This is a genomic window from Streptomyces sp. NA02950 (genome assembly GCF_013364155.1).
In the GTDB taxonomy this organism is placed as follows: domain Bacteria; phylum Actinomycetota; class Actinomycetes; order Streptomycetales; family Streptomycetaceae; genus Streptomyces.
The window spans coordinates 746,196-801,447 of record NZ_CP054916.1 but is presented as its reverse complement, the minus strand read 5'-3'; the positions used below and the strand labels follow the sequence as shown (position 1 = coordinate 801,447).

Annotated in this window: 55 protein-coding genes and 4 pseudogenes (2 of these 59 only partly in view); 26 read left to right on the top strand and 33 right to left on the bottom strand. The window is 71.4% G+C overall.

Translation table 11 applies throughout. From position 1 onward, the window contains the following. The 3 genes from HUT19_RS03265 to HUT19_RS03255 all read right to left on the bottom strand — a co-directional run. On the bottom strand, window positions 1-983 hold the 5' portion of the coding sequence (locus tag HUT19_RS03265) for a Glu/Leu/Phe/Val dehydrogenase dimerization domain-containing protein (protein WP_176178970.1). Its footprint begins 283 nt before the window's first position; only the first 983 of its 1,266 coding nucleotides appear in the window; the start codon lies at window positions 981-983; its stop codon lies beyond the left edge, outside the window. A 159-nt stretch (window positions 984-1,142) separates the two neighbouring features. Beyond that, entirely contained in the window at window positions 1,143-1,808 is a 666-nt protein-coding gene (locus HUT19_RS03260; RefSeq protein WP_176178969.1) for an FAD-dependent oxidoreductase, read from the bottom strand. 337 nt (window positions 1,809-2,145) lie between these two features. Then, entirely contained in the window at window positions 2,146-2,760 is a 615-nt protein-coding gene (locus HUT19_RS03255; protein WP_254885412.1) for a TetR/AcrR family transcriptional regulator, read from the bottom strand. A gap of 296 nt (window positions 2,761-3,056) precedes the next feature. On the opposite strand from HUT19_RS03255, the gene HUT19_RS03250 reads away from it, so the two are divergent. From HUT19_RS03250 to HUT19_RS03230, 5 genes are all read left to right on the top strand, one after another. After that, entirely contained in the window at window positions 3,057-3,737 is a 681-nt protein-coding gene (locus HUT19_RS03250; RefSeq protein ID WP_254885411.1) for an acyl-CoA dehydrogenase family protein, read from the top strand. A 169-nt stretch (window positions 3,738-3,906) separates the two neighbouring features. Beyond that, window positions 3,907-5,292 (top strand): FAD-binding oxidoreductase, encoded by a 1,386-nt coding sequence (locus HUT19_RS03245; RefSeq protein WP_176186421.1) that lies wholly within the window; start codon window positions 3,907-3,909, stop codon window positions 5,290-5,292. A gap of 191 nt (window positions 5,293-5,483) precedes the next feature. Further along, window positions 5,484-7,049 (top strand): carboxylesterase/lipase family protein, encoded by a 1,566-nt coding sequence (locus HUT19_RS03240; RefSeq protein ID WP_176178967.1) that lies wholly within the window; start codon window positions 5,484-5,486, stop codon window positions 7,047-7,049. A 147-nt stretch (window positions 7,050-7,196) separates the two neighbouring features. After that, window positions 7,197-7,487: a hypothetical protein gene (locus HUT19_RS03235; protein ID WP_176178966.1), complete on the top strand. Its 291-nt coding sequence runs from the start codon at window positions 7,197-7,199 to the stop codon at window positions 7,485-7,487. Further along, complete coding sequence (locus HUT19_RS03230) at window positions 7,433-7,792, top strand: hypothetical protein (RefSeq protein ID WP_176178965.1); 360 nt, start codon at window positions 7,433-7,435, stop codon at window positions 7,790-7,792. Before HUT19_RS03235 ends, HUT19_RS03230 begins: the two co-directional genes overlap by 55 nt. Here HUT19_RS03230 and HUT19_RS03225 read toward each other — a convergent pair. Then, a complete protein-coding gene (locus HUT19_RS03225; protein ID WP_176178964.1) occupies window positions 7,759-8,505 on the bottom strand; it encodes a helix-turn-helix transcriptional regulator in 747 nt (248 codons plus the stop codon). The genes HUT19_RS03230 and HUT19_RS03225 overlap by 34 nt on opposite strands. Window positions 8,506-8,604: 99 nt before the next feature. Between HUT19_RS03225 and HUT19_RS03220 the strand changes: the two genes are divergently transcribed. From HUT19_RS03220 to HUT19_RS03210, 3 genes are all read left to right on the top strand, one after another. Then, a complete protein-coding gene (locus HUT19_RS03220) occupies window positions 8,605-9,855 on the top strand; it encodes an MFS transporter (RefSeq protein ID WP_176178963.1) in 1,251 nt (416 codons plus the stop codon). A 167-nt stretch (window positions 9,856-10,022) separates the two neighbouring features. After that, on the top strand, window positions 10,023-10,757 hold the full coding sequence (locus HUT19_RS03215; protein WP_176178962.1) for a DUF998 domain-containing protein: 735 nt from the start codon (window positions 10,023-10,025) through the stop codon (window positions 10,755-10,757). A 56-nt stretch (window positions 10,758-10,813) separates the two neighbouring features. Continuing rightward, window positions 10,814-11,494 (top strand): hypothetical protein, encoded by a 681-nt coding sequence (locus tag HUT19_RS03210; RefSeq protein WP_176178961.1) that lies wholly within the window; start codon window positions 10,814-10,816, stop codon window positions 11,492-11,494. Window positions 11,495-11,518: 24 nt separating this feature from the next. Here the strand turns inward: HUT19_RS03210 and HUT19_RS03205 are convergent. From HUT19_RS03205 to HUT19_RS03190, 4 genes and pseudogenes are all read right to left on the bottom strand, one after another. After that, window positions 11,519-14,760: pseudogene (locus HUT19_RS03205) on the bottom strand (bifunctional cytochrome P450/NADPH--P450 reductase). 204 nt (window positions 14,761-14,964) lie between these two features. Beyond that, complete coding sequence (locus HUT19_RS03200; RefSeq protein ID WP_176178960.1) at window positions 14,965-15,663, bottom strand: PAS domain-containing protein; 699 nt, start codon at window positions 15,661-15,663, stop codon at window positions 14,965-14,967. Window positions 15,664-15,865: 202 nt separating this feature from the next. Next, window positions 15,866-16,300 (bottom strand): hypothetical protein, encoded by a 435-nt coding sequence (locus HUT19_RS03195; RefSeq protein WP_176178959.1) that lies wholly within the window; start codon window positions 16,298-16,300, stop codon window positions 15,866-15,868. 313 nt (window positions 16,301-16,613) lie between these two features. Further along, the gene (locus HUT19_RS03190; protein WP_176178958.1) at window positions 16,614-16,889 is read right to left on the bottom strand and encodes a hypothetical protein; all 276 of its coding nucleotides are present in this window, start codon (window positions 16,887-16,889) and stop codon (window positions 16,614-16,616) included. Between the two features lie 234 nt (window positions 16,890-17,123). Here HUT19_RS03190 and HUT19_RS03185 point away from each other — a divergent pair, with 234 nt between their 5' ends. From HUT19_RS03185 to HUT19_RS03175, 3 genes are all read left to right on the top strand, one after another. Beyond that, window positions 17,124-18,380 (top strand): MFS transporter, encoded by a 1,257-nt coding sequence (locus HUT19_RS03185; RefSeq protein ID WP_176178957.1) that lies wholly within the window; start codon window positions 17,124-17,126, stop codon window positions 18,378-18,380. A gap of 491 nt (window positions 18,381-18,871) precedes the next feature. Further along, window positions 18,872-19,576, top strand: coding sequence for a ribonuclease H (locus HUT19_RS03180; RefSeq protein WP_176178956.1), 705 nt, complete (start codon window positions 18,872-18,874; stop codon window positions 19,574-19,576). A 474-nt stretch (window positions 19,577-20,050) separates the two neighbouring features. After that, the gene (locus HUT19_RS03175) at window positions 20,051-20,692 is read left to right on the top strand and encodes a LysE family translocator (RefSeq protein WP_176178955.1); all 642 of its coding nucleotides are present in this window, start codon (window positions 20,051-20,053) and stop codon (window positions 20,690-20,692) included. Between the two features lie 11 nt (window positions 20,693-20,703). Here HUT19_RS03175 and HUT19_RS03170 read toward each other — a convergent pair whose 3' ends face one another. Beyond that, window positions 20,704-21,111: a RidA family protein gene (locus HUT19_RS03170; RefSeq protein ID WP_176178954.1), complete on the bottom strand. Its 408-nt coding sequence runs from the start codon at window positions 21,109-21,111 to the stop codon at window positions 20,704-20,706. A gap of 143 nt (window positions 21,112-21,254) precedes the next feature. Between HUT19_RS03170 and HUT19_RS03165 the strand changes: the two genes are divergently transcribed. Continuing rightward, window positions 21,255-21,635 carry a helix-turn-helix domain-containing protein gene (locus HUT19_RS03165; RefSeq protein WP_176178953.1) on the top strand — a complete coding sequence of 127 codons (381 nt, stop codon included), beginning with the start codon at window positions 21,255-21,257 and terminating at the stop codon, window positions 21,633-21,635. Window positions 21,636-21,707: 72 nt separating this feature from the next. Here HUT19_RS03165 and HUT19_RS03160 read toward each other — a convergent pair whose 3' ends face one another. Then, window positions 21,708-22,085, bottom strand: coding sequence for a helix-turn-helix domain-containing protein (locus HUT19_RS03160; protein ID WP_176178952.1), 378 nt, complete (start codon window positions 22,083-22,085; stop codon window positions 21,708-21,710). A 128-nt stretch (window positions 22,086-22,213) separates the two neighbouring features. On the opposite strand from HUT19_RS03160, the gene HUT19_RS03155 reads away from it, so the two are divergent. The 5 genes from HUT19_RS03155 (at window position 22,214) to HUT19_RS03135 (ending at window position 27,820) form a co-directional block, all read left to right on the top strand. Then, window positions 22,214-23,089, top strand: coding sequence for an NAD(P)-dependent oxidoreductase (locus HUT19_RS03155; protein WP_176178951.1), 876 nt, complete (start codon window positions 22,214-22,216; stop codon window positions 23,087-23,089). Window positions 23,090-23,407: 318 nt separating this feature from the next. Beyond that, window positions 23,408-23,857 carry a PTS glucose transporter subunit IIA gene (locus HUT19_RS03150; RefSeq protein WP_176178950.1) on the top strand — a complete coding sequence of 150 codons (450 nt, stop codon included), beginning with the start codon at window positions 23,408-23,410 and terminating at the stop codon, window positions 23,855-23,857. Between the two features lie 77 nt (window positions 23,858-23,934). Beyond that, on the top strand, window positions 23,935-25,611 hold the full coding sequence (ptsP, locus tag HUT19_RS03145) for a phosphoenolpyruvate--protein phosphotransferase (protein WP_176178949.1): 1,677 nt from the start codon (window positions 23,935-23,937) through the stop codon (window positions 25,609-25,611). 57 nt (window positions 25,612-25,668) lie between these two features. Further along, on the top strand, window positions 25,669-26,763 hold the full coding sequence (locus HUT19_RS03140; RefSeq protein ID WP_176178948.1) for an SIS domain-containing protein: 1,095 nt from the start codon (window positions 25,669-25,671) through the stop codon (window positions 26,761-26,763). A 91-nt stretch (window positions 26,764-26,854) separates the two neighbouring features. After that, entirely contained in the window at window positions 26,855-27,820 is a 966-nt protein-coding gene (locus HUT19_RS03135) for an LLM class F420-dependent oxidoreductase (RefSeq protein WP_176178947.1), read from the top strand. Between the two features lie 7 nt (window positions 27,821-27,827). Here the strand turns inward: HUT19_RS03135 and HUT19_RS03130 are convergent, their stop codons facing one another. Further along, window positions 27,828-28,475: a diguanylate cyclase gene (locus HUT19_RS03130; RefSeq protein WP_254885410.1), complete on the bottom strand. Its 648-nt coding sequence runs from the start codon at window positions 28,473-28,475 to the stop codon at window positions 27,828-27,830. A gap of 87 nt (window positions 28,476-28,562) precedes the next feature. Here HUT19_RS03130 and HUT19_RS03125 point away from each other — a divergent pair, with 87 nt between their 5' ends. From HUT19_RS03125 to HUT19_RS03110, 4 genes are all read left to right on the top strand, one after another. Next, window positions 28,563-29,135 carry a hemerythrin domain-containing protein gene (locus HUT19_RS03125; protein WP_368661679.1) on the top strand — a complete coding sequence of 191 codons (573 nt, stop codon included), beginning with the start codon at window positions 28,563-28,565 and terminating at the stop codon, window positions 29,133-29,135. A gap of 154 nt (window positions 29,136-29,289) precedes the next feature. Continuing rightward, complete coding sequence (locus HUT19_RS03120; protein WP_176178945.1) at window positions 29,290-29,997, top strand: GAF and ANTAR domain-containing protein; 708 nt, start codon at window positions 29,290-29,292, stop codon at window positions 29,995-29,997. A gap of 58 nt (window positions 29,998-30,055) precedes the next feature. After that, window positions 30,056-30,229, top strand: a complete 174-nt coding sequence (locus tag HUT19_RS03115; protein ID WP_176178944.1) for a hypothetical protein — start codon at window positions 30,056-30,058, stop codon at window positions 30,227-30,229. A 7-nt stretch (window positions 30,230-30,236) separates the two neighbouring features. Beyond that, complete coding sequence (locus HUT19_RS03110; protein ID WP_176178943.1) at window positions 30,237-30,923, top strand: MOSC domain-containing protein; 687 nt, start codon at window positions 30,237-30,239, stop codon at window positions 30,921-30,923. Between the two features lie 61 nt (window positions 30,924-30,984). Here the strand turns inward: HUT19_RS03110 and HUT19_RS03105 are convergent, their stop codons facing one another. Further along, entirely contained in the window at window positions 30,985-32,793 is a 1,809-nt protein-coding gene (locus HUT19_RS03105; protein WP_254885375.1) for a thiamine pyrophosphate-requiring protein, read from the bottom strand. Between the two features lie 297 nt (window positions 32,794-33,090). Between HUT19_RS03105 and HUT19_RS03100 the strand changes: the two genes are divergently transcribed. Beyond that, window positions 33,091-33,420 carry a plasmid stabilization protein gene (locus HUT19_RS03100; protein WP_176178942.1) on the top strand — a complete coding sequence of 110 codons (330 nt, stop codon included), beginning with the start codon at window positions 33,091-33,093 and terminating at the stop codon, window positions 33,418-33,420. A gap of 37 nt (window positions 33,421-33,457) precedes the next feature. On the opposite strand, the gene HUT19_RS03095 is transcribed toward HUT19_RS03100, so the two are convergent. Beyond that, window positions 33,458-33,703: a DUF6480 family protein gene (locus HUT19_RS03095; protein WP_176178941.1), complete on the bottom strand. Its 246-nt coding sequence runs from the start codon at window positions 33,701-33,703 to the stop codon at window positions 33,458-33,460. 139 nt (window positions 33,704-33,842) lie between these two features. On the opposite strand from HUT19_RS03095, the gene HUT19_RS03090 reads away from it, so the two are divergent. Then, the gene (locus HUT19_RS03090; protein ID WP_176178940.1) at window positions 33,843-34,361 is read left to right on the top strand and encodes a DUF6328 family protein; all 519 of its coding nucleotides are present in this window, start codon (window positions 33,843-33,845) and stop codon (window positions 34,359-34,361) included. A 121-nt stretch (window positions 34,362-34,482) separates the two neighbouring features. Here the strand turns inward: HUT19_RS03090 and HUT19_RS03085 are convergent, their stop codons facing one another. Together HUT19_RS03085 and HUT19_RS03080 are read right to left on the bottom strand one after the other, a co-directional pair. Further along, window positions 34,483-35,307: a VOC family protein gene (locus HUT19_RS03085; protein WP_368661678.1), complete on the bottom strand. Its 825-nt coding sequence runs from the start codon at window positions 35,305-35,307 to the stop codon at window positions 34,483-34,485. Between the two features lie 97 nt (window positions 35,308-35,404). After that, on the bottom strand, window positions 35,405-35,578 hold the full coding sequence (locus tag HUT19_RS03080) for a CsbD family protein (RefSeq protein WP_176178939.1): 174 nt from the start codon (window positions 35,576-35,578) through the stop codon (window positions 35,405-35,407). A 280-nt stretch (window positions 35,579-35,858) separates the two neighbouring features. Here HUT19_RS03080 and HUT19_RS03075 point away from each other — a divergent pair. Then, window positions 35,859-36,633 (top strand): annotated as a pseudogene (locus HUT19_RS03075) (hypothetical protein). A 31-nt stretch (window positions 36,634-36,664) separates the two neighbouring features. On the opposite strand, the gene HUT19_RS03070 reads toward HUT19_RS03075, so the two are convergent. The 12 genes and pseudogenes from HUT19_RS03070 to HUT19_RS03015 all read right to left on the bottom strand — a co-directional run bounded on the left by HUT19_RS03070 (window position 36,665) and on the right by HUT19_RS03015 (window position 44,278). Then, window positions 36,665-37,705 carry an iron-containing redox enzyme family protein gene (locus HUT19_RS03070; protein WP_176186415.1) on the bottom strand — a complete coding sequence of 347 codons (1,041 nt, stop codon included), beginning with the start codon at window positions 37,703-37,705 and terminating at the stop codon, window positions 36,665-36,667. A 99-nt stretch (window positions 37,706-37,804) separates the two neighbouring features. Beyond that, window positions 37,805-37,972: pseudogene (locus tag HUT19_RS42750) on the bottom strand (CDGSH iron-sulfur domain-containing protein); the annotation flags it as partial. A 29-nt stretch (window positions 37,973-38,001) separates the two neighbouring features. After that, window positions 38,002-38,373, bottom strand: a complete 372-nt coding sequence (locus tag HUT19_RS03060) for a gas vesicle protein K (RefSeq protein WP_254885409.1) — start codon at window positions 38,371-38,373, stop codon at window positions 38,002-38,004. Further along, window positions 38,363-38,551, bottom strand: a complete 189-nt coding sequence (locus tag HUT19_RS03055; protein WP_176178938.1) for a gas vesicle protein — start codon at window positions 38,549-38,551, stop codon at window positions 38,363-38,365. The genes HUT19_RS03060 and HUT19_RS03055 overlap by 11 nt, the downstream gene beginning before the upstream one ends. Then, the gene (locus tag HUT19_RS03050; protein ID WP_176178937.1) at window positions 38,548-39,339 is read right to left on the bottom strand and encodes a GvpL/GvpF family gas vesicle protein; all 792 of its coding nucleotides are present in this window, start codon (window positions 39,337-39,339) and stop codon (window positions 38,548-38,550) included. Before HUT19_RS03050 ends, HUT19_RS03055 begins: the two co-directional genes overlap by 4 nt. Then, the gene (locus tag HUT19_RS03045; protein ID WP_176186411.1) at window positions 39,336-39,656 is read right to left on the bottom strand and encodes a gas vesicle protein; all 321 of its coding nucleotides are present in this window, start codon (window positions 39,654-39,656) and stop codon (window positions 39,336-39,338) included. Before HUT19_RS03045 ends, HUT19_RS03050 begins: the two co-directional genes overlap by 4 nt. A 35-nt stretch (window positions 39,657-39,691) precedes the next feature. Next, complete coding sequence (gvpO, locus tag HUT19_RS03040; RefSeq protein ID WP_176178936.1) at window positions 39,692-40,135, bottom strand: gas vesicle protein GvpO; 444 nt, start codon at window positions 40,133-40,135, stop codon at window positions 39,692-39,694. A 3-nt stretch (window positions 40,136-40,138) separates the two neighbouring features. After that, window positions 40,139-40,390, bottom strand: coding sequence for a c-type cytochrome biogenesis protein CcmI (ccmI, locus tag HUT19_RS03035; protein WP_176178935.1), 252 nt, complete (start codon window positions 40,388-40,390; stop codon window positions 40,139-40,141). A 2-nt stretch (window positions 40,391-40,392) separates the two neighbouring features. Further along, a complete protein-coding gene (locus HUT19_RS03030; protein ID WP_176178934.1) occupies window positions 40,393-41,196 on the bottom strand; it encodes a GvpL/GvpF family gas vesicle protein in 804 nt (267 codons plus the stop codon). Continuing rightward, window positions 41,196-41,654, bottom strand: coding sequence for a gas vesicle protein GvpJ (gvpJ, locus tag HUT19_RS03025; RefSeq protein WP_176178933.1), 459 nt, complete (start codon window positions 41,652-41,654; stop codon window positions 41,196-41,198). The genes HUT19_RS03030 and gvpJ overlap by 1 nt, the downstream gene beginning before the upstream one ends. A gap of 314 nt (window positions 41,655-41,968) precedes the next feature. Next, window positions 41,969-43,549, bottom strand: a complete 1,581-nt coding sequence (locus tag HUT19_RS03020) for an FAD-dependent oxidoreductase (RefSeq protein WP_176178932.1) — start codon at window positions 43,547-43,549, stop codon at window positions 41,969-41,971. A gap of 153 nt (window positions 43,550-43,702) precedes the next feature. Beyond that, window positions 43,703-44,278, bottom strand: a complete 576-nt coding sequence (locus HUT19_RS03015; protein WP_176178931.1) for a TetR/AcrR family transcriptional regulator — start codon at window positions 44,276-44,278, stop codon at window positions 43,703-43,705. 102 nt (window positions 44,279-44,380) lie between these two features. Here HUT19_RS03015 and HUT19_RS03010 point away from each other — a divergent pair, with 102 nt between their 5' ends. Further along, complete coding sequence (locus HUT19_RS03010) at window positions 44,381-44,827, top strand: DUF1772 domain-containing protein (protein WP_176178930.1); 447 nt, start codon at window positions 44,381-44,383, stop codon at window positions 44,825-44,827. 84 nt (window positions 44,828-44,911) lie between these two features. On the opposite strand, the gene HUT19_RS03005 is transcribed toward HUT19_RS03010, so the two are convergent. Together HUT19_RS03005 and HUT19_RS03000 are read right to left on the bottom strand one after the other, a co-directional pair. After that, entirely contained in the window at window positions 44,912-45,568 is a 657-nt protein-coding gene (locus HUT19_RS03005; RefSeq protein WP_176178929.1) for a bifunctional 2-polyprenyl-6-hydroxyphenol methylase/3-demethylubiquinol 3-O-methyltransferase UbiG, read from the bottom strand. Between the two features lie 104 nt (window positions 45,569-45,672). Beyond that, the gene (locus tag HUT19_RS03000) at window positions 45,673-46,359 is read right to left on the bottom strand and encodes a TetR-like C-terminal domain-containing protein (protein WP_176178928.1); all 687 of its coding nucleotides are present in this window, start codon (window positions 46,357-46,359) and stop codon (window positions 45,673-45,675) included. Between the two features lie 168 nt (window positions 46,360-46,527). On the opposite strand from HUT19_RS03000, the gene HUT19_RS02995 reads away from it, so the two are divergent. After that, window positions 46,528-48,747: a hypothetical protein gene (locus tag HUT19_RS02995; RefSeq protein WP_176178927.1), complete on the top strand. Its 2,220-nt coding sequence runs from the start codon at window positions 46,528-46,530 to the stop codon at window positions 48,745-48,747. Between the two features lie 80 nt (window positions 48,748-48,827). Here HUT19_RS02995 and HUT19_RS42745 read toward each other — a convergent pair. The 4 genes and pseudogenes from HUT19_RS42745 to HUT19_RS02980 all read right to left on the bottom strand — a co-directional run. Then, window positions 48,828-48,983, bottom strand: a pseudogene (locus HUT19_RS42745) (alpha/beta fold hydrolase); the annotation flags it as partial. A gap of 29 nt (window positions 48,984-49,012) precedes the next feature. After that, entirely contained in the window at window positions 49,013-50,761 is a 1,749-nt protein-coding gene (gene atzF, locus HUT19_RS02990) for an allophanate hydrolase (RefSeq protein ID WP_176178926.1), read from the bottom strand. After that, window positions 50,758-54,348 carry an urea carboxylase gene (uca, locus tag HUT19_RS02985; protein WP_176178925.1) on the bottom strand — a complete coding sequence of 1,197 codons (3,591 nt, stop codon included), beginning with the start codon at window positions 54,346-54,348 and terminating at the stop codon, window positions 50,758-50,760. Before uca ends, atzF begins: the two co-directional genes overlap by 4 nt. A 75-nt stretch (window positions 54,349-54,423) precedes the next feature. Continuing rightward, on the bottom strand, window positions 54,424-55,252 hold the 3' end of the coding sequence (locus HUT19_RS02980; RefSeq protein ID WP_176178924.1) for a cytosine permease. It continues 851 nt past the right edge of the window; 829 of the gene's 1,680 nt are visible here — the last part of the coding sequence; the start codon falls outside the window, past its right edge; it ends in the stop codon at window positions 54,424-54,426.

Here is a 55,252-nt window from a genome sequence, read left to right as displayed (position 1 = left end):
ATGACCTGGACACCGCGCGCGTGCAGCGCGGCCTCCGCCTCGGGAAGGGTGGGCATGTTGGCGGCCTCGGCGATGATCCGGGCCGTGATCCGGGTCTGGTTGACCGCGTCGATGCAGTAGGAGACCGCAGCGGGCACCAGGACGTCGCATGCGATATCGAGCCAGGTGTCACCGTCGGCTTCCCGGTCCCCGGGCCGCAGTTGTCCGCGGTCGATCCCGCCGAGCGGGTCACGGGTGCGCAGCAGGTGTTCGACGTCCAGACCGTCCGGGTTGGCGATGACACCGTACGCGTCGGCCACCGCGACCACCGTGACACCCGCCCGGGCCAGATAGCGGGCGGTCGCACCGCCCATCGAGCCGAACCCCTGGACGACGGCGCGCGCCGACCCGTGGGGGAGGGCGATCAGATCGAGGGCGGTGAGGGCCGATTCGGCCACCCCCAGACCGCCGACCAGCTCGGGCAGCGGCACCCCGTCGACGTCGATGGCGAACCCGTCCGCCAGTCGCTGCCGCGCCTGGGCGGCGTCGTCCAGCAGGGGATAGATGGCCTGGATGGAACTGGCCAGCCCGACCTCGCCGATGACGTCGTCGATGGTGTCCTGGCGCAGCCCGAGGTCCTCACCGGTGGCCCAGTGGTGTTCCAGGACGCAGCGCATGGCAGCCAGGAAGCGGGAGAGGACCGCGCGGGCCTGCGGGTCGTGCGGACTGCAGTCGATACCGCCCTTGGCGCCGCCGAGCGGGATGTAGCGGTTGCCCGGCTCGTAGTGGAGTGCTTCCTTGCGGGTCATCCCGGCCGCCAGGCCGCGCACCTCCTCCACGGTGCAGCCCTCGCGCATGCGCAGTCCGCCGCTGGCCACGCCGCGGATCAGACGGTCGATGACCACGAAGCCGCGCCGCCCGGTGACCGGGTCGGTCCAGATCAGCTGGAGATGCGGCTGGGGGGCACCGGTGAGGGGTGGTGTGCTCAGGGGGGTCGCTGTCATGGCTTCCTCCAGTGCGGGCACTCGTCACTGAATGCGCGTTCAGTCGTGGTGGGGTGAGGGGTGGATGCCGGGGATTCGGCGGCCCGGTGGGGGCCGGGGCCGTCACCACCCGGGCCGGATCCACCGGCCGGAAGGAGCTGACCTGCTCCTCCAGCACGGTCAGCGGGATCTCGTGGCCGAACGGGGCCAGGAGCGTGTTGGCCCAGGCGTCGGTGCACAGCACCGCCTTTCCGGCGGAGCACCGGCCGGGGTGTCCACCTCGACCCCGTGCGCGCCGTGCCGTACGGCGGTCACCGGGGTGTGGTCGCGCGGTTGCGCACCGGCCGCGGTCGCCAGCCGCCGCATGGCGGCGGTGGACCGCGCCGCGGGCACGATGGAGGTGCGCTCCTGGTACATGGCGGTGGTGCCCTCGGGCACGGACATCTGCGGCCACCGGCGCCGCACTTCGGCGGCATCCAGCAGCTCGTACGGAATGCCCTCGGCGTCCAGGCTCCGCCAGCAGTCCGTCAGGGGGATCGAGGAGTCGCGCGGACACAGGTCCACACCGCCCGTGGTGGTGACGAACCGCTCGTCGGCGGCGCACTCCAGAAGGGCCCAGTCGTCGTAGGCGTGCCGGGTGAGACGGACGTAGTCGGGCCGGTGACAGCTGTGGCGCAGGATGCGCGAGGTGTCGTGGGACGCTCCGCGTTCATGGCCGAACGCGAACTGTTCCAGGCCGAGAACCCGGCGGCCGGAGGCGGCCAGGTGCCACGCGGCGGCGGTGCCCGGACCGCCCAGGCCGACCACGATGACGTCGAACGACTCGGTCCCGTGGTGCGCGTTCATGGATTGACCTCTCGACGCGGAGCTCGTGCCACCCGTGTCCCGGTGTGTGGGGAGGGGAAGCCGCGGTGGCGGGCGGAGAGCTCGGGAACTGCTCGTGGTGAGGAGCGAAGCCCCGGTGGCCGGCGCGCGGGATGATCCTGCCGCGCGGCCCGCGGACCTGTCTGTTACTGAACGACGATGTAGTACGTGTTCCGCGCTTGTCAATACCGCCGGATCGGGCGCCGTGCCCCCGCGCCGGGGAAGGCGAGCTCGCGCGTCAGGGAGGGCCGTCCTCGCGCACCGGGGGAACCGGGGTCGCGGCGAGGAAATGGGAGCCCGCGCGCCGGGGTGCGGCCGCTCAGCCGCGCCCCAGGTCGGTGCACTTGAGGCCCAGCTCACGGGCGACGATCTGACGCGACCAGTCGGCCGCCTGCTTCCGGTCCTGGGTGCCGCGGTGGACGATGGTCTGCACGGCCACTCCGTCCAGCAGGGCGGTGATCCGCCACACCGCACCCCGCGGGTCGTCGGTGGTGAACTCCCCGCTGTCCACGCCGTCCTGGATGATCGCGGTCAGCGCCTCTTTCCAGCGCAGATCCAGTTCCCGTCCGACCTTGCGCAGGGTCGGCTCCCGCAGTGCTCCCGCCCAGCCCTCGATCCACAGCGTCCAGCCCTTGGCCTGTCCGGTCGGCGCATACCAGTCCAGGGCGGTGCGCAGCCGCTCCAGCGCGGTGGTCAGTCCGGCGCTGAGGTGGTCCAGGTGGTCCAGCTCGCGCTGCACGGCCCAGGCGAAGGCTTCGGCGATCAGCGTTTCCTTGTTCTGGAAGTGGTAGATCACCAGGGCCGGGCTCACCGACAGTTCATGTGCCACGTCGGAGATGCGCAGGGGGTGGATGCCCTGCTTCTTGATCTGGGAGACGGTGGCGCGAAGGATCTCCCCCCGGCGCAGACTCGGGTCCTTACGGCTGCGTGTCACGCCACGAGGATAGGACATGCCCCGCTCCCGCCCCAGTCGCCAGGGGTTCGCGGTCTTGAACGGGTGCTGAGTGAGCGGCCAGGGAAGTGGGCCGCACTCATTGACAAAGTGCGTGGAAGAAACCACGATACTGAGGACATAACTGTACGGCTAGTCAGTAAAGCTTGGCGCCGACGACCCCGGAGCCCGGACGGACCGGGCAGGGCACACCAGGGCCGCCCGCAGTCCCGGCCCCGGCCGCCTGGCCGCGCGGCGCCACCGTCACCGCCCCTCCGCCGAGAGGAGCCGCGGGACCCATGCCCACCACCTCGCCGCAGGCCGGTACCCGGCGCACCGGACTCGCCGCCTTCCGCGATCCGGCATCCGTGGCCGTCCGCCACTTCGCCCGTCACGAGATCCGCCCGCGCGCCCGCGAGCTGGACGAGGCCGATGGGGTCACCCCGGTCGACATCTGGCAGCGGGCCGCACAGGTCGGCATCACCGATGTCATGCTGCCCACCGAGGTAGGCGGCGGGGGATTCACCGATGTGTTCACCCAGTGTCTGGTTCAGGAGGAGCTGTGCTTCGACGACCCCGGCATCGGCAATCTGCTGTGGCCCAACGGCTTCCTCGCCGACCCCGTCCGCGAACTGGGCGCCGAGGAGCGGAAGAAGCGCTGGCTCGGCCCGCTGGTGGGCCCCAGGGCCCCGATAACGGCGCTGGCCACCACCGAGCCCGGCTCCGGCTCCCACGTCGCGTCGATCAGGACCACCGCCCGACCCCAGCCGGCGATCCAGGGGTGTTTCCGCCTTCCTCCTGGACGCCGGCACCCCCGGACTCCGCGTCGGTGGGCCGATGCGGAAGATGGGCCGGCGCGCCATCGTCTGCCGCGAAGTGCTCTTCTCCGATGTCGAGGTCCCCGAGGAGAACCGGCCCGGCGCCCCTTGCGGGCCGTCCGGGCCGGGTCCGGGCATCGCCCGACGGACCACACCGCGTAGGCGCCCGCCAGCGGACCGTGGTGTGCGCGGGTGTCGCCGAGCGGCCGACCGGCGGAATTGCGCGGCCGGGCGGCCGACGGGATGCTGGAGGTGTCAGCCCTGCGGCGTGCGCTTGCCCGTCGGGCCGCTGACGGGTGCCTGGGCGCCGGCGCACAACCAGGAGATCGCCATGGACGCCGGAACTCTGGAAACCATGCGGACCACGTTGCGCGGGCCGGTGATCGGTCCGCGGGACACCGAATACGACCGGACCCGCCAGGTGTACAACGCCATGATCGACCGGCATCCCGCCGCCTTCGTGCCCTGCGCGGACGCCGCCGATGTCATGGCCGCCGTCAACTTCATCCGCGACAGCGGACTGGAACTCGCCGTCCGGGGCGGCGGTCACAGCGGGCCCGGCCTCTGCCTGGTGGACGAGGGCGTCACCATCGATCTGTCGCCGATGACGGGGGTACGTGTCGATCCCGTCGCCAGGACCGCCGAGGTCGGTGGCGGCTGTCATCTCGGCGACCTGGACCACGCCACCCACGCCTTCGGACTGGCCACCCCCACCGGCATCATCTCCATGACCGGTGTCGGCGGTCTGACCCTGGGCGGTGGCCACGGCTACCTCACCCGCAAGTACGGCCTCACCGCGGACAACCTGCTCTCCGCGGACGTCGTGCTGGCCGACGGCAGCTTCGTCACCGCCAACGAGACCGAACACCCGGACCTGTTCTGGGCGCTGCGCGGTGGCGGCGGCAACTTCGGCATCGTGACCTCGTTCACCTACCGGCTCCACCCCGTGGACACGGTCGGGGTGGCCATCACCGTCTGGCCGGTCGACCGCACCCACGACGTACTCACCTGGTACCGCGAATTCCTGCCGCGGGCGCCGGAGGACGTGTACGGCTTCTTCGCGATCCTCGCCATCCCGCCCGGCCCGCCGTTCCCCGAGGAGCTGCACGGGCGGAAGATGTGCGGTGTGGTGTGGTGTCACACCGGCGACCTGGACCACTTCGAGGAGGCGCTCACCTCGGTGCGGGAGCCCGGCCCCCCGGCCTTCCACTTCACCTCGCCGATGCCCTACCCCGCGTTGCAGAGCATGCTCGATCGCGTGATTCCCAGTGGATACCAGTGGTACTGGCGCGGCGACTTCTTCGACAGCATCCCGGACGCCGCCATCGAGGTGCACCAGAAATACGGTGAGAACCTCCCCACCCCGCTCTCCCTGATGCACCTCTACCCGGTGGACGCGGCGGCCCACCGGCCGGGCCCGGACGACACGGCCTGGAGCTACCGCGACGCCGTCTGGTCCGGTGTGTTCGCCGGTGTCGATCCCGATCCGGCCAACGCCGGGGCCATCAGGCAGTGGTGCGTGGACTACTGGGAGGAGACGCACCCGTACTCCATGGGCGGTTCGTATGTGAACTTCATGGGTGCGGGGGAGGGCCAGGAACGGGTCCGCGCCACCTACCGCGACCACTACGACCGCCTCGCCCGGATCAAGCGCGCCTACGACCCCGACAACCTCTTCCACGCCAACCAGAACATCAGGCCGGCCGCGATGGCCTGACACCCGGCGATGTGGACCGCCGGGGGCGCCTTCCGGCCAACGAAGGCCCACCGCAGTCACGTTGGGATGTCGATCAGTGGCACTGGGTAGCGTCACCTCGCTCGGGGTGCACGGGTCACCCCGGGTCGAGCCGTGCCGGGGAGGGCCGCCCGCGCGCGGGGCGTACCATCCGCGTCCGGCCCGGGAGCCGTATGTCCGAGAGCACCACGATCCATGTCGCAACCGCGTACGGCACGGTGTCCGGCCTCGTCGAGAACGGGATCGCCCGTTTCCTCGGCATCCCGTACGCCGCCGCGCCGCGGGGCATCAAGCGGTTCGCGGCACCCGATCCGCCCGTGTCGTGGACCGGCGTACGTGCCGCTCACACCTTCGGCGCCACCCCGCCGCAGCTGCCGATGAAGGGCAAGCTGGGTGAACTCTTCCTCAACCCGGTCGTCGAGGGCGAGGAGTATCTGAACCTGAACGTGTGGACGCCGGACCCCGGCGCGACCGGCGCGCCGGTGCTGGTGTGGATCCACGGCGGCGGTTTCACCACCGGCTCCAACGCCGTGACCGCTTACAACGGCGCCACCTTCGCCCGCGACGGCGTGGTCTGCGTGAGCGTCAACTACCGCCTCGGCGTGGAGGGTTTCGGCTATGTCGCGGACGCGCCCGTTCCCGCCAACCGCGGTCTGCTCGATCAGATCGCCGCTCTGGAGTGGGTGCGGGACAACATCGCGCACTTCGGCGGGGACCCCGGCAACGTCACCGTCGCGGGCGAGTCCGCCGGTGCCATGAGCGTGCTCACCCTGCTCTCCCTGGGCACCGGCCTGTTCCACAAGGCCATCGCCGAAAGCGGCTCCGCCCAGATCGTCCAGACCCGTGAGGACGCCGCCCTGGTCACCGCCGAGGTCGCCGAGCGGCTGCGGATCGAGCCCACTGCCGAGGCCCTGGCCGCCTTGCCGGTCCACGACCTCCTCCTCGTCCAGGAGGCCGTGAGCGAGGACATCGCGGCCACCGCCGACCCGGAGCGGTTCGGCGCGTCCACCATCGCCTCCTGCGGGCTGGTCCTGATGCCCGTCATCGACGGCGAACTCCTCCACCGCGCACCGCTCGACGCGCTCGCCGAGGGCGCCGGACAGGACACTCCGCTGCTCATGGGGACCACCACCGAAGAGTTCCGCATCCTCGTCGTGCCCACCTCGCTGGTGGGCTGCCCCGATGAGAAGCCCTTCCGCGACCGCCTGGCGGCGTACGGTGTCCCGGCCGACTTCTACGACCGCTACGCCGAGCACGACATCCCGCCCTACACCCGCAACATGCCCTCGGGCATCGCCTGCGCGGTGCTCACCGACCGGATGTTCCGCATCCCCACGATCCGGGCCGCCGAAGCCCGCGCGGACGCCACCGCCGCCACCTACCTCTTCGAATTCGGCTGGCGCACCGACACCGCGCCCAATCCGCTCGGCGTCAAGCTGGGCGCCTGCCACAGCCTGCCACTGCCGTTCGCCTGGGACACGCTCGACAACCCCGACAGCGCCATGTTCACCGGCGACAGCCCGCCCCAGGAGCTGGCCGATGCCCTGCACGGCCGTTGGGTGGAGTTCGCGCGTACCGGCCGGCCGGCCGGCTGGGCGCCGTACGACACCATCCGACGGCCCGTCATGGTCTTCCGACGCGACAACGAGCCGTCGAACGAAACCGTCGACGATCCGCGCGGCACCGAGCGCGAGCTGTGGAAGGACCACCTTCACCCGAGCTCCGGCGGCCAGGACTGAGCGGTCCGGTCAGTGGGCGCGGACCCAGAACTCCACGGACAGCGGCGGCACGGTCAGCGTGGGCTCCGGCCCGCTCCAGGGGGGGCGATGGTCGCGTGGTGCGTGGCCGGTCCGAAGCGGTGGCCCTGGAAGGAGGAGGCGGTCTGGGTGTCGACGGTGGAGGTGAAGGATCCGGTGGTGGAACGGTTGGTGACGGCAAAGACCGGTTTGCCCTCCTGTGAACGGTTGGCCGAAGCGGCGTTCTGCCGACATGGCGTCAGCCCCCAGGAGGATTGGGTGCCCTACCGGGTGGCCCCGCTCGGTTCACATGCCGTGGAGCTGCCGGTCAAGCGGGAGATCAACCGGTTTCTCGCGGAGGAGGACCCCTACGGGACCTTCGCCTTGTGCGGTTCGGCATCGAACGGGGCGAGGTCCGCGGCGACATCGCCATCGACATGATCGTCGCTATGGCCGACTGGCTGGTGGAGTGGATCCAGGACGCGCTGGTGGCCGAAGAGCTCAACCCCGGTCTGTTCCATCACCCCGGCCGCGCGGGCGGGACCACGGCGGCCAGGATGGACCAGTTCGCGGATAACGGCACAGGTTCTCGGAGACCGGGCCGAGCTCGAGGGAGCCCGCCGCCGCGGGTCCACGCGACACACCGCGCCATGCGTGGCGGGACGGACGGGATCGCTGAGCTCACCGCACCGGCACTCCTGGTGCGCGCCGTTCAGGGGCGGCGGTTGTGGGTGCCGGGGGTGTAGCCGAAGGAACGGCGGAATACATCGATGAACGCGCTGGTCGACGACCATCCGCAGCGGTGGGCCACGGTGGTGACGGGCGCGTCGTCGGCCAGCATGCGCAGCGCGTGGTAGAGCCGCGACTGGGTGCGCCACTGGGGAAACGTCATACCGAGCTCGGAGCGGAACAGGCGGCTGAGGGTGCGCTCGCCGACACCGGTCGCCGCGCCCAGCGCGGCCAGGGTGCGCGGGTCGTCCGGGTGGCCGTGGACAAGGGCGCAGACGGCCGCCAGCCGGGGATCGCTCGGCGTCGGCAGGTGTACGGGCCGCTGGGGCGAGGCGCGCAACTGGTCGCGCAGCACGGCCCGCAGACGGCGGCGTTCGGCACTGGTGTCGTCGGGGGAGCGGGTGTAGGCGAGGATCAGCTCACGGAGCAGCGGGCTGACGCTGAGCGCGGTCGGGGCGTCCAGATGGAGTGGGTTGTCATCGGCGGGCATACCCACCAGGTGCAGATCGAGGGTGCCGTGGGCGCGGTGGGCGTGGACGGTGCCCGCCGGAACCCAGAGGGCGCGGGTGCCGGGCGCGAACCAGGTGCCCGCGTCGGTGGTGACCGCCACCACGCCGGAGCCCGCGTAGATGATCTGGTGCTCGTCGTGGCGGTGCGCGTCGATGCCTTCCCCGGGAGCCAGCGTCCGGGCGCGGGTCGGGGCCTTCGGTGTGTGGCGGATATCCGGCATCGATTGGCACTTTATCGGAAGCGGGACACCCCGCCACCGGCACACGATCGGAGGGTGTCAACAACCAGGATCCCGCCACGTCACCGGCCCATCACGCTGATGTCCGTCGGACACGCCTGCGTGGACATCTACCAGGGAGCGGTGGCCGCGCTGGTGCCGTTCTTCGTCTCCGAGCGGGCGTACACCTATGCCGCGGCCTCCGGCGTCGTGCTCGCCGCCACCCTGCTGTCGTCCGTGGTCCAGCCGCTGTTCGGCGCGCTCACCGACCGCTGGGCCATGCCGTGGCTGCTGCCGGTGAGCACCCTGGCGGCCGGGGCGGGCGTCGCCCTGAGCGGTCTCGGCGGCTCCTACGCCCTCACCCTCCTCGCCGTCGCGGTGACCGGTATCGGTGTCGCCGCGTACCACCCCGAGGCGGCCCGGGTCGCCCGTGACGTCAGCCGCGGCAGCCACACCGCGATGAGCTGGTTCTCCCTCGGCGGCAACATCGGCTTCGCCCTCGCCCCGCTGATGGTCTCCGCCGTCGTCGCCACCGCCGGACTGCATGCCTCGCCCCTGCTGGCCGTGCCCGCCCTCGCCGGTGCGGCGCTGTGCGCGACTGCACTGCGGTCGGTGCGCACACCCGCCGCCGCCACACCCGCCGCCGCCACACCCGCCACCGCCACCGCCGCCACCGCCACCGCCGCCACCGCCGCCGCCGGCGACGACTGGGCGTCCTTCACCAAGCTCACCGGGGCCATCGTGTGCCGCTCGACCGTCTTCGTCGGCCTGAGCACCTTCATCTCGCTCTACGTTCGCCAGCGCACCGGCGCGGGCAGCGCCTCCGGCACCGCCGCCCTCTTCGTGCTCTACCTCGGCGGCGCGGTGGGCACCGTGGCCGGCGGCAGACTCGCCGCCCGCTACCAGCGTGTCAGGGTCGTACGGTGGTCCTACGCCCTGACGGTCCCCGCCGTCGCCGGAGTGGTGTTCGTCCCCGGCCCGCCGCTCTATGTCTTCGTCGCGCTCACCTCTGCCGGGCTCTATGTGCCTTTCTCCCTCCATGTCACCCTCGGCCAGGACTACTTGCCGCGGCGGATGGGAACGGCCAGTGGTGTCACCCTGGGCCTGGCCGTCAGCATCGGCGGCATCGCGAGCCCGGCCATCGGCGCCCTCGCGGACGCCACGTCGCTGCACACCGCCCTGATGCCCCTGATCGTCCTGCCCGCCGTCGGCTGGCTCCTGCTGCGCACACTGCCCGAGCCCGGTGTGCCCGACCCCGGCGGGCCCGATCCCAACAGGCCCCAGGAGGTGACCACTCCGCCGACCGACGGCGCCCCGCCGGCACCCGCCCCGGACACCGGCCGGCGCCCCTGAGTGCCTGACCTCCCCCGGAAGAGCCAGGCGGTCTCCCCGCCCGGAGGGGTCCGCACCTCACTCCCCGCAGCGATGTGCGGACCGGCCCCGACTGCGAACGTGACACACGACCCTCCCGCGCGGGTTCCGCCCGCGCGGGACCGAGCCATCAGCACGGAGAGGCAGTCGTGAAGTCGACGTTCGTACCGAGCCCCGGACCCCGCGGGCAGCTGGCCGCCAGAGCCGGCGCCGCCGCCTGGATCCTGAACGCGGCGCAGTTCCTGGTCGTCCAGCTGATCGTGGGGTCCCGCTGGCGTACGCCCTACAGCTGGAAGCGCAACAACATCAGCGATCTGGGCAATGTCCACTGCCGGATGTGGGACGAGTCCCGTCCCCGCTACGTCTGCTCACCGCTGCACACCCTCATGAACACCTCGTTCGTCGCCCAGGGTGTCCTGCTGTTCACCGGCGTCCTGCTGACCGGATTCGCCTGGGGCCGGGGCGCGATGGCGTGGACCGCCCGGATCCTGTGCGTCATCAGCGCCGGGGGCTGGGTCCTGGTGGGGATGGTGCCCGCCGACGTCAACGAGGACCTGCATGTCCTCGGAGCGCTCCTCATCATGGGCCTGGGCAACATCGGCCTCCTGTGCGCCGGATGCGTCCGCGAGGACTCCGTGCTGGGGCGTCTGCGGGCCATGACCCTCGGTATCGCCGTCACCGCGATGCTCGGGGCCTGGATGTTCTTCGCCCAGCACGGCCCCGGTATCGGCCTCGGCGGTATGGAGCGGGTCGCGGCGTTCGCGCCACAGGTCTGGACACTCGTCATGGCCCTCGCCGTCCTCCACGCGGCCGAAGCGACGACGCACCGGCCGGTACGGTGCCCGGGGCTCGATGCAACGCCGTCCGCACGGCGAACTGAGTAGCCGTCTGAGTAGCAGCGCTCAGGTCCGGGCCCGGCCAACCCCCGGATACTGACCCCATGACAACGGCCCCGCACGAAGCCACATGGCCCACCCCGCCCGCCCCCGGCCAACCGCCTCCGCCTCCCACCGCCCCGCGGCGGGGCCGGCGGGGCCCGGTGGCCGGAGTCATCGCGGTGCTCCTCCTCCTGGCGGCCGGAGCCGGCGCCACCTGGTGGCTGACGCACGACGAGGACGGATCGCCGCTGGCCGGGCGGCCCCGGGTGACGGACCGGGCGGCGGGACTGTCGTACGGAATCCCGGAGGGCTGGCAGCGGGACAGCGGCGACCTGCTCGACGCCTTCACCTCGTCCATCACGATGCGTCCCGCCAAGGACACCCCAGGCGCCGAGGAGGACACCGAGGACGACGGCAGTGTGGTCCTCGCCGGACGTGGCGGGCCCGTACCGTCCTCCGCCCTGCGGCAGCGTGCGGAGGACGCGGCGCGCTCGAACGCGGAGTTCTTCTACCCGGACGGCAGGTCGGCGCTGGAGGAGTCCCAGGCGGTCGAGGTGGGCGACCGTCCCGCGCACACGGTGGCCCTGACCGTGCATGACGGCGGTACCGACCACCATCTGCGGCTGACGCTGGTCTCGGTGCGCGACGACCGCGCGGCCTTCCTCCTCGGTGTCGCCCAGTCCCCCGAGCGGGCGGCGCGGCAGGAGGTGGATACCGTGCTGGAGAGCGCCGCCGTACTGTGACCGGCCGCGCTCCCCGTCCCGCCGTCAGCCCGCGTAGACGTCCTCGACGTACCGGCCCCGATCCGTCAACGCCCGCAGCCAGTCGTGTGCTTCGTCCTCCCCGGCACCCGGCGCGTGGCGCGTGTACAGGGCCCGGAAGGCGTCGCGTACACCCGGTGCCATACGGCTGCCGTCACCGCACACGTACACCTTCGCTCCCGAGGTCAGCAGCCGCCACACCTCGTCGCCCTCGGCGGCGATGCGGTCCTGGACGAACCGCAGTCCGCCGACCGGTGCTTCGCTGAAGACGGGCCGCAGCGAGACGGCACCGGCCCGCTCCGCGGTGTGCAACTCCCCGGCGTGCAGGAAGTCGGCGTCCGGAGCGTCACAGCCGACGTAGCACAGCGCCGGGGCGAGTACGGCACCACTCGTCACCAGGGCGCGGCGGTCGGCGATGGCGCCGCGGAACGGGGCAAGACCGGTTCCGGCCGCGACCATGATGACCGGGGTGTCCGCGTCGTGGCGGATCCGGAACGCCGCACGGCACGGCTGGACCCTGGCCAGCACGGTGTCGCCCGGGCGCACGGAGGCCAGATGGCCGGACCCGACGCCGTGGAAGGTGCCGCGTCCGGATCGCGCGGGTGCCCGCAGCACCGACACCATCAGGTCGACACCGCCCGGGTCGACAGCGGGCGAGGAGGAGATGGAGTAGTGGCGGGGCCGGATCGGTGGCAGCAGCTCCAGCGCCACCGGCAGGGTGACGGCCTCTCGCAGGGCCGGGTGGTCCTCGATCAGATCCAGCACGCTGCGGTGGTCGGCGGAGCGCGCCGCCGTGTCCTCTGCCAGCCTCAGCAGCGCCGTCCGTTCCGGCGGGCAGGGGTTGAGCTCGGCCAGGGTGGCGAACTGATCGGCGGTCGGGCGGTCCTGGAGCTCGACATGGCGGGTGAGCAGCTCACGGACGGTCAGTGGCCGGTCGATGGCGAGACCGTCGTGGCGCGGACGGCGCGAAGTGATGTGAACGACCGTGTCCGGGTCGGCGCCCAGGATGCGGGCCGCGCGTTCCACGAGGCCGGGGGCGTTGGCCGGGAGCACCGCCAGATGGTCCGCGGTGCGGTAGGCCACGCCGTCCGGAAGGGCCAGCCGGACCAGGCGTTTCACCCGCGGATACGCCGGGTCGCTGAGGCTGTCCGCAGCGGTGACCGTCAGCTCCGCCATCCCGTGGCGGGCGGCCAGCGCGTCCAGGGGGCCGCCGGTCACCTCGGTGACCGTGTAGCCGGGGCCGTCCTCGGACCCCTCCTCGTGCTGGGTGCCGACGCTGTCCTGGTCCCCGGCGTGTGCCAGCAGGGCGGTGCGCAGCGCGGCGGTGAACTCCTTCACCGATCCGGCCAGATCACCCGAGGCGTCGGCCTCGGTGCGCGCCAGCAGGCGGGTGCCGCCGAGGGCCGCGAGCCGTTCGTCGATCAGGGTGGGGACGCGCTGGTAGGTGGCGGACCAGTTGCGGTCGCCGACACCCAGGACGGCGTAGGTGACACCGTCCGCCGCACCGGGGCCGGCGTTCTCCAGCCACCGTACGAAGGCGGAGGCGTCGTCCGTGGGCTGTCCGTTGTAGGAGGCGGCGGTGATGACCACGGGCCGGTCGGTGGGCAGTGCGCCGGTGTGGGTGTCCAGCGGAGCGCACGCCGTGTCGCAGCCGAGGTCCCCGGCGGTGTCGGCGAGCCGGGCGGAGAGGTCGCGGCAGGTGCCGTAGTTGGAGCCGTGGAGCAGCAGCAGTCCGGTGTCCGGCCGCACCTGGGTGGGAAGCGACCGGTCGTCGGCCGGAGCGGTGTGCGGTGAGGTGGCGGCGGTGTCGGCGGTGTCGGTGGGAAGCCCGCTGCCGCGGTGGGCGCGGTCGGCGGGGGTGCGCGGTACGAGGGTCAGGGTGAGGCCCTCGGGCTTGATGGTGAGCGTCTGCTTGATGCGCAGCCGGTAGTTGTCCTGGTCGACCAGCCGGTAGCGGTGGACGAGCATGCCGAGCAGCATGGTCGCCTCGTGCAGGGCGAACTGCCGCCCGATACAGGCGCGTTCACCCGTTCCGAACGGCTTGAACGCATGCGGTGAACGCGCCGCCTCCGCCGCGGGGGAGAACCGGGCGGGGTCGAACAGCTCCGGGTTGTCGCCCCAGACCGGGTCGCGGTGCAGCATCGTGGTGAGCACCCGGACGTCCTGCCCGGCCCGCAGTGGTATCCGGCCGCCCAGCAGGGTGTCCTGGCGTGGGGTGCGGGTGAACGACGGGGCGGCCGGCCACAGCCGCAGCGTCTCGTGCAGCACCTGCCGGTGTAGCGCAGCCTGCCGATGTCCTCGAACGTCGGCTCGGGGTCGGCGGTGGCACCCCACAGCCCGTCCACCTCGCGGCGGACCAGGTCCAGCACGGTCGGATGTCTGGCCAGGAAGTGGAGGGCGAACGCCAGGGTGCCGGAGGTCGTCTCGTGGCCCGCGATCAGGAAGGTGATGATCTGGTTGCGGATGTTCTCCTCGTCCAGGGTGGTGGCGTCGGCGGGGTGCGCGGCACGGAGCATCAGCCCCAGCAGGTCATCGGGGTCCTCGTCCGGTGTGCCGCCAGGGGCGTTACGTGCCGCGATGACCTCGTCCACCACCGAGGCCAGGTAGTCGGCGTCCAGGCGGAACGCCTCGTCGCGCTCGCTGTAGTCGACCCCCGGCTTCCGGCTCAGCCCGGCCATCGCCCAGGCCAGACAGCGCACCATCGCATCGACGAACGGATGCGGCTCGTCGCTGTCGAACGAGCCGAAGTCGAACCCGAATCCGGCCAGTCCGATGGTGTCCAGTGTCATCCGGGTCATGTCGCCCGGTACGTCCACGGGGGAGCCGGTGGCGGCGCGCCGGTCCCAGGTGTCGATCAGCCGGTGGGCGACGCGCAGCATCACCGGGTGGTAGGTGCGCATCGAACCCAGCGCGAAGGCGGGCATGAGGATGTCATGCGCCTTGGCCCAGTTGGGTTCGTCGTTGAAGGCCGTGAACAGCCCGTCGCCGGTGAACTCGCGTACGTAGCGCAGACCCTGGCCGACCGCCTTGCTGAATCGCTGCTCGTCGGCCAGTTCGGTGACCAGGTCCAGGCCGCTGACGAAGAGGGTGTCCTTGCCGTGGAGACGCTGGATGAAAGCGGGCCCGTGGCGCCGTGCCTGGTCCATGGCCAGCAGGGTGGGGGTGGCTGTCATACCGGTCGCGGAGATGTCGAGGACGGGAAGGCCAGGGTGGACGCCGTCGTGCGGAGGGAGGATGACCTCGGTCATGGAGAGCCTTTCCCCGGAGTCGGAAACTGCCGTGCGGGTGGACGCCGTTGGTACGGCGTTTCCTCCAGCGTGGCGTTCCTGACACGGCGTCTGCACCCCCGCTCCTACCGGAATGTGCAGTGACCCGGCCGTCCTGGCTCTTGCCCTGTCGCGGATGCCGCAGTATCCGCGCGGAGAGCCCCGAGCCGTCCGCGCGTGGGTGATTCACGGCTGCCCGGCGTCCGGTCGGTGCCCCTCCGTGCGCGCCGGCTCCGCCGTCGGGGGCCAGACGCCGGGGTCCAGGACGCCCAGCACATAGGCGCGGGCCACCAGCGCCGTACGGTTGGCCACGCCCCAGCGCCGGGAGAGCCGGGTGATGTGATAGCTGACCCCGTCCACGGTCAGATCCACCGCACGGGCGATCTGGGCGGTGGTGGCACCTCCCGCGGCGAGCGCCAGAATGGCCCGCTCCATGGCGGTGACCTTCTCCGACCGAGGTCGCGTGGGCTCTTCAGGAGTGTCCCGGGTGCCGAGCACTCGCAGCAGCACCAGCAGCCACAGCGGTGCCTCGGGGGTATCGCTCACCGTGTCCGCGGTCAGTTCCCCGTGCCGCTCCCGCCCGTCGGGTCCGGACCAGTGCACCAGGACGGGATAGCGGGAGCGATGCCCATGGCGTACCGCCTCGACGATGCGCTGGACCTGCTCCACGGAACGGGGGTGGAACAGCTCCAGCACCTGCCGGCCCCGCAGCCGGCCCGGTGTGGTCTGCCACTCGGCGGCCATGGCCGGATTCGCCAGCAGAACGATCCCGTCGGTGCGGCACACGGCGGCCGGGATCGGAACGCGGTCGAAGACGAGCAGCGCGCGATTGCGCCACGCCGGTACGTCCGCGTTGCCGAAGAGCTCTTCCGGATCGACGTCCATCGTCTTCCCGAAACCTCCCGCCAGAGGGAACACACCGACGAGGTGCCCGACGACGTGTGCGCAGGGGGCTGTGCACGACGTCTTCGAGCACCTCGCCGACGTGGGGCGGTCCCGGTCGCGTACGGCGCCGGTGTGCGCGGACGCACGGCGGAAACGTACGGCGGCAGACCGCGGAAGGGAAACCGCGTACCGACGGTTGACCTCAGGTGCCGAACCGGCCGCCGGTCAGCCGCGCCAGAGGGCGACGGCGACGAGCGGCGCGTCGGCGGAGGACAACCACCGCGGCGGCCGTGGCTGCGGCTCCGGCACCGGTGGCGGCGGTGAGGATTTTGCGCGCCTTGATCGCCATCCAGGCGGTACCGGCCGCCGCGGCGGCCTTCTTGGGTGCCTCGACCGCCACCGTACGACCGGTGGCGACCGCTTTTTCCGCAGTGACATGCGCCTTTTCCGCGGCGGTGTGGGTGGCGCGACTCGCGGTCCGAGTCGTCGCGTTTCCCGCCTCCTTCGCGGTGTCCTTGGCCTTGTCCGTCGCCTCCTTGGCCTTGGAGGCGGTCGTCTCCTTGGCCCTGGCGGCGGTGGCCTTCGCGTTCGCGGTGGCGCTCCGGTCACTGGTGCGTGCGTTCCTTGTTTCGGCCATGATGTCCGCGTTACCAGTAGGCCCGGCAGCAAACATCGCGGCATGGTGCGTCCGGCCGCACGGCCGTGACCTCGGGCTTTTTCACCAGCTCAGATGCGTTCATCCGCACTGGCCGGGCGCACGCCGGTGTGCGGTAAGCCGGGCGGCGTGCCGGTACGTTGGACCGCTCGCCACGCCCGCGGAACGGATGGCGTCCTGTCCGGTGGATCTTTGAGGGTCAGCCCGTCCGGCCGGTGGGCGCGGAGACACTCCTCGCCGCCCGGTCGCCGGCGAGGATCAGGGCCCGCCGGGGGCCTCCGCCAAGGCGACCATTTCACAGCCAGCCGAGCGCGCCGAACACGATCAGCGCGACCGCGTCCACACCGAGGACGGCCGTGACCGTGATGGCCTTGGCCCGCACCGTGCGCATGTCGTGGACGGCGAAGCAGGCGATGAAGAAGGACACATAGCCGAGGAGGAACACACAGAGCGGAAAGCTCGCCTGCCACCAGGACCAGTCCCAGGTCAGCACGCCCGCCCGGTTCAGCAGGACCTCGACACCCACCGCCGCGGCGGAGTTGACCGCGATCAGCACCGGGCGATTGGGCATGCCAGGATGCGCACGTCACGTGGCGGCAGGAATTTTGCCGCCACCACGCCCATGATGGCGGGGGTCCGCAGTGCCGGTCCGCGCCGCGCACCGCCGCACATGCGCCCTTACCGGTGGGTAACTACGGGGGAGGCCCCTGCCCGGGTCAAGAGCCCGCGCACACGGCAGATGGCCCAGTCGATCGATGGCGAAATGGCCCTGGGGAACGGGCCATCGGGCCCATAGGGTCGGACGGTGACCGCACACCGCATCCTGCCGCCCGCCGGTCCGCCCCGGGTCCTCGCTCTCGCCCAGCTCATCAACTCCGTTGGCGACGGGGCGTTTTACACCACCTCCGCGCTGTACTTCACCACCGTTGTCGGTCTCCACCCGGCCCGGGCCGGTCTCGGGCTCACCATGGCCTGGGCGGTCGGGGCGGTGGTGGGTGTGCCGCTCGGAACCCTCGCCGACCGCCGGGGACCGCGTGGCACGGCGGTGCTGCTCGCGCTGGCCACCAGCGGATCGGTGGCGTCGTTCCTCGCCATACGGTCCTTCTGGCCGTTCCTGGTGGCGGCCTGCTGTTACGCCGTCGCGCAGTCCGGGCTCGCGGCCGCCCGGCAGGCCCTGCTCGCCGGGCTCGTCGCACCCGGTGAACGGACCGGCGTACTGGCCCATTTGCAGTCGACCCTCAACGCGGGACTCGCGGTGGGCGCCGGGCTCGGCGGCTTCGCGCTGTACCACGGTACGCGCTGGGATTTTCTCGCCGTCTTCGCGGTGGACGCGGTGAGCTTCCTGGTGGGTGCCCTGGTGCTGAGGCGGCTGCCCGTCGTCGCCCCCGTGTCCCTGGTGAGGGGACCCGCGCTCGGGGTGCTGCGGGACCGTACGTTCACACTGATCACCCTGCTCAACGCGGTGCTGCTGCTGCGGATGCCGCTGCTCAGCCTCGGGATACCGCTGTGGATCAGCGAGCACACGCACGCGCCGGAGTGGCTGGTGTCCGCGCTGTTCCTGCTCAACACCTTGGCCGTGGCCGCGTTCCAGGTGCGCGCCGCACGCGGGGTCACCTCGATGGGCACGGCGGTCGGCGCCGTCCGCCGGTCCGGGTGGATCCTGCTGATGTCCTGCGTCGTGTTCGCGCTGTCGGCGGCCGCTGTGCCGGTGTGGGTGGCCGTGGTGGTGCTGCTCGCGGGCGCGGTGCTGCACGTGGTGGGGGAGATGCTGCACTCGGCCGGGTCGTGGCGGATCGCCTTCGGCCTCGCGCCCGACGGCCGGGTCGGTGAGTACCAGGGCTTCTTCGGCACGGGGCTCACCGTGGCCCGCACGGCGGGACTCCTGCTGCTCACGGCACTGCTGGTCACCTGGGGTGCGCCGGGGTGGCTGGTGCTGGGCGGGCTGTTCGTCGCCGCGTCGTACGCGATGGGACCGGTGGTGCGGTGGGCCGAGCGGTCGAAGCCGCCTACGCCCGTCTCCACCCCGGCCGGGACACCGGCCGCCGACCCCGTACAGGGCTGAGGATCCCGCCGGGAGGGCCGCTGGGCGGACACTACGCCGACGTGGACACCAGCGAGGCGGCCACCACCACTGGCTCATGCGCAGCACCTCACGCATGCCTGTGGTGAACCACCGTACTGCCCGCTGCGCGGTACGCTCCGGAGCAGGTTGGGGGCCGACACTTGTGGACTTGCAGTCATGGGCATGAGCGATGGCAGGGGGTCGCGGCCGAGCCCCGCACCGACGCCCCAGAGGGTCCGACGCCACCCGGGCCGCGATCCTCAAAGCCGCCCGTGAGCAGTTCGCCGAGCGCGGCTACGAGCGCGGACTCGGACTGCTGTCGGCCCAGTTCATCGGTCTCGCCACGGCCCGTTATGTGCTCCCCATCCCCTCGGCCGCGTCCTCATCCCCGACGAGGTCATCGAGCTCTGCACCCCCGCCGTCCGCACCCTCCTGAACCGACGCCTCGGCGCGTCACCCCACCGGGGGCCGGGTGCTGGCAGTATCGGCGTATGGCTGAACAGATCATCGCCGCGTGTGACGGGGCATCGAAGGGAAACCCCGGGCCCGCGGCCTGGGCATGGGTCATCGCGGACAGTGAGGGCACGGTGGCACGCTGGGAGGCGGGGCCACTGGGCACCGCCACCAACAACGTGGCCGAACTGACCGCGTTGCTGAAGCTGTTGGAGACCATCGACGCGGACCGGCCCCTGCAAGTGCGGATGGACTCCCAGTACGCGATGAAGGCGGTCACCACCTGGCTGCCCGGATGGCGGAGGAAGGGATGGAAGACCGCCTCGGGCTCACCGGTGGCCAACCGTGAGCTGGTGATGCGTATCGACGAGCTCCTGGACGGCCGGGCGGTGGAGTTCGTCCACGTGGCCGCGCACCAGGTCGATGGCGACCCGTTCAACGCGGCCGCGGACCAGGCGGCCAGCCACACGGCCCGCACCCAGCAGCCCGCGGGAACCTCCCTCGGATCCGCCCTGCCGCCGCCCGAGGCGCCGACGGCGCGCTCGGGCCGGACCGGCGCGACGCGCCCCCGCAAGACGGCGGCACAGCGGGGGAGCGGCACCCGCTCGAAGGCGTCCGTCAAGGCGAAGTTCCCCGGCCGGTGCCGCTGCGGTACGCCCTACGGGAAGGGCGACACGATCATGAAGAACCCCGATGGCTGGGGCCACCCTTCCTGCGCCACCGAAGCCACGGCGGCCGATTGAGGGCCCTCCCGCCCTCACCCGTCGGCCGGGGTCCTTGCGACCCCGGCCGGACACGGGAAGGACCGGCAGGGTGGTCACTGTCCGGAGAGGAGGTCCCCGTGCGGTTCGGCGGCTCGGGGCACTTCCGTGTTCACCGCACAGCGAGCGGAATTTTCTCGCAGCGGCCACCGGAACATCGTCGGGCCGAGCCGTACAGAATTCACTTGTTCCGTATCAAGTGTGAATGCCCATTGGCGAGATACGGACTTCCTTCCCTCCCTCCCGATGCCAGGGTATGGTCCGCGCCTCGCCGCTTCAGAATCAGGGAGGTCACTTCAAAGTCTCCCGAAGAAGGCCGCGGGGAGACCGCCCCGCGGGGGAGGCCGTTCCGCGGGGCGGCAGGCCGCCACAGCCCTTCGGCACGGAAATGTCAGCCGGGAGCAGGTCCGGAGAAATTGGGTTGGAGCCGGCGGGTGCCCTGACTACGATCGCCGCATGGTCTCTCCAGATCGTCTGGCCGTATTCGCGGCCGCGTCATTCCTGCTCATCATTGTTCCCGGCCCCAGTGTCCTCTTTGTGATCGGGCGGGCATTGGCGCAGGGTCGCCGTGCCGCGCTCACCACGGTCGCCGGAAATACGGTGGGGGCGTATGTGCTGGTGGTAGCCGTGGCACTCGGCATTGGAACGGTGGTCGAGCGGTCGGTCATCGTCTTCACCACGCTCAAACTGGGCGGCGCCGCCTATTTGATCTATCTGGGAATCAAGGCGGTGCGACAGCGGAAGTCGATGCTCTCGGCTTTCCGCTCACCCGATGGTGCCGCCCAGGGAAGTCGGCGCACCTTCTGGGAGGGGTTCGCGGTCGGTGTCACCAACCCCAAGACCATCATCTTCTTCGCCGCCGTCCTTCCGCAGTTCGTCGACCGCGGCGAGGGCGATGTGGCCGTGCAGATGCTGCTGCTCGGCCTGGTTTTCAACCTCATCGCGCTGATCTGCGACAGCGTGTGGGGACTGGTGGCGGGCACCACACGGAGTTGGTTCGCTCGCTCGCCGCGGCGTCTGTCGATGGTAGGTGGCGCCGGTGGGCTCACCATGATCGGTCTTGGGCTCGGCGTGGCCGCGACGGGCCGTAAGGACTAGGAGCAGCGTGTTCAGTCGATGATCGCGGTGGCCTCGACCTCCACCAGATGGTCGGGTACGTCCAGTGCCGCTACGCCCAGCAGTGTGCCCGGCGGTACCGGGGTGACCCCCAGCTTCGCGGCCGCCCGAGCGACCCCCTCCAGGAACAGGGGCATCTTGTCGGGGGTCCAGTCGACGACGTAGACGGTCAGCTTCGCCACGTCGTCGAAGGAGGCACCGACCCCGGCCAGGGCGGTGCCGACGTTGAGGTAGCACTGCTCGACCTGGGCGGCGAGGTCGCCTTCGCCGACGGTGGTCCCCTCGGCGTCCCAGGAGACCTGCCCGGCGATGAAGACCAGCTTCGAGCCCGTGGCGATGGATACCTGCCGGTAGGCATCGATTTCCGGCAATCCGCTGGGGTTCACCAGAGTGATGGCCATGATGTCTGTCTCCTTGTCATGAGAGCCCGTGGGCTCGCCGCCACCGGACCACGTACGCCCGTGGTCTCTTGTGGTTACTCGAGAACTGTAGGAGAGTGTACGCTGACCTGGAAGAACGCACTTTTTGGTGACTGAGGAACCTTATGGTGACCAAGCAGTTCAGGGGCTCGATCGAGGAAGCGGATCTGACGCGCACGGACTCTTTGGCGCGGGAGATCTTCTCGGACGTCGCCAACAAGTGGGCGCTCCTGATCATCGAGGCGCTCGGTGAACGCACTCTGCGCTTCGGCGAGTTGCGGAACGAGATCGAGGGGATCAGCCACAAGATGCTCACCCAGAATCTGCGCATGCTGGAGCGCAACGGCTTGGTGGAGCGGAGAGCGCACCCCACCGTGCCACCGCGGGTCGAGTACACCCTCACCGAGCCGGCCCAAGCCCTGCGGGAGACGGTCCACGCCATGTGCGACTGGACCCACCAGTACCTCGGTCACATCGAGTCCGCGCGGCACCGCTTCGACGCCTGACCCGCCGCCGTTCCGGTGGACCGCGCGGGTCCGTGCGCCGGGCAGCCGGGGGCGCGGCTCACCGGTCAACGCTCACCGATCCATCCCGTCGGCATGGCCGACGGAGACCTTTTCGGCCCCGATCCGCCGTATGCGTTCGCTGCCCCACTGCCCCAGAGGGACGAGTGCGGCGTTGAGCGAGACGCCGTGCTCGGTCAGTGAGTACTCGACCTTCGGCGGCACCTGGCGATACACCTCACGATGTACGAGGCCGTCTTCTTCCATCTCCCGCAGATGCTGAATCAGCATCTTCTCGCTGACACCTGGCAGCCCACGCCGGAGCTCGGCGAAACGCCGCGTGCCGTAGTGGTGCAACTCCCAGAGGATCAGCGACTTCCACTTGCCCGTGACGACGTCCATCGCCGCGTCGATACCGCAGAAGTAGGGACCGCGTCGTGCTGACCGTGCCATCCGCCCCTCCAACCCCTCCCAGGTACTTACCCGATGGTGAGTACCTGACTTCATAGTCCGTACTGGTCAACCCTATCGGTGGCGGAGAGGATCGAAGCGAACGATCAACTCGAGAGGGAGTCCACATCATGACAACGGACAACGACGTCCAGGTGAGCGTTCTCGGACTGGGCGCGATGGGCAGCGCCCTCGCGGGTGCCCTGGTGAAGGCCGGATATTCCACCACCGTCTGGAACCGCACCTCCGGCAAGGCGGACGACCTCGTGGCCCAGGGCGGGAGGTCCGCCGCCACGGCCCGTGACGCGGTCCGGGCCGGCCAACTGGTGATCGCGTGTCTGCTGGACCACGCGTCGGTCCATGAGGTGCTCGATCCGCTCTCCGGCGACCTGGCCGGACGCACCCTGATCAACGTCACGACCACCACACCGGAGCAGTCACGGAACATGGCCGCCTGGGCCGCGGACGCCGGGGTGGCCTACCTGGACGGCGGCATCATGGCCGTACCGCACATGATCGGCCGGCCCGGGGCGTCGGTCCTCTACAGCGGATCGGCCGATGTGTTCCAGCGGTACACGTCACTGCTCGAACTCTGGGGAACCAGCACCTACTTCGGTGCGGACGCCGGACTGGCTTCCCTCTACGACCTCGCCCTGCTGGCGGGCATGTACGTCATGTTCGCCGGATTTCTGCACGGAGCCGCCATGGTCGCACCGGCCGGTGTGACAGCGGGGGAGTTCGCCGCCATGGCCGCGCCGTGGCTGACCGCCATGACCGGCGGCTTCGAGGGGTTCGCGGCCGTCATCGACGGCGGCGACTACACCGTCGAAGGGCAGCAGAGCCTGGAGTTCTCCAGCCTCGATCACCTCGTGGCCGCCACCGCCGAGCAGGGCATCAGCACCGAGGTGGTCGCCATGGTCCAGGGACTGATTCAACGGCAGATCGACGCGGGCCACGGTGCGGAGGGCTTCGCCCGCATCATCGAGAGCATCAAGCAGCCGGTCTGAGGACCGCTCGGCATTCAGATATCGACACAAAAGCCGCACAGGACTGGACCAATTTTGTGTGACGCCACAAAGATGCAGGTCAGGTGGGTGTTCCTTGGCTGGGGCAGGTGCGGAAATCACCGCCCGGCGGTTCCCTGTGCGGTGGCCTCCGTGCTAGAACTGGTCTACACCACTGAGCGGCGCAGGCCATGCGTCCGCTGTACCCCCATGGACCAGGTCGCGGCACGGCTCCGCGGGCTGTGCCGTACCGATCCCATCGCAGCATCACCGCGCCGGACATGGCCGTCGGTGCCTGCCGCGTTGTTCAGGAGGGCCATCGTGACCAGTGTGACGTCACCGCTTGCCGGGCGCGCCGTCGGCTTGGCGGCAGTGCCGGACCCCGTCTTCTCGGCGGCGATGGTCGGTCCGGGCACCGCCATCGATCCGGTCAGGGAGCCGCAGGAGGCGGTCGCGCCCGTCGACGGTGTTGTGCTGTCCCTGCATCACCACGCCTTCGTGGTGGTCGACGCCGAAGGACACGGCGTGCTCACCCATCTCGGCATCGACACGGTGCAGTTGGGCGGCGATGGCTTCGAACTCCTCGTCGGCAAGGGCGACACCGTGGTCCGCGGCCAGGGCGTGGTGCGCTGGAACCCGGCGGCCGTCGAGGCCGCGGGCAAGTCCCCGGTGTCCCCGGTGGTGGCGCTCGAGGCTGCGGCCGCCTCCCTTTCCGGTGTCCGCGCCGACGGCGAGGTGACGTCCGGCGACAGTCTCTTCCTCTGGGCGTGACGCCACGGCCGTCGTAGGGCGGCGCGCAGGAGCACCAGACCCGCGGCGCGGACGCCGCACTACCGGAGACGGGTGAGATGGGAACAACGCTGCGAGGTGTCGGGGTGAGCCACGGGGTGGCGATCGGCGAGGTACGCCGTATGGGCACGGCGGTGCTGGAACCCCCGGCCGCGCGGATCGCCGAGGGGGAGGCACCCCGCGAGCAGGGCCGGGCGCGACAGGCGGTCGAGGCCGTGTCCGCCGATCTGATCGCGCGCGGCAATCTCGCGGGCGGCGAGGCGCAGGCCGTGCTCGAGGCGCAGGCCATGATGGCGCGGGATCCGGAGCTGATGGCCGACGTCGACCGTCGGATCGTCGCCGGAAGCACGGCCGGGCGCGCGGTCTACGACGCGTTCGCGGCGTACCGGGCGCTGCTGGCCGGGGCCGGGGAGTATCTGGCGGGGCGGGTGGCCGATCTCGACGATGTGCGGAACCGGATCGTGGCGCGGCTGTTGGGTGTGCCGATGCCGGGGGTGCCGGACAGCGATGAGCCGTATGTGCTGATCGCGCGGGATCTGGCCCCCGCGGACACCGCGCTGCTCGACCCGACGCTGGTGCTGGGTTTTGTCACCGAGGAGGGCGGCCCGACCAGCCACAGCGCGATCCTCGCGCGTGCCCTGGGCGTTCCGGCCGTCGTGGCGCTGCCGGAAGCCGCCGGGCTCGCCGACGGCGTTGACGTCGCGGTGGACGGCAGCACCGGTGAGGTGGTGGTCGGGCCGAGCGCGGACGAGCGCGCCGAACTGGAGCGGGCGGCGGCGGAGCGTACCGCGGCACTCGCGTCGGTGTCCGGTCCGGGTGCGACGTCGGACGGGCACAAGGTGCCGCTGCTGGCGAACGTGGGCGGTCCGGCCGATGTTCCGGCCGCGGTCGAGGCGGGCGCCGAAGGCGTCGGCCTGTTCCGCACCGAGTTCCTCTTCCTCGACGACAGCACCAAAGCACCCTCGGAGGAGAAGCAGACCGAGGCATACCGCCAGGTCCTCGAGGCATTCCCCGAAGGCCGGGTGGTCGTACGCGTCCTGGACGCCGGCGCCGACAAACCGCTGGACTTCCTCACCCCCGCCGATGAACCCAACCCCGCACTCGGCGTACGCGGCCTGCGCACCCTGCTGGACCACCCCGACATCCTGCGCACCCAGCTCACCGCCCTGGCCAAGGCAGCCGAAGGCCTCCCCGTCTACCTCGAGGTGATGGCCCCCATGGTGGCCGACCGACTCGACGCCAGGGCCTTCGCCGACGCCTGCCGGGAAGCCGGACTCCAGGCCAAGTTCGGCGCGATGGTCGAGATCCCCTCCGCCGCACTGCGGGCACGCTCCCTCCTCCAGGAAGTCGAATTCCTCTCCCTGGGCACCAACGACCTCGCCCAGTACACCTTCGCCGCCGACCGCCAGGTCGGCGCCGTCTCACGACTCCAGGACCCCTGGCAACCCGCACTGCTCGACCTCGTCGCCGCCTCCGCCGAAGCCGCCCAGGCCGAAGGCAAAAGCTGCGGCGTCTGCGGCGAAGCCGCCTCCGACCCCCTCCTCGCCTGCGTACTCACCGGCCTCGGCGTCACCAGCCTCTCCATGGGCGCCCCAGCCATCCCCTACGTGCGAGCCACGCTGGCCACCGCCACCCTGGAGCAGTGCCGGCGCGCCGCGGCGGCCGCCCGGGCCGCGGACACGGCCGCCGAGGCACGACAGGCCGCGCAGGCGGTGCTGTCGGGTGAAGGCGAGTAGACGACGGGCGAACGCGAGGAGAAACCGCCGCAACCACACCACCAGGAGAGCCACCCCATGACCACCCCGCGTCCGCCCCGGCCCGACGCCCAGCCCGACGCCCGGCCCGAGACCCGACCGGGCCGGACCATGGCCCGTGAAATGGCCCAGCAGCCCGAGGTGTTGCGCCGCATCCTCCACGAGGGCGCCCCGAGGATCCGTCAGATCGCGGATGCCATCGCCGCGCGCGATCCGCGCTTCGTCCTGCTGACCGCCCGCGGCACCTCCGACAACGCCGCGCTCTACGCGAAGTACCTGATCGAGGTCCTGCTGGGCAAGCCCGCCGGACTGACCTCGATGTCCACCACGACCGCGTACGGGGCCCGTCCGGACCTGACCGATGTGCTGGTCATCACCGTGAGCCAGTCGGGCGGCTCGCCCGACCTGGTGGCCTCCACCCGCACCGCACGGGAGGCCGGTGCGATCACCCTGGCCATCACCAACAACGCGGGCTCCCCGCTCGCCGGGGTCTCCGAGTTCCACTTCGACGTGCTGGCCGGACCGGAGAAGGCGCTGCCCGCCACCAAGACCTACACCGCGGAACTGCTGGCGCTCTTCCTGTTCGTCGAGGGACTGCGCGGTGGCGACGGCTCCGCGGCCAAGGCGCTCCCGGAGCTGGCCGAGCGGATCCTCGCGCGGCAGCCGGAGGTCACGACCCTGGCGGCGCGTTACCGTTTCGCCGAGCGGCTGGTGCTCACCTCACGCGGCTACGGCTACCCGACCGCTAAGGAAGCGGCGCTGAAGCTGATGGAGACCAGCTACATCCCCGCGCTGTCCTTCTCCGGCGCGGATCTGCTGCACGGCCCGCTGGCGATGGTCGACAACGTCTCACCGGTGATCGCGATCGTCCCCGAGGGAAGGGGTGGCGAGGCGCTCCAGCCGGTGCTGGACCGACTGCGCGGCCGGGGCGCCGACCTGGTCGTCATCGGCGGCGAGCGCCAGGTGCGGCAGGCGTCCGCGGGCTTCGTCCTGCCGACGGCCGACGTGGCCGAGGAGGTCCAGCCGATCCTGGAGATCATTCCGCTCCAGCTGCTGGCCTACGAGATCACCATCGCCCGCGGCCAGGACCCGGACGCGCCGCGCGCACTGGCGAAGGTGACGGAAACCCGCTGACGCACACCGCCGACGGCGCCCGGGGCGCTGTGCCCGGGGCGCCGGCGGTTTCCCCCGGTTTCCCTCGAGCCGGCACGGTAACCCGCCCGGCATGGCGCGATTCGGATACACCATGATGACCGAGCAGGCCGGTCCCCGTGACCTCGTGGAGCATGTGGTGCGGGCCGAGGAGGTCGGCTTCGACTTCTCCGTCACCTCCGACCACTACTCGCCGTGGCTGGCTTCGCAGGGACACTCCCCGTACGCGTGGAGTGTCCTGGGGGCGGCAGCACAGGCCACCTCGCACATCCCGCTGATGACGTACGTGACCTGCCCGACGACCCGCTACCACCCCGCCCTCGTCGCCCAGAAGGCGGCCACCGTGCAGCTGCTGGCGGAGGGACGCTTCCGGCTCGGCCTGGGATCCGGCGAGAACCTCAATGAGCACATCGTCGGCGGTGGCTGGCCCAGCGCCGACATCCGGCAGGACATGCTCGCCGAGGCGGTCACGATCATCCGCAGGCTCTTCGAGGGCGGTTACGTCAACCACCGGGGTGACCACTTCGACGTCGAGTCGGCCAAGCTCTGGGACCTCCCCGACGACCCGCCGCCGATCGGTCTGGCGGTCTCCGGCGAGCAGTCGTGCCGTTTGGCGGGAGAGCTCGCCGATCTGCTGATCGCCACGGAACCCGACTCCCGGCTGCTGACCGCCTTCGACCGCCACGGCGGCGCGGGCAAGCCCCGTATCGGACAGCTGCCGGTCTGCTTCGACCGGAACCGTGACGCGGCGGTCAAGCGGGCGCACGAGCAGTTCCGCTGGTTCGGCGGGGGCTGGAAGGTGAACGCCGAGCTGCCCGGCCCGACCTCGTTCGAGGCCGCCACCTCCTTCGTCCGGCCCGAGGACGTCGCCGAGTCCATTCCGTGCGGTGACGACATCGCGTCGTTCGTCGAAGCCGTACGGGCCTATGTGGACGCGGGCTTCACCGACGTGGCCCTGGTCCAGGTCGGTGGCACCGACCAGCTCCCCTTCCTGGACTGGGCCCGGAAGGATCTGCTGCCCGCGCTGCGTGCGTTGTGAGGGGCGGTCACCCCGCCGCCCGCACCCTGCCCGCCCTGACACAGCGCATCATCTCCTCGGCGTACGGCAGGGCCACGCAGACCCCGATGCCCAGCCCGATCCCCGCCAGATAGCGGGCGGGGAGCGGGTTCTCCTTGGGCAGCAGCTTCCAGTCCTCGGGCTTCTCGCCGCCGTGCAGGACACCGCTGACCTGGTCCCAGTGCAGACAGGAGGTGAATGCCAGCGCCGACAGCGGCAGGACCTCCAGGAAGCTGTGGATGTGCTGTTCCAGTGGCCGGATCTCGCGTTCGCCGGTGGCCAGGCTGACGTCCCACAGGGCGGTGGCGCCGTGAACGACGGCGGCCCCTCCCATGACCGAGAGCACCAGAGGGTTGATCCGCGCCAGCAGACCCATCGCGACCGGGATCCCGGCTTCGGTCATCATCAGTGCGTGCAGCGCTGATTCGCGTGTGCCGGAGGTGTGCTCGATACGGGTGCGGCGGTGCATCATCCAGTCCGCCACGGCCGGTACGAACCACAGCGGCAGCACCCCGTACATCAGAAACCGCCGGTTGGTGGTCTCGACATCCACCGGGTTCCGCCGCACGCGCAGGTCGCGCGGGCGCCTCCAGCGCCGCCAGGCACGGGCCACCGGGCTACGACGAGAGAGAGTCATGGCACCTCCAGGATGTGACTGTGGCGCCACCGGGTTCCCTCGGTAGGCGGGGAGGAAACGGGCGTCGCGCTCCCCACCCCGGTACCCATGCTCCGTCGGTGCGGTCCCCACCGCCACCCGGCCACGTCCATGCTCCGGCCACCACGGGACACGCGGCGGCCGGCCTCCCGGCCTCCATGGCCCCGGCCGGTGCGAACGTGTCTCACCCCGATGGCGGTGCCGTCGGCCACGGGCGAGCTAGTGCGGCACTCAGTAGCCGAGGAACAGCATCTCTGTCCGGCGGTGCGCGAACACCTCGAGGGTGGCGACGCCCTGGCCGACCGGGAGAGCGCCGAACACGGCCGTATCGAACAGCTCCTCAAGGACCTGGAGGGCCGTGCCCCCGACGACCTGCACTTCGACCGGCTGATGGTGAAGCTGAGGACCGAGGTGAGGGCGCACGTGGACGACGAGGAGAACCATGTGTTCATCCAGCTCCGCACGGGCGTCCACCCCTTCGTCCTCGAAAGCCTGGGGACAAAGATCCGAGAGGCGAAGAAGTCCGCTCCCACCCGCCCGCACCCCTCACTACCGAGTACTCCACAACCCAACAAGCTGCTCGCTCCGGGACTGGGTCTGGTGGATCGGGCCCGGGACTACCTCACCGGTCGTGGCAGGTGACATCGCTCTGTTTCTTCGCCGCTCCGCCGATGCCCGGTCGACCCTGGCTGAACGGCTGGTTCAGGACGCCGGTGATCTCGCGTCACGCACCGCGTGTGGAAGGCTGATACCCGCTGCGAACGGTGGCGGAGGAGACCAGAGCGGAAGAGGTGCCATGGGAGAGCAGCGCAGTTGGGAAGAGCTTGCGGTGGCGGTGGCGGAGATGTCGCGGACGCTGCTGGCGCAGAGCTCGGTGCAGAGCACTCTCGATGAGATCGTCCGGCATGCGGTAAACCTGGTCGAGGGGTGTGAGAACGCGGGCGTGCTGGTGCTGGAGAACCGGGAGCGCGTACGGACGCTGGCGGCCAGCAGCGATCTGGTGCACAGCTCCGACCAGGCTCAGCAGGACGCGGGGGAGGGCCCTTGTTTCGACGCGGCCCGCACGCTGCAGGAGGCGTACCGCATCGAGGACCTGACCCGGGATGAACCGCGCTGGCCCCGCTATGCCCCTCGTGCCCGGGAGTTGGGGATCGGCAGCATGATGGGCTTCCTGCTGTTCACGGAGGAGGGCACGCTGGGGGCGCTGGACCTGTACTCCTCGCGGCCTGGCGTGTTCACCACCCGCTGCGAGAACACCGGCTGGATCCTCGCTTCCCACGCGGCGGTCGCCCTCTCCAGCGCGCGCAGCACCGCCCAGCTGCACACCGCGATGGAGACCCGCAACGAGATCGGAGAGGCGCTCGGCATCGTCATGGAACGGTTCAAGGTCTCGGAGGACCAGGCGTTCGAGGTGCTGAAGAAGAGCTCCCAGGACCAGAACATCAAGCTCCGGGAGGTCGCCCGCCTCATCGTCACCACCGGCCGGATCCCCGGAGCGCGGTAGCCGCCCGGGGAGGGTATCCACCCCGGGGTGTTTTGCGGTCGGCGGGGAGAGGGAACCCGTGAAGCTCCACCGGTGGATCCGGGTGCTCGACAGCCGCGAGTGGATCTGCCGACTCAACGAGAGGAACGGTGAACTCACTGTGACCCCCAGCGTCGGTGCCCAAGCCGATATCGCCCGCGCCCTCCCCGACTCCGACGTCGGAGGACTCCGCCGAGTCCTCTCCACCGAATGACGCCACCATGAAGATCCTCAGTGTGAACGTCGGGTCGGCCAAGCCCGTGGCCTTCACCGACGCTCCTTCCGGTATGACGGGCATCGACAAGCAGCCGGTCGAAGGGCCGGTCCGGGTGAGCCCGCCGGGCCGCCCGGGGGTCGGAGCGAGCGGTGTGGCCGGGGACGCGGTGTGCGACCTGCGCTCCCACGGCGGCGACGACCGGGCCGTCTACGCCTTCGCGCGCGAGGACCTGGACGGCTGGGAGGACGAACTGGGGCGCCCGCTGGCCAACGGTGCTTTCGGCGAGAACCTCACCACCCTCGGCATCGACTTGCGCGAAGCGCTGGTCGGCGAACGCTGGCACATAGGCCCCGAGGTCGTGCTGGAGGTGACCGGCGGCCGTATCCCCTGCCGCACCTTCGCGGGTTGGCTCGGAGAGAAAGGCTGGCTGCGGCGCTTCACTCGAAAGGCCGCCTCCGGGGCCATGCTGCGCGTCATCGAAGCGGGCGAGATCGGTGTCGGCGATCCGATCGAAGTCATCCACCGGCCGGCCCACGACGTGACCGTCTCCCGGCTGTTCCGCGCGGTGACCACGGAGCGCGAATCGCTGCCCAGCGTGCTGGTGGCGGCCCCATGGATGGAACGGGAGCAGTTGGAGATCGCCCGTTCCTACACGGCGAAGTACGGGAGGCGGTCCGGCGGGGGCGGGTGAGCGGGGTGCAGACGACGCCCCAGCGCGCCCCGGCGCGGTGGAGCTCCGGGCGAGCGGGTCGTCAGTCCTTCCGTTCCTGGCGGTGGCTTTTGCCGGGGAGGAATTCCTGGATCTTGGCTTTGACGCCTTGCCGGACCATGTCCGTGCGGTCGGTGTCGCCTTGGATGATGGCTGAGGCGGCGGCTTCGATCTGGTCGAGGGTGGCGTGTGGGGGGATGGGGGGCACGGCGGGGTCGGTGCGGAAGTCGATGACGAAGGGGCGGTCGGCGCCGAGGGCTTTGTGCCAGGCGGACTCCACTGCCTCCGGTGTCTCCACCCGCACGCCCTCCAGACCGATGGAGCGGGCGAAGTCGGCGTAGGGGACGTCGGGCAGGGCCTGGGAGGGCAGGAACTGTGGAGCGCCGGACATCGCGCGCATTTCCCAGGTGACCTGGTTGAGGTCCTGGTTGTTGAGGACCGCGACGATCAGGCGGGGGTCTTGCCACTGGTTCCAGTATTTGGCGGCGGTGATGAGTTCGGCCATGCCGTTCATCTGCATGGCCCCGTCGCCCACGAGTGCCAGCGCGGGCCGGTCGGGGTGGGCGAATTTGGCCCCGATGACGTAGGGCACGCCCGGTCCCATGGTGGCGAGTGTTCCGGAGAGCGATCCGCGCATGGTTGCGCGGATACGGAGGTGGCGTGCGTACCAGTTCGCGGCGGAGCCGGAGTCGGCGGCCAGGATCACATCGTGGGGGAGCAGGGCGTCGAGTGTGTGGACGACGTATTCGGGGTTGATCGGATCGGCGTCCACGGCGGCGCGTCGTTCCATGACCTTCCACCAGCGGGCGGTGTTCTTCTCGATCTTCTTGCGCCAGGATCCGTGCTTTTTGCGCTTGAGTTTGGGGAGCAGGGCTTTGAGGGTTTCGCGGGCGTCGCCGACGAGGTTGACTTCGAAGGGGTAGCGCAGGCCGAGCATGAAGGGGTCGATGTCGATCTGTACGGCCCGGGCCTGGTCGAGTTCGGGCAGGAACTGGGTGTAGGGGAAGCTGGAGCCGATGACGAGCAGGGTGTCGCAGTCCTGCATCATTTCGTAGGAGGGGCGGGTGCCCAGCAGGCCGATGGCGCCGGTGACGTGGGGCAGGTCATCGGGGTATGCGTCCTTGCCCAGGAGTGCTTTGGCCACTCCGGCGCCGAGGACGTCGGCGAGTTCTTCGACTTGGGGCCGTGCTCCGCGTGCGCCCTGGCCGATGAGGAGGGCCACTTTCTCTCCGGCGTTGAGCACTGCGGCGGCGCGGTCGAGGTCGGTGGTGTCGGGGACGGGGGCGTAGGAGGACACGCCGAGGCTGGAGGGCACCATTTTGAAGGCGTGTGTCGGTGGTGAGTAGGTGAGTTCTTGTACGTCGGCGGGGACGATGACGGCGGTGACGGTGCGTTTGGCGTGGGCGGTGCGCATGGCCCGGTCGATGACGTTGGGGAGTTGTTGGGGGACGGTGACCATTTCGCAGAAGTCGGCGGCGACGTCCTTGTAGAGGCTCAGCAGGTCGACTTCCTGCTGGTAGGAGCCGCCCATGGCGCTGCGGTTGGTCTGGCCCACGATCGCCACGACTGGTACGTGGTCGAGTTTGGCGTCGTACAGGCCGTTGAGCAGGTGGATGGCGCCGGGTCCGGAGGTTGCCGCGCAGACGCCGACGCGGCCGGAGAACTTGGCGTAGCCGACGGCTTCGAAGGCGGACATCTCCTCGTGCCGGGACTGGATGAACTGTGGTGTGTTGCCGGCCCGGCCCCAGGCGGCGAGCAGACCGTTGATGCCATCGCCCGCGTAGGCGAAGACATGCTCCACCCCCCACTCGCGCAGGCGCTGGAGGATGTAGTCGGATACTTTCAGCGACACAGGTTCTTCCTCTCGTCAAGGCATGCGGGGGAGGGCGGGGCCGGTACCAAGATCTACACATGCCCCCGGGCTCGGACACCGCGCAACGCGCACGTCCCGGGTTTCCCAGGAATCCTGGTCCCAGTCATGCCATCGCAGGACGAGCGGCGCGGGCACGGGCCTGCGCGCCCCGGTTGCCCCTTTCGCTTACCGGAGCGTTCCTCCTCGGCGAACCCGTCCTAAGGTTGAAGACGGAGTTGGCAGTCGTGCCGCCAGGTGGAGGACGGCGGCACCCGGACGTGGAAGAGGGGATGCACGATGCCTGCTGGATCCGGGCCCAAGCGGGAACGGCAGTACGAGCACATCAAGAAGGGCCAGGAAGAGCGCGGTACTCCCACCCCCCGGGCCAAGGAGATCGCCGCCCGCACCGTCAACAAGGAACGTGCCCGTACGGGCGAGGCCAAGACCGCCGGCAAGACCTCCGTCCGTGACCCGAAATCCGCCCCGGAGCGGGGCGGGAAGCGCTCCCACAGCGGTGCGAAGGGCCCCACCCGTGACCAGCTGTACAACGAGGCGAAGCAGCGGGGTATCGAGGGCCGTTCCCATATGAACAAGGAGCAGCTGGCCAAGGCGCTCGGCCGCCGCTGACGCGACGGTCGCCGCCCTGTCGCGGCGTCCCGGCTCGTCACACCGTGATCGCGTAGGCGACGCAGAAAGCGACGAAGAACGCCACCAGCACCAGGATGACGATGACGGGGCCCGTGCTCCAGCCCTTCGTCGGGTTGTACGTCTCCTGCGGGCCCGCGTCAGGTGTACTCCCCTCCGCGGGGGGAGTCTCGCCCGGGGGCACACCTCCTCCTGGCTCGAGTCCAGGAGTGCGGTAGGGATCCGGATCGGGGATCCTCTCCGGTTCAGGCTTCTTCTTGGTCATACTCACCATTTTCCCTCTTTGTCGGCACTGCTGATCGCTCGACCGGCCACCGCACGGGGGCACCGGCGTGCCGGGCCCGGATCGCGGTTTCACCATCCGGCCGCGCCGGGAAGACGCGGACGGAGAAGGAGGGCTGCCGATGCGGAACGACGACCACCGGCCCACGACCGGCCGCAGCGAGTCAGCGGAGGAGCGGGCCGACCGCAAGTGGGCGGAGCTGCTGCAAGAGGTGAGGGTGACCCAGACCGGTGTGCAGATCCTCTTCGCGTTCCTGCTCACGGTCGCCTTCACACCGCGCTTCACGGACCTGGGCAGCGCGGACCGGGCCATCTATGTCGTGACGGTTCTCCTGGGCGCTGCGGCGACCGGGGCACTGATCGCCCCGGTCTCCCTGCACCGGATCGTCGCCGGGCGCCGTCTCAAGCCGGAGACGGTGGCCTGGGCGTCCCGTTTCACACTGGCCGGGCTCGTGCTGCTCCTCTGCACCGTGACGTCGGCGCTGCTGCTGATCCTTCGCGTCGTGGTGTCCGACGGAACGGCCTTCTGGCTGGTGGCCGCGGCACTGCTGTGGTTCGCCATCTGCTGGTTCGTCCCCGCCGTCTGGCTGCGCCGCCACTCGCGCACGAGCCGCCCGTCGGCACGGAACCGCTCACGCTAGGGCCTCGGCGAGACGCACCGTCTCCTGGGTGTCCTTCCTCCTCCCCGGACAGCTGGCAGGCTCCGGGTGCCCTACGGCCTATCTGGGCAAACGCCATACCGACACCGGTGCCGTATGCCGGTCATCCGGCGGTCACGCCGAACCGGCCGCCGATGGGGTCACGAAGGGCCGCCTCGCGTCCGGTGCCGGAGGAGGAGGACGCGGCCGGGGCGACGTCCACGGTGCCGCCTGCCGCGCGGGCAGCGGCCACCGCCGCATCCACATCGGCCACGTGGAAGTGCACGCACCACCGGGGCCGCACCCGAGGGTCGGGCGCCGCTTCCACCGCGCCACCGCGGATGGCGGCGGCCTTGCGGCCCGCCTGCCACACGACCACCTCCTCGTCCTCGTACTCCACCGAGCAGGTGCTGCCCTCCGTGGTCCAGCCGAAGACCTCGCCGTAGAACAACGCGGCGGCGAAGGCGTCGCGGGTGCGCAGCTCCAGCCAGGCGGGCGAGCTGTCCCGGCCCGGCGGCCAGCCGGGGAACACCGCGTCCTCCCAGAAGCCGAAGACCGCCCCGTGCGGGTCCGAGGCCAGTGCGACCCGGCCCGTACCGAAGGGCAGCGGACCGACCCCGACCGTTCCACCGCGCTCGTGAATCCGCGCCGCGATGGCATCCGCGCCACCGGTGGCGAAGAACGGTGTCCAGTGGGCGGCGGCACGCAGTCCGGACGCCGCCTCCCCGACGCTGGCCACGGGGTCCCCACCGCTCAGGGCAACCCGGAATCCCCCGCCCGCTTCACTGGGGCGCCATGTCCATCCGAGGACAGCGCCGTAGAACTCCTGCGTCGTGCGCAGGTCGGGGGTGGTGAGATCGACCCAGCAGGGTGAGCACGGCCGGCCGTCGCCGCCAGACGCCATCGCACCGACCTCCGCCTCCGCGAGCTCCGCCGTTCCGGCCATCATCGGTGGGACCCGTGTATCCGCACCTCTTCCGCGACGAGGCTCCGAGGCCCTTGCTCCGGGCCCCTACACGGCTCGGGGCGGTGGGCCGAACGCCGGCTCAGTGCCGGAAGACATCCTTGATCTTCTCTCCCACCTGCTTCGCGCCGCCCTTGGCCTGGTGGCCGTGGCCCTCGCTCCGGAGCCGGCGGTTTCCGGTGGCCCGCCCGATCACCTTCTGGGCCTGACCCTTGAGTTCCTCGGCCTTGTGGGCCATCTTCTTCCCGACGTTCATGGGTGGCTGCCTCCCGTCGTGATCCGCTGCGTTGCTCGTCCGTCGCGGCGCCGACCCGAATCAGGCGTCGTGCGCGCTGCCCGAACACCTCGCCGCGGCCACGGCGGCTCGGGGGTTGCCGGGCCCTGGTGGTCGCGCGGTGAGGCTGCGTCGCACCCCTTCCATGGAAATCCTGGATCACATCGGTGTCAACGCCAGTTGCGCCGCACGGGTCCCGCCGCTCGGCCCCGTCGGGGGCCGTCAGCCGTTTCCCGTACCCGGCGGTGGGCACCCGTGGCGGATGGATCACAACGCGGCTCCCGTCCTGGGGGCACTGGCCCGCTACCACGAGCGCGGGTCCCTCCCCTTCACACCACCCGGTCACAACCAGTCCCGGGCCATCGATCCGGAGGTCCGCGAAGTCCTGGGCGACCAGGTGTTCCGAGCCGATGTCCTCGCGTTCGGAGGCCTTGATGACCGGCTGAAATCGGGGCGCGGGGTGGAGCGGGCGGAGGACCTGATGGCGGACGCGGTCCGCGCCGCGCAGACCTTCTTCTCCACCTGCGGCAGCCGGTCGTCATCGACCTGACCAGCCTGGCCATCAGCGGCCACCGGGCGGCCGACTGGCTCCGGGAACACCATCACGTCGACGCCCACCTGGCCGACCACCGGCGGATCAGCACCCAGCTGACCCACGCCGACGACAGCACGACAACCTGCGCGTTGTTGGCGGCGCTGCGCGACCTCGCCCGCAATGCCCCGGAACTGCGCCCCGCACCGGAAGTGGCCGTGCCCAGCCCGGCCGAGTTGCGGATGGAACAGACCCGCCTCCCGCGGGACGCGCGCTTCGGCACCGTCGAGGACGTACCCCTGGAGCGCGCGGCGGGCCGGGTGGCCGCGGAGATGATCTCGCCGTACCCGCCGGTATCCCGGCCGTGCCGCCCGGTGAGTCGCTGAAGCAGCCGGTCCTGGACTACCTGCGCACGGGGGTGGAAGCGGGGATGAACCTGCCGGACGCGTCCGATCCCGGACTGCGCACCGTGCGGGTCCTGGTGGAGGGGACCCACGCCGACTGAGAGGGAGCCACCGACCGGGACGGGCCCGGGGTCAGGCGCGTGATGGCGCCGTACGGAGGCGCAGCGGGGCCCGCAGTGCGCTGCGGCCGTCCCGCCACGCTCCCAGAAGACACGCGCCCAGCCGGTCTTCGAGGAAACCCGTGGCTTCGATGCCGAACGCCACGTCCGGCGCCAACCCGGGCTCGTCCCGCAGCAGGCCGCCGATCACATCTCGGCGTACGACCTGCTCGTGCACCGCGTCCGCCTCGACGTGTTCGTCGTAGTACCGCTCCGCGGCGGGGCCCGCCCCGTTGCGTCGCATCGCCTGGGCAAGCCGCCGGGACGCGGGGGAGGAGGTGACTTCCACCGCGGCGAAGTGGCCGACCAACGCGCCGCGCAGCGCCCGGTGCAGCCCCAGCAGCGACATCAGATTGACCGTGGCGAACACCTCCGCCGGTGCGCAGTCCACGTAATGGCCGTACGCGGTCTCCAGACCCAGATCGTCCATCAGATCGGCGAACAGCCGGGAATGGATGTCCTCGGCGCGGCCGCCACCGAATTCGTCGAACTCCACGGCCACCATTCCGGCCTTCGCGCGGCCACGGAGCCGCGGAATGACCCAGGCGTGCGGGTCGGCCTCCTTGAGGTGGTACAGCGACCGCAGCGCCGCGTACTCCCGCAACTGCCACAACCGCCCTCGGCGTTGCAGATAGCGGCTGACGCTGCTGCCGCTGTCCCCGGCGGGCTCGGTGAGCAGCGACTCCATGGCCTCTTCCGGGCCGCTCGCGCGGACATCCGCGCGCAGGGCGCGGAGGAAGGACTCCTCCAGGGAACGGCGCAGCGACAACAGGGCGGGATCCCATTCCAGGCTGTCGTCCACCGTGCGAAAACCCTGGTAGTGGAGCTCGTACAACAGGTACAGGGCGAGCTGGGCATCCTCGCCGTAGGGGTTCGCACGCTTCGCCTGCTCACCCGTGGGAAGGGCGCCCGCCCCCGTCCGGAGCCACGGCACGAGGGCCGCCGACACAGGGCCGCGTGGCGGTGGCAGCTCCGGGCCCTGAGCCGGCGCACCGGGTTCCGGGACGGCCGTCATCCGTCCCTCACCTTCCCGTCGGCCTTCCCCTTCCCGTCCCCGCACGAGCCGGGGGTGGCAGCCCCCTCCGGTCCGTGGTGTCCGGGCGCGGTGGCTGGTGTCGCACCAGGGGGGGATACCGCTGCGGTGGCAGGTGCAGATCGTGGCGGCGAACCGGCGGGAGACGACGGTGCCGCTCTCGTCGACCACCTCCACCGGGCCCTCGACCACCAGCGGGCCATCGGGATCGACGGTGATGCGACGGGGGCGTTCAAAGGCGTTGGGCATGGATGACCACCAGCTCTTCTCTGTCGGCGCTAGTCACGGGGCAGGAGGGGGCCCAGCGGGCCGAGGTCGAGGTTCAGGTCCTCTTCGGTCAGGCCGAAGCGCTCGCGCAGTTCGGTCATGTTCTCCTCCAGCGCCATCAGGGTCAGCCCCAGCTTCTCGATCTGCTCGTCGCTGAGACCGCCCTGGTCGATTCGGCGCAGCGCCTGCCGCTCCATCAGCTGGCGCAGCAGCTCCACGATGGTGAGCACCAGCCCGGCCAGACTCTGGCGCACCGACTCCTCGTCCACCTCGACCCGCCGGGACACATGACGTTCGCCGTCCGCTGCCGAAGGGCCGGGCCGGGCGGGGCGGCCGGTGAGGTCGGGACGGTCGTCCGGGGCGGGGGTGCGGTCAGTGGCCATCGTCGTCGTCCTGGTTCTCCGCCCGTACCGAGGCGATCAGCGCGCGCAGGGAGATCCGCACCAGGTCCACATCGGCGATGGTCAGGGTGATCTCCCCGGCGATCACCACGCCTCCGGCCAGTACCCGGTCCAGGAGGTCCACCAGCGCCACTTCCCGGCGCTCGACCGCGTGTGTCATGGCGACCCCTCCGGCGGTGCGGTGAACGAGTACGGCGGCCACGGGCCGCTGAGCTCCAGGCTGATGTCCGGGTAGCGCTCCCGGAGGGCGCCCACGGTGGCGGTGAACCCGTCCGTGGCGGTGTCGGGCACCAGATACGAGTTGTTGAGCACCATCCACCCCTCGTAGGCGGCCAGCGCCGTGTCCTGCGGTGGATGCGCGGCCGTCGCCACCGCCAGCGCGGCGAGTGCCGTGTGGATCTCCGCCGCCCGTTCGGTGGCGCGGTCCTGCGCGGTCTCGCGCTCCTGCCGCTGGGCGCGGCGGCGCATCAGATAGGCGGTTCCGGGCCGGTCGCCACCGCCCGTGGGCTCGGCCGGACCGGGTACGAAGGCACGGGGGTCGGCATACGCCTTGACCCCCCATTCGGTCCGGCCGGTCACCCGGGAGAGGGTGTCCGTGAGGTCTTCCCGGCGCTCCTCGAGCATGGCCCGGACACGCTCGTCGTCGTGGTAGAGCGTGGCGAAGCGCAGCGGGACCACCTGCCCATGGCGCGCCGCCTCGTTGATCACGTAGTGGTGTGCCCGGGCAGCCCGCTCCAGCCACCGCAGATCCTCCAGGTGGTCGCGCAACGCCTCCTCGTCGAAGTCGCTGAGCGGTACGGAGCCGACGACGGCCGCCAGTCCCGAGCCCACGACCAGGCGCACCGGTTCACCCGCCACACCGGCCACACCGGTGAGCGCCTTCGGCGGGCCGCCGTCAGCCGGCGCGGTGGTCACCGCGTAGAGCCAGGTGGCCTGGGGCCCGTTCACCGTTCGTCCTCCTGGTCCGTATCGCGGCCGGATTCCAGTTCGCCGACGCGCCGCCGCAGTCGTTCGTTCTCCTCCAGGACGTCCCGGGCACCGGAGGAGAGGGTCGGGTCGTGCTCCCACCAGTCGATGCCCATCTCCTTGGCCCGGTCCACGGACGCGACCAGCAGCCGGATCTTGATCGTCAGCAGTTCGATGTCCAGCAGATTGATCTGGATGTCCCCGGCGATGACGATGCCCTTGTCCAGCACCCGTTCCAGGATGTCGGCGAGGCTGGACGGCTCGGTGCCGCGGCGGACCGGTTCACGCGAGCTCTCCATGCGCCGGGACGGTACGTTCCAGTCGGAGCCCTGGCTCATGTCCGCTCCTCCGACCTGCCCCGGTAGTGGCGGTGGTGGCGCCGGTAGGAGCGGAGTTCGCCGTCGTCGTCCACCTCGACGCGGTATTCGGCGAGGATGTCGGTGGAGTCCGGTACGCGGTGGGTCTCCACCACCTCGACGCCGACCTCCCAGCCGTCCTCCCGGCGCTCCAGCGAGGTGACCCCCTCCGGGTCCCGCCCGGTGAGCTCGCGCACCTGGCGCGCGGCGCTCAGGGCCGCTTCACGGGCGCTGAGGCCGTGGTTCCGCCGCCCGCCGGGCCGTGTCCGCTTCCGCTCTCGGTCCCGGTCCCGGTCCCGGTCCGGGGCCGGTTTGCGGCCGCGCTCCTGCGCCCGTTCGCGGTCCGGCTCCCGGTCGTGCTCATGGGTGTGTTCCCGCTCGCGACCGTGTTCCCCGCGTGCGCGCCGTTGCTCCCGGGGCACGGCTCAGCCCTCCATGCCCCCGCTGGGCGGGCCGCCGGACATCAGCCGGCGGACCAGCTCGGTCTCCAGCTCGGCCGCCTCCTCCTCGCCGAGTTCACCGCTGTCCCGCGCCCGTGCGACCTCCTCGAGGCGCTGCTGGATGACAGCGGGGTCGTAGAGCTGCCGACGGGCTTCCTCGCGGATCTGCTCGGCGATCCAGGCGACACCCCGCACCGGTGCGAGCGGCAGGGTGACCAGTCCGGTGAACAGTCCCATGGCTAACCGCCTGTGTCGGTGACGGGCTCGGGTTCCTCGGCCTCGCTGAGCGCGTCGGCCACGAAGTCATACGGGGCCAGCGGCCCGAGCAGCCGGAGCTGGACCCGGTCGCGCCAGTGGAGGGCCAGCTCCTCCGCGGCGTGTTCGAACTCCGCCCGCCGTGCGTCGTCGACCAGGAAGGCGGCGTTGACGAGTCCTTCGGCGGACGACGGTTCCGACGCGGCCGACGCCAGCGCCAACGGCCCCAGCCGACGGTCCACTTCCAGCGCGTCCACCTCCCGCTTGGCGGCGATGCTGTCCATGACCAGCTGTCCGAGCTGGATCCGCTCGTTGTAGCCCGCCTCCTCGGGGAGTCCCTGGAGTTCCTCCCTCAGTCGTCTGACCTCCGGCTGTTCCTCCAGCACCTCACGCAACACCGCGTCCTGCGCATAGCTGGCCCGCAGGGTGAACTGCGAGCGGCCCCGCAGCCGTTCGAGCGCTCGGTCGAAGTCGTCATGCCCCTCGGACAGCAACTCGCCGGTGACCGCTTCGGTATCGCGTACCACGGTGCCGAAACGGAACGGAAGCACGGGCGAGGCGTCGGCGGCCAGGGCGTCCAGCACCCGGGCGTGTGCCCGCAGATCGTCCGGGGTGCCCAGTGGTTTGTCGGTGGGCACTTCGCTGACCACGGCGGCCTGTCCACCCTGGCGTACCAGCGTCACCGCGGTATCCGGGTCGCCGACCGCGGGCAGATCCTTGACGACGTCGTCGGCGCGGTCGTCCGTCACGACACCGTAGACATAACAGGCACGTCCGTTACCCGCCATCACCGCTCGCGCTCCCTGTGGGTCGTGGAACTCCGCTTGCGCCGGGGCCGTTCCGTCTTTTCGGCGCTTTCCTCGTCCTCGTCTCCGCCGGCCTCGTCGTCCTCGTCGTCGTGGAGCAGATCGGAGACCGTTTCCTTGACGCCTTCCAGCGCACCCTTGGTCTTCTTCTGGCTGCCGCCCTCGCGCAACTCGTCCATCAGACCGGGCAGGCCATGGGTCTCGGTGCCGCTGCGGGCGAGGTCGAGGCGGTTCGTCGCCTCCGCGAAGCGCAGGTAGGTGTCGACACTGGCGACCACGACGCGGGCATCGATGGTCAGCAGCTCGATCCCCACCAGGGACACACGGACGTACACATCGATGACCAGGCCCTTGTCCAGGATCAGGTCGACCACGTCGACCAGGCTGCTGCCGGAGCCGGACCGGTCCAGATACTGGCTCTGCTGGCTTGCTACGGTCACCACGCTCACCTGTTCCAGGGGCGGCTCCCGTCAGCGGCGTGAACGTCGCCGCGGTGCCTCGTCCTTGTCTTCCTCTTCCTCCGCGTCTTCGTCGTGCTTTCTGGATCCGCCGTCCGCAGACTCCGGACGCGCTTCGAGTGCGGTCGGCACTGAAGAGTGACCCTGTCTTCGAGTATGTCTCATTTGGGAGTTTCAGGTGAGATGGCGAGTTATGGTGCTTCTGGTCTGCGTATCTGACTGAGCGGCTCGAGTTGTCACGCTGAGTATTGGGTCGGACGGGACCGTGGCCGGGCGGGCGAACCGGCCGGGGCGGATCATTGCCGACCACGCCCGGTGTCCCGTGCTCCGCCCTCGTCGTCCTCGATCCGCTTCAGCGGACGAACCGCCGGGCCCTGAAGCACACTGCCGTCGATGGCGAACCGCGAGCCGTGGCACGGGCATTCCCAGCTCCGCTCGGCGTTGTTGAAGCGCACCAGGCAGCCCAGGTGTGTGCAGCGGGCGGTCAGCGTGTGCAACTCGCCCTCGTCGTCGCGGTGTACGGCCCGCTGTCGCCCGCCGAGGCGGACGACCGCCCCGCCACCCGGCGGGATGTTCCGTATCGCGTCGGCGCCGTCCCCGGACAGCCGGTCACCGATGAAGTGGCGCGCCACGGTGGCCTGGACCCTCAACAGTGCCGGGGCCTCGCGCACCGGGTGCAGCCGGCGCGGATCGTACAGCCCCTCCCACGGCAGGGGACCTCCGGTGAGCCTCGCGGCCAGCAGTCTGCCGGTGAGTACGCCACCGGTCATACCCCATCCGGCGAACCCGGTGGCCACGAAGGCATGGCGGGAGGCGGGGTGCAGTGGCCCCACATAGGGCACGTGATCGGTGGTCCAGTTGTCCTGGGCCGCCCAGCGGAAGGCGGGTTCGGCGCCGCGGAAACGGTCCTGTGTCCAGTCGATCAGCCGCGCACAGCGCCGCTCGACATCACCGACGCCGGGGGTGAACTTCTCCCCGGTGACGATGAGCAACCGCTGCCCGTCCCGGTAGGGCGCGGTGCGTACCGAGCGGGTGCCGTCCTCGGGCGTGAGATACATGCCGCGCGGGGCGCGGTCGGAGGGGAGCACGGCGGCGACGACCAGCTCCCGCTTCACTTCCAGACGGGGAAAGAGCAGAGCCCGGTCGAAGATCGGGTAGGCCGTCGCCACCACCACGTCGCGGGCCCGCAACCGTGCTCCGCGCTCGGTGGTCAGGCGGCACGGGTGGCCCTCGCTGAGGTTCACCACCCGGGAGTGCTCGAAGACCAGACCTCCCCGCGCGATGAGATCCTCCACCAGCGCCAGCAGGTACTTCCGGGGGTGGAACTGCGCCTGTGCCGCCACCCGAACCGCTCCCGCCACCGGGAAGGGCAGATCGGTCTCCGTGGTGAACGAAGCGTCCAGACCGGCCGCCGAGGCGGTTTCCGCCTCGGCCCGCACCTTCTCCATGGTGTCCTCGCCTTCGGCATAGGTGAAGGCGGGGCACTCCTCAAGATCGCAGTCGATCCCCAGCTCGGCGGTCACCTGCCGCACCCGGTCCACGGCGTCGGCCTGTGAGGCGGCGTAGAGCCGGGCCGCCTCCTCGCCTCGTGCGCCCCGGATGTCCTGGTACGCCAGGCCCTGGAGGGCGGAGAGCTTGGCCGTGGTGTGCCCGGTGGCCCCGGCGGCCAGCCGGTCCGACTCCACCAGGGCCACCCGGCGTCCGGCGCGGGCCAGCTCCCAGGCCGTGCAGATGCCCGCGATGCCGCCGCCGACCACGGCGACCTCGACATCCGGAGCGGTGCCCTCCCAGCCGGGCTCCAGGGTTGGGTACGACGGTCCGGGCGCCGACGCCATCCAGTAGGACGACGGCGCGTATCCGGTGGGAAGACTCGTCATCACCGGCTCCTCTCCCGCTCTGCTTCTGGCTGCGGTCTCCCCGGGTGCCCCCGATCCCGGCCATGACGCCGACCCTGGTCATGGCGCCGCCCTGGCGGCCTGGGGGTGGATGCGTGTGGCCTCCGGGCCGTCGCCGGTGCAGGCCGCGCTGGGTCAGCGGCCCGAGAACCGGTCCACCAGGAGGTCGAGCCGTCGCGAGGCGTCGCCCCGGGGGAGCCGGCCCGAGCGGGTGAGCGCGACCAGGCCGTGCAAGGCGGACCAGAAGACCTCGACGAACAGGGCGGGTGCGGCGTCGCCCGCGATGTCGCCGAGGGTGTCCAGCAGTGTCCCGAACGCCTCGCGCAGCGGTGCGGGCGTGGTGTCGTCGGCGAAGGGGAGTCCGGTTTCGAGGAGGAACATCGCGTCGTAGAGCGCGGGGTTGCGCTCGGCGAAGTCGACGTAGGCGCCCGCGAGCGCGGCCACCGCCGCCCGCCCGGCCGGACCGTCGGCCACCGCGTGCCGCATCGCGGCCGTCAGCTCGGTGAACCCCTCCAGGGCCACGGCTCCGACGATCTCGCGTTTGCCGCGGAAGTGGCTGTAGAGCACCGGCTGGCTGTACTCGATGCGCTCCGCCAGCCGACGTGTGGTCACCGCGTCCCAGCCCTGGGACTCCGCGAGTTCACGGGCCGCCGCGACGATCAGCTGGTGGCGTTGGGCCCGCTCGCGCGCCTTGCGCTCCTGTACCGACATGACTCGATTCTAGCATCGCTAGACATTCGAGCGATGCACGTCTAGCATCGCATTGGAATCTAGCGGCGCTAGAAAAACGCGTCAGGAGCCTCGGGAGGGGTCATGCAGCACACACTCTCCGTCGTCACGGTGGTGGTCGTCGGTCTCATGGTGGGCGTGGAGTTCGCGGTGGGGGTCTTCCTCAACCCGATCTTCGAGCAGCTGCCGGACAACGGCGGCCTCGCGGCCCGCGGCGCGGGAGCCCGCATCCTGGGCAAGGTGATGCCCGTCTGGTACATCAGCTCGGTCGTGCTGGGCTCGGTCTGGGCGGCGCTGGCGTGGGGCGACGCCGGAGCGGGGCTCGTCGCCACAGCCACGGCCCTGCTCGTCCTGAGTGTGCTGATGTCGATCGCCCTGCTGGTTCCGATCAACTCCCGTGTCGCCCGGTGGACGGAGGACACCCTCCCGGCGGACTGGCGGCAGCAGCTCGGCCGCTGGGACCGGTTCCACTACGGACGCGTCGCCGTCATCGTCACGGCGTTCGCCCTGCTGGTCCTCGGTATCGCGTGACCCCGCTCCCGGGGCCGCTCACGCACGCCCCTGACGGACCGGGACCGACCCGGACGCGCGGGCGGCCGTGGCCGCCCGCCTCGCTCAACGGCGATGGCATACGAGCGTGTAGCGCCAGAACAGCCGACGGCGCAGCCGGGCGCCGGGCAGGGTGTCACGAGCCCGGCGGACGATGTCGGGAAAGCTCATCTCCGCCGGGCGGGTCCGGGCGGTCATCGACGGCGGCCGGGGTGCTTGGCGGCCCCTGTTCTTGAGCCAGCCCGTGGCGACGTTGAGCGGGACGGCGGCGGCTCCGAGCAGATGGTCGCCGGGAGTTGTCGGGCGGGCGAGGCCGACCACCACCAGGGTTCCGCCGGGCGCCAGGCGCTCGCGGAAGGTGGTGAGCGCCTCGGTGAACGGCAGATGGTGGATCGCGGCGACGCAGGTGATGACGTCGTAGCGGCCGCTGGGGATCCCGGTCAGCGCGTTCGCGACCGTGAAGGCGACGGGCGCTGCCGGATCGGTGAGTTCCCTGGCTCGGGTGATGATCGCCGGGTCGGAGTCGATTCCGCGCACCGTGCGGGCGCGGGTGGCCAGGAGCCTGGCGAGGTCACCACTGCCGCAGCCGATGTCCAGGGCGGTCTCGAGGCGCCGGGGGAGCTGCCGCAGAATCCACCGGTGGTAGTGGGCGTTGTGATCCCACGGGTGGGTGGCATTGAACTGGTCAAGCGCCCGCAGGACGCGGTCCGGCAGTGTGGTCATACCGTCCAGTCCACCAGATCCGCGGTGGGTCTCCGCGGCTTCCGTCGCGGCGCAACGCTGTGTGCGGCAACGACGGAACCGCGCGCGTCGACGGAGACCGGGTCTCACGCGTGGGCGCGGAGAACGGCGGTGGGAGCGCCCTCGTGAGGTGTGTCCTTCCGCGTCCGGCAGCTGGTTTCCGTCTCCGGTGGGCCGAACGCCCCCGCGCGTGCCGCGAGATACGCCGCCTCGGCACTCGTGTGCACCAGACGGGCGTCGACGGTGCCGCGCAGGATGAGGATGCGGTAGTAGAAGGGGGCGCTGAGGGCCGCGATGACCTCTTTCGCATCGGTGTCCGCGGTGAGTTCGCCGCGGGCGACCGCGCGCTGTACGAGCTGTGTGACGTGCTCGGTGCGCGCGGTGAAGGCGCCGCGCACGATGTCCGCGACGCGCGGGTCGTGTGCGGCCGCCGCCGCGATGCCTTCGATGAGGTTGCGGTTGCGGGGTGTGGCGTGGAAGTCGGCGATGGCACTGGCCAGTTCGTGCAGGTCCTGGCGGAGGCCACCGGAGTCGGGGGTGGGAATGGTGGTGCTCTGCTGGGCCAGCAGATCACCGATGACGCCCTCGACGGTGCGCCAGCGGCGGCGGATCGTCGACACATGGACGCCGGAGCGCACGGCGAGTTTGTCGAGGGTGAGCGCGCCGAATCCCGCGACGTCGAGCTCGTCCAGGGCAGCCGTGAGAACGGCGGTGCGGGTGCGGGCGGTTCGTCCGCCCGGGCGGGCCGAGCCGTGTGGTGGTCGCTCAGTCATCGGTGCCCAACGTACACAACATGTTCACGCCCGGCGCCGCCCCTCCACGGCTTGGCGTAGGTGTGCGACGTGCCGACCCGTGCGGGGCCGTACCTCTCGGTCGCCCGTTACGGCCCTGGGACGAACCCTCGATCGGCCTGTCACCGCCACCTTGCGATGATCTTCCGCATGACGGCACAGCTCACCACAGAAGAGATCTTCGAGGGCCTGGACGACGAGGTCTGGCTCCCCACCGGCTTCGTCGGCGGCACCGCCGCCGACCCGGCGGGCACCCTGCGCGCCCTCGCCTCGGACGACGACGAGGCCGTCCGCGAGGCCCTCACCTCCTTCTGGCACGCCATGCGCGCCCGGGTGCCCGCGTACACCGCGACCGTCCAGTGCGTGCCGTATCTGGCCCGGTTGTGCGTCTCCGGGGTGTACACCGAAACACTGCTGGAGCTGTTGCACAGCGTCGCCGACGGAGAGGACCAGCCGCGCGGCGACCAGGACGAGTTGGTGGCCGCCGTCGCCGCCCAGGTGCCGGTGCTGCTGCCGCTGCTCGCGGACGAGGACGTGGACATCCGGCGGCTGGTCGTCCGCATCATCGGCCTGTCGGGCCCCTCGCGTACGTCGGCCGAGGCGATACGGGAGCGCTGGGCCGACGAGACCGATCAGGGCTTGCGTTCCGACCTGCTGACGGCGTGCCGCGTCGCCGACGCGGACATCGCGGCCGAGATCAGCGCCGGGGAACTCGGGCCCGGCCGGGACCCGGAGGTCCGGCTCGCCGCGGCCCTCAGCCTGGTGCGCGCCGACGGCGCGTGGACGGATGAACTGGCGGCCGCCGCCACCGCCTGGGCGCTGAACGGCACGGAGACCGAACCCGGCGAGCGCTGGTTCGACCCGAGCACCGGCGACTGGAAGGACACCGACCGCGACGACCGGTCCTTCGAGCTGCTGTTGGCCCTCCTCGCCGACCGCGGTGAACTCCCCGTCGCGCTCGGCCTGCTGGAGACCGTCGCCACGGCCGAGGGGGAGGGAGCGGGGCTTCGCAACCGCCGTGTGCTCGCCGCCGCCGAGACACTGTGCGGAGAATTCCGCACCGCCCCGCCCTCCCTCGTTCCGTACCTCGCCGCCCTGGTGGGGGACGAGGACGCCGCGGTGGCCGGGCGCGCCCTGTCGCAGCTGCGCCGCCTCGGGGACGAGGCCCGCCCCGCCGCCGACGCGGTGCTGCGCGTGGCCGCGGGCGAGGTCGGGACGAGGGGCGGTGAGCGCGAGGACGAGGAGCTCGCGGACACCGCGCTCGCCGTGCTGATCGGTCTCGGCGACCCCCGGGCCGTGCCGCTGCTCGCGCGCGATCTGCCGTGCCGCAGGGAGTCGTTGGAGACCGCCGTCGGCAGCTCGGCCTGGAGCGCCGGGCGCGGGGTCGTCGTCCCCTTCGACGCCGGACTTCTCGACGCCGCCCGGGATCTGCTCCGCAACCCCGACCGCCGCAACTACGGCGCGCCCCGCTACCTGTGCACGCTGCTGAGCGCATGGGGGCCGCAGGCCGCCCCGGCCTTGCCGGAGCTGTACGCCCTGCTGCCGAAGGAACGACAGAACGCCCCCGCCGCGGTGGCCGCCGCCGCGGCGGGAACCGACGATGCCGAGGAGGCCGCCGAACGGCTGCGGGCCGCCGCCGACGGCGCTTCCGTCTACGACCGGATGCCGATCGCCGCGGCGCTCCACAAGCTCACCGGCGACAGCGCGCCACTGGTCGAGGCGGTCCGCGCCGGACTCGACGACATCCTGTACAGCAAGCGCTCCGCCGTGGCCCGCGCGAGTCGGCTCGGCGCGGCCGGTGAACCGCTGCTGCCGCGGCTGCGCGAACTGCTGGCCCCCGAGGAGACCGACGGGGTCGGCTGGGACCGGGGCGACTGCCTGAGCGCCGCGTCCGCGATCCTCGCGATCGAGGGGCCGGGCGCGGCGGAAGAACTGCTGCCGGTGGTGTCCGCGGTCCTGGCCGCGGACTCCCGTACCGGCGCCGCCGCGGCCCGGCTCGCCCGCCGCATCGGCGCGCCCGCGGCGAGCCTGGCGCCGGAGTTCGCGCCGCTGTTCCGGAAGATCGACACGCTGGTGCCCGCGTGCGGTGCGCTGATGGCCCTCCCCGGTGCGATCGGCCCCGACGGCGAGCTGGACCAGGAGACGCTGACCGACGCCCTCGTGCTGGCCGTCGAGCAGGGCGGCCAGGCCGAGGAGGCCATCGCTCTGCTGCGCGAACTGGGCGGCGGAAGCCTCACCCCGGATGTCACGGAGCGGCTGCGCGAGCTCGCCGATGCCACCCGCCGCCCGCCCCGCCACCCGTACGACCTGCACTGGATCCGTGCGGACCAGCGGCGGCTGGCGGTGATCAGGGCAGCCCTCGACGGGTGAGGCACCCGGCCCGGCACGTTGGACGACGTGCCGGGCCCACCGGCGGCCGGGCAAGCTGGTCCGTGGCGCGGTGACGCCGCTCATCCCGCGGTGGGAAACCCCCCGTTGACGGGGTTCATGAACTCCAGCATCCGGCGGTTGACCGCCTCCGCGTGGTCGATCTGCGGTCCATGGCCGGTGTGGGGAACGATGTCGGCCCGGGCTCCGGGGACCAGCCGCGGGACGCGCTCGGCTTCGTGGGGGGCCCCGTCCCGGCGCGCCCCCGTCAGACGTCGGTGAGGGTCGCCAGATAGGCGGGCCAGCTGCCGTGTGCGGTGATGTCCGTCCCCGCCGCCGCCGAGGCCGGGTCGGTGTGGAACCCCACGGCCCAGGTGCGGTCGGCGAGTTCCACGCGGCCGAGGAACATGGGGGCCGGGAGGGCCGCGAGGAAGTGGCCCAGGGCGGCGGGGGAGAGGGTCCAGCGTTCGCCGGTGATCTCGGCGCCGTCCGGCGGGGACACGCGGAGGAGGCCGGGCTTGGGCGGGGTGGTGTGCAGTGCGGTGAGCCGGTAGGCGGGGGCCGTGCGGATCTCCCCGCGGTAGCGGGCTCCGGCATCCGTGAGCTGGTGGTTCAGGGGCTGCCCGCGCAGGTGGGCGCCGAAGACCGCCACATCGACGCCGTTGCCGGGCCAGGGGACGGGGGCCTGTTCGGCGGTCAGGAGAGCCGCGATGTCGATGGCCGCCTGGTCCTCGAACGCCCGGGTGATGACACTGACGCCGAACGGGCTGCCGTCCGCCTCGCCCGCCGGGACCGCGACGGCGGCCAGGTCGAGGAGGTTGACGAAGTTGGTGTAGGTGCCGAGGCGGGCGTTGAGTGCGACCGGATCGGCCCGCACGGCGGCGATGTCCGGGTGTTCGGTGGTGGTCGGCAGCAGCAGGGCGTCGAAACCGGACAGGATGCGGCGGGCCGTCGTGCGGTAGCCGTCCAGGCGCTCCAGGTCGGTGACGAGCGCGTGCGCGGGGAGGGAGGCGGCGGCCAGGATGATGCCGGCGACCGTCGGGTCGGCGGCGGAGGGGTCGTCGGCGATGAAGTCGCCCACGGCCGCGTACCGTTCGGCGACCAGCGCGCCGTCGTACAGCAGCTTCGCGGCCTCCAGCAGCGGGCCGACATCGATCACCGCCGTCTCCGCGCCCGCGTCCTCCAGCCGCTCGACCGCCGTGTGGAAGGCGGCGCGGGCCCGGGGCGAGAGCGGTGCGAGGTCCTCGTCCCGGGGGAGGGCGACACGGGGGCACGGCGGTGCGGACAGGCGTACGCCATCCGGCCAGGCACGGCAGCGCGGATCGGCCTCGTCCGGGCCCGTCATCAGTGTGACCGCCCGCTGGGCCTCGGTGAGGGTGCGGGCGAAGACGGTCACCGCGTCGTACGAGCGGGCGGCGGGCACCACGCCGGTGGTGGGGACCAGACCGAGGGTGGGCTTGATGCCGACGATGCCGTTGAGGGCGGCCGGGACACGGCCCGATCCGGCGGTGTCGGTGCCGAGGGCGATATCGGTGATGCCGAGCGCCACGGCGACCGCCGAACCGGAGCTGGAGCCGCCGGAGATCTTCTCCGGGCGCAGTGCGTTGCGGACCGGGCCGTGCGGGCTGCGGGTGCCGACCAGGCCGGTGGCGAACTGGTCCAGGTTGGTCTTGCCGAGCACGATCGCGCCCGCCTCCACCAGACGCCGTACCGCCGGTGCGGAGACGTCGGGGGTGTAGCCGTACGCGGGGCAGGCGGCGGTAGTGGGGAGTCCGGCGACGTCGATGTTGTCCTTGACCGCCACCAGGGTTCCCGCGAGCGGCAGTTCCCCGCCGGTGTCACCGCTGCCACCTGCGAAACCGGCGGCGACACGGGCGTCCAGCGCGTGTGCCTCGGCCAGTACGTCCGACTCCTCGCGCAGGGAGATCCAGATCTCCGGGCGGTCGGTCTCGGCGATGCGCCGGTACGCGGCGGTGACGCGCTCCGCACAGGTGGGCGAGGACGGGACCAGGGTCATGCGGCTTCTTCCTTCACGAGGACGGCCAGCGGGGCACCGGCGTCGATCTGCTGTCCGGCGGTGACGAGTATGTCGGTGACGGTGCCGGAGGCCGGGGCACGCACCACCACCTCCATCTTCATGGCCTCCAGGACGACCAGTGGCTGACCCGCCTCGACCGTGGCTCCGGGACCGGCCTCGACCTTCCACACACTGGAGCTGAGCGGTGCCTCGACCAGCCGGGAACCGGGCGGCGGGGCGACGGGGGCGAGGACCGGGGCGGGGGCGGCGGCAGGGCGTTCGGTGAGTTCACCGGATGCCTCCCAGGCCCGGCGTTCAGCGGTGAACGCGGCGGCCTGGCGGGTGCGGAAGGCGGCGATGTCGGCGGCGTTCTCGCTCAGGAAGCGCTCGTGCTCCGCCAGGGAGAACGTGCCGGGCCGGATGTCGAGTCCGGTGCGGCCGGAGGCCAGATCGGCGCGGATGTCGTGGAGTTCGGCGGGCGAGACCGGATGCCAGATGATGCGGTCGAAGAAGCGCAGCAGCCAGGGCGTGCCGTCGGCGAACGATCGGTGCGGGCGCAGCCCGCCCCAGATGGGCACCGTACGGCCGATGAGCTGGTAGCCGCCGGGGCTCTCCATGCCGTAGATGCACAGGTAGGAGCCGCCGATGCCGACGCCCGCCTCGGCGGTCCAGGTGCGGGCCGGGTTGTACTTGGTGGTGACCAGGCGGTGGCGCGGGTCGAGCGGGGTGGCGGCGGGGGCGCCGAGGTAGACATCGCCGAGGCCGAGTACGAGGTATTCGGCGTCGAACACGGTGCGCCGCACGTCGTCGGCCGAGTCCAGGCCGTTGATACGGCGGATGAACTCGATGTTCGACGGGTTCCAGGGGGCGTCGTCGCGCACGGACGCCGAGTAGCGGGCGATCGCCTCGTCGACCGTCGGGTCGTCCCAGGACAGCGGGAGGTGAACGGCCCTGCTGGGGACGGTGAGTTCATGGGCGGCCGGGAGATGGTCCTCGGCCTCCTGGAGGCGGGCGAGGAGGGTGCGCAGCGGCAGGGCGTCGGGGTCGGTGTGCAGGTGCAGGGAGCGTACGCCGGGGGTGATGTCCACGAGGCCGGGCGGGCGGTGGTCCGCGAGGTGCGCGGCCAGGGCGTGGACCCGCATGCGCAGGGCCAGATCGAGGGTCATCGGCCCGTACTCGACGAGGATGTTGTCGTCGGCGCCGCGCCGGTAGGTCACTTCGGGGGCGGTGTCGGTGGCGGCGCGGCGGGCGAGGACACCGTCGTCGCCGTCCGCGCCGTCGGAGGCGAGGGTGAGCAGCGCGGGTGTGCGGCGCAGGGAGTCGGCCGTCGCCTCGGTGACGGGGACGAAGCGGACGGTGTCGCCGGGGCGCAGCTGACCCGCCTTCCACCGCTCGGCGCTGACGATGGTGACCGGGCAGGCGAAGCCGCCCAGGCTCGGTCCGTCGGGGCCGAGTACGGCCGGGGTGTCGCCGGTGAGGTTGACGGCGCCGACGGAGTACGCGGTGTCGTGGACATTGGAGGGGTGCAGTCCGGCCTCACCACCGTCCCGGCGGGCCCATGCGGGCTTGGGACCGATCAGCCGGACCCCGGTGCGCGCCGACTGGGCGGAGACCTTCCACTCGGCCGCGTACACGGTGGCCAGACCCTGCCGGGTGAGGAAGTCCGGTGCGGGGTGCGGTCCTTCGCTCACCGCGATCCGCCACTCGGACGTGAAGTGCGGGCGGGCGCGGGCCGGGACGGGGGCGGGGGCGGGACCTTCGCCGCTGTGGGCGGCGGGGCGCAGGACGTCGCCGGCGCGCAGGGCGCGGCCCGCGTGACCGCCGAAGCCGCCCAGGGTGAAGGTGGCGGCGCTGCCGAGGTACTCGGGTACGTCGAGGCCGCCGCGGACGAGGACATAGCCGCGCATCCCCGGCCCGTCGGCCGTGCCGACCTCCAGCAGCGCCCCGGCGGGTATGTCCAGCGGCTCCCACTGGGCTGCCGGGACACCGTCGACCGTGACCGGCGCGGGGGCGCCGGTGACACAGACGACCGCCGGGTGGGAGAAGCGCAGCGCGGGGCCGTCGAGGGTGTACTCCAGACCGGGCGCCCCCTCGGGGTTGCCGACCGCGGTGTTGCCCAGGCGGAAGGAGAGGTCGTCCATCGGGCCGCTGGGAGGGACGCCGACCTCCCAGTAGGAGATCCGGCCCGGCCAGTCCTGGACGGTGGTCATGGTGCCGGGGCGTTCCACATCCACCCGTGCACGGCCGTCGGAGACCTCGCCGAGCGTGGCGGTGGTGTGCCGGGCCGCGGCCGTGTCCGGGTGGTGGCAGGCGGCCCGGAGCAGGCCGAGGTTGGTCTCGACACCGTCGATCCGGGTGCGGGCGAGGGCGTGGTCGAGGCGGGCCAGGGCCTCGGCCCGGGTCGGGCCGGTGGCGATGACCTTGGCCAGCATCGGATCGTAGGAGGTGGACACCTCCTGGCCGGTCTCCACCCAGCTGTCCACGCGTACGTCGCCGGGGAAGTCGACCCGGGTGAGGAGCCCGGCGCTGGGGCGGTGGTCGCGGGCCGGGTCCTCGGCGTAGACACGGGCCTCGACGGCGTGGCCCTCTCGTGGCGGACCGTTGTCGGGGACCCCGTCGAGGAAGCCGGTCTCGCCACGGGCCAGGCGCAGCATCCAGCCGACCAGGTCGACACCGGTGATCTCCTCGGTGACCGGGTGCTCGACCTGGAGGCGGGTGTTGACCTCCAGGAAGGACGCCTCCTCGCGGTCGGCGTCGTACACGAACTCCACGGTCCCGGCGGACCGGTAACCGACCGACGCACACAACTCGCGTGCGCTGCTGTGAAGTTGCTCTCGAAGGCGGAGAGGGAGACCCGGGGCCGGGGCTTCTTCGAGGACCTTCTGGTTGCGGCGCTGGAGGGAGCAGTCACGGTCGCCGAGGCTGATCACCCGGCCGGTGCCGTCGCCGAAGACCTGCACCTCCACATGGCGGGCGCGGGTGACGTACCGCTCCAGGAACACCCCGCCGTCGCCGAAGCTGCCGCGGGCCAGCCGGGTCACCCGGGCGAACGCCTCGCGCAGTTCCGCCGGATCGGCACACGCCTGCATGCCGATACCGCCTCCGCCACCGGTCGCCTTGAGCATGACCGGGTAGCCGATCTCCCCGGCCGCGCGCAGCGCGCTCTCGGCGTCGGCCAGCAGCCCGCTGCCCGGCAGCAGCGGTACACCGGCGTCGAGCGCGGCGGCGCGGGCGGTGTGTTTGGAGCCGAAGACCTCCAACTGGGCCGGGGTGGGGCCGACGAAGACGAGTCCGGCCTCCTCCACGGCGGTGGCGAAGACGGCGTTCTCCGACAGGAAGCCGTAGCCGGGGTGGATCGCTCCGGCGCCGGTGGCCAGGGCGGCGTCCAGCACCCTGTCGGTCCGCAGATAGCTCTCGGTGGCGGGCGCCGGGCCGAGCCGTACGGCCTCGTCGGCCATCCGGACATGGGGTGCGCCGCGATCGGCGTCGGAGTACACCGCCACGGTCCGCAGACCGAGGGCGTCCGCGGCGCGGATGACGCGGCAGGCGATCTCTCCGCGGTTGGCGACGAGCAGGGTGTCGAACACGGCGGCTCCTCCGGGACGGGACGGAACGGGGCGGGGCGGTGGTGTGGGGGGTGGTGTGGGCCGCTGGAACCGGGTTTACGCGGCGGACGGCTGGGCGGGCAGCACGTGGTCAGCGGCCCGGTCGGTGCTCAGGCACAGCGAACACACCACCGCGTGGTGTGTCTGGCACGCGGTCAGATCGGGTCGCTCGTACGACTGGTGGCAGACGTGGCAGCGGTAGCCGACCGCACTCGGGTTGCCGTCGGCATCCAGGAGCGGTTCGGCGATGCCGTCGTCGGTGCGGCGCAGGTAGTACCTGCCCTTGGTGACGACCGCCATGAGCGGGGTGAGGACGAAGGCGATCACGGCCGCGGCGACCGGGGAGTACGGCTGGAGGGTGTCGCCGAGGAGGTGGAAGTACATGGCGATGGACAGACCGGAGGCGGCGACGAAGGCGACGACCCCGACCGGGTTGACGGCGTAGAGCATGCCGCGGCGGAACTCGGGGGCGTGCGGGGAGAGTCTGAGCAGGTACTTGTTGATCAGGATGTCGGTGGCGACGGTCACCACCCAGGCGATCGCGCAGTTGGAGTAGAAGCCGAGGATGTCACCCAGGACGCTGAACATGTCGGCTTCCATCAGGGCGAGCGCGATGCCCAGGTTGACCAGGACGAACACCATGCGGCCGGGGTAGTGCCCGGTGACGCGGGTGAAGGAGTTGGTCCACGCGAGCGAACCGGAGTACGCGTTCGTGACGTTGATCTTGATCTGGCTGATCACGACCAGGACCACCGCCAGCGGGATCACCAGCCAGGACGGCATCATCGCGGCGAAGGCGCCGCGGAACTGCTGGATCGGCTCGGGCGCCGCCGCCGGTCCCACGTCGGCCAGGATGTGCACGGCGAGGAAGACACCGATGGCCTGC

Coding starts and splice junctions, on each gene's coding strand:
- HUT19_RS03070 (WP_176186415.1), bottom strand. CDS start 37,705: ATGACGGCCGTCCCGGAACCCGGTGCGCCGGCTCAGGGCCCGGAGCTG.
- HUT19_RS03225 (WP_176178964.1), bottom strand. CDS start 8,505: ATGCCGGATATCCGCCACACACCGAAGGCCCCGACCCGCGCCCGGACG.
- HUT19_RS03000 (WP_176178928.1), bottom strand. CDS start 46,359: ATGACTGAGCGACCACCACACGGCTCGGCCCGCCCGGGCGGACGAACC.
- ptsP (WP_176178949.1), top strand. CDS start 23,935: ATGGGAACAACGCTGCGAGGTGTCGGGGTGAGCCACGGGGTGGCGATC.
- HUT19_RS03155 (WP_176178951.1), top strand. CDS start 22,214: ATGACAACGGACAACGACGTCCAGGTGAGCGTTCTCGGACTGGGCGCG.
- HUT19_RS03055 (WP_176178938.1), bottom strand. CDS start 38,551: ATGACACACGCGGTCGAGCGCCGGGAAGTGGCGCTGGTGGACCTCCTG.
- HUT19_RS03135 (WP_176178947.1), top strand. CDS start 26,855: ATGGCGCGATTCGGATACACCATGATGACCGAGCAGGCCGGTCCCCGT.
- HUT19_RS03015 (WP_176178931.1), bottom strand. CDS start 44,278: ATGTCGGTACAGGAGCGCAAGGCGCGCGAGCGGGCCCAACGCCACCAG.
- HUT19_RS03010 (WP_176178930.1), top strand. CDS start 44,381: ATGCAGCACACACTCTCCGTCGTCACGGTGGTGGTCGTCGGTCTCATG.
- HUT19_RS03175 (WP_176178955.1), top strand. CDS start 20,051: ATGGTCTCTCCAGATCGTCTGGCCGTATTCGCGGCCGCGTCATTCCTG.
- HUT19_RS03020 (WP_176178932.1), bottom strand. CDS start 43,549: ATGACGAGTCTTCCCACCGGATACGCGCCGTCGTCCTACTGGATGGCG.
- HUT19_RS03120 (WP_176178945.1), top strand. CDS start 29,290: ATGGGAGAGCAGCGCAGTTGGGAAGAGCTTGCGGTGGCGGTGGCGGAG.
- HUT19_RS03180 (WP_176178956.1), top strand. CDS start 18,872: ATGGCTGAACAGATCATCGCCGCGTGTGACGGGGCATCGAAGGGAAAC.
- HUT19_RS02995 (WP_176178927.1), top strand. CDS start 46,528: ATGACGGCACAGCTCACCACAGAAGAGATCTTCGAGGGCCTGGACGAC.
- HUT19_RS03170 (WP_176178954.1), bottom strand. CDS start 21,111: ATGGCCATCACTCTGGTGAACCCCAGCGGATTGCCGGAAATCGATGCC.
- atzF (WP_176178926.1), bottom strand. CDS start 50,761: ATGACCCTGGTCCCGTCCTCGCCCACCTGTGCGGAGCGCGTCACCGCC.
- HUT19_RS03210 (WP_176178961.1), top strand. CDS start 10,814: ATGACAACGGCCCCGCACGAAGCCACATGGCCCACCCCGCCCGCCCCC.
- HUT19_RS03125 (WP_368661679.1), top strand. CDS start 28,563: ATGCTCCGTCGGTGCGGTCCCCACCGCCACCCGGCCACGTCCATGCTC.
- HUT19_RS03085 (WP_368661678.1), bottom strand. CDS start 35,307: ATGATGGCCGGAACGGCGGAGCTCGCGGAGGCGGAGGTCGGTGCGATG.
- HUT19_RS03090 (WP_176178940.1), top strand. CDS start 33,843: ATGCGGAACGACGACCACCGGCCCACGACCGGCCGCAGCGAGTCAGCG.
- HUT19_RS03110 (WP_176178943.1), top strand. CDS start 30,237: ATGAAGATCCTCAGTGTGAACGTCGGGTCGGCCAAGCCCGTGGCCTTC.
- HUT19_RS03240 (WP_176178967.1), top strand. CDS start 5,484: ATGTCCGAGAGCACCACGATCCATGTCGCAACCGCGTACGGCACGGTG.
- HUT19_RS03165 (WP_176178953.1), top strand. CDS start 21,255: ATGGTGACCAAGCAGTTCAGGGGCTCGATCGAGGAAGCGGATCTGACG.
- HUT19_RS03095 (WP_176178941.1), bottom strand. CDS start 33,703: ATGACCAAGAAGAAGCCTGAACCGGAGAGGATCCCCGATCCGGATCCC.
- HUT19_RS03080 (WP_176178939.1), bottom strand. CDS start 35,578: ATGAACGTCGGGAAGAAGATGGCCCACAAGGCCGAGGAACTCAAGGGT.
- HUT19_RS03140 (WP_176178948.1), top strand. CDS start 25,669: ATGACCACCCCGCGTCCGCCCCGGCCCGACGCCCAGCCCGACGCCCGG.
- HUT19_RS03030 (WP_176178934.1), bottom strand. CDS start 41,196: ATGGCGGGTAACGGACGTGCCTGTTATGTCTACGGTGTCGTGACGGAC.
- HUT19_RS03045 (WP_176186411.1), bottom strand. CDS start 39,656: ATGGAGAGCTCGCGTGAACCGGTCCGCCGCGGCACCGAGCCGTCCAGC.
- HUT19_RS03200 (WP_176178960.1), bottom strand. CDS start 15,663: ATGGACGTCGATCCGGAAGAGCTCTTCGGCAACGCGGACGTACCGGCG.
- HUT19_RS03245 (WP_176186421.1), top strand. CDS start 3,907: ATGGACGCCGGAACTCTGGAAACCATGCGGACCACGTTGCGCGGGCCG.
- HUT19_RS03250 (WP_254885411.1), top strand. CDS start 3,057: ATGCCCACCACCTCGCCGCAGGCCGGTACCCGGCGCACCGGACTCGCC.
- HUT19_RS03190 (WP_176178958.1), bottom strand. CDS start 16,889: ATGCCCAATCGCCCGGTGCTGATCGCGGTCAACTCCGCCGCGGCGGTG.
- HUT19_RS03160 (WP_176178952.1), bottom strand. CDS start 22,085: ATGGCACGGTCAGCACGACGCGGTCCCTACTTCTGCGGTATCGACGCG.
- HUT19_RS03060 (WP_254885409.1), bottom strand. CDS start 38,373: ATGGCCACTGACCGCACCCCCGCCCCGGACGACCGTCCCGACCTCACC.
- HUT19_RS03100 (WP_176178942.1), top strand. CDS start 33,091: ATGCCTGCTGGATCCGGGCCCAAGCGGGAACGGCAGTACGAGCACATC.
- HUT19_RS03005 (WP_176178929.1), bottom strand. CDS start 45,568: ATGACCACACTGCCGGACCGCGTCCTGCGGGCGCTTGACCAGTTCAAT.
- HUT19_RS03195 (WP_176178959.1), bottom strand. CDS start 16,300: ATGGCCGAAACAAGGAACGCACGCACCAGTGACCGGAGCGCCACCGCG.
- HUT19_RS03220 (WP_176178963.1), top strand. CDS start 8,605: ATGTCCGTCGGACACGCCTGCGTGGACATCTACCAGGGAGCGGTGGCC.
- HUT19_RS03130 (WP_254885410.1), bottom strand. CDS start 28,475: ATGACTCTCTCTCGTCGTAGCCCGGTGGCCCGTGCCTGGCGGCGCTGG.
- ccmI (WP_176178935.1), bottom strand. CDS start 40,390: ATGGGACTGTTCACCGGACTGGTCACCCTGCCGCTCGCACCGGTGCGG.
- HUT19_RS03260 (WP_176178969.1), bottom strand. CDS start 1,808: ATGAACGCGCACCACGGGACCGAGTCGTTCGACGTCATCGTGGTCGGC.